General features: G+C 46.2%; 50 protein-coding genes and 2 pseudogenes (2 of these 52 only partly in view). 26 read left to right on the plus strand and 26 right to left on the minus strand.

Annotated features, from left to right (window positions below; all coding sequences use genetic code 11):
* The 3 genes from QUA62_RS02855 to larE all read left to right on the plus strand — a co-directional run.
* Positions 1–516: the 3' portion of a DUF5357 family protein gene (locus QUA62_RS02855; protein WP_333402283.1), read on the plus strand. The gene continues 483 nt to the left of window position 1, outside the view; only the last 516 of its 999 coding nucleotides appear in the window; its start codon lies beyond the left edge, outside the window; the stop codon is at positions 514–516.
* 254 nt (positions 517–770) lie between these two features.
* On the plus strand, positions 771–1,544 hold the full coding sequence (locus QUA62_RS02860) for an ABC transporter permease (RefSeq protein ID WP_190657543.1): 774 nt from the start codon (positions 771–773) through the stop codon (positions 1,542–1,544).
* Between the two features lie 358 nt (positions 1,545–1,902).
* The gene (gene larE / locus QUA62_RS02865) at positions 1,903–2,730 is read left to right on the plus strand and encodes an ATP-dependent sacrificial sulfur transferase LarE (protein WP_333284809.1); all 828 of its coding nucleotides are present in this window, start codon (positions 1,903–1,905) and stop codon (positions 2,728–2,730) included.
* Positions 2,731–3,351: 621 nt separating this feature from the next.
* Here larE and QUA62_RS02870 read toward each other — a convergent pair.
* The gene (locus tag QUA62_RS02870) at positions 3,352–5,247 is read right to left on the minus strand and encodes a polysaccharide biosynthesis/export family protein (RefSeq protein WP_333402284.1); all 1,896 of its coding nucleotides are present in this window, start codon (positions 5,245–5,247) and stop codon (positions 3,352–3,354) included.
* A 330-nt stretch (positions 5,248–5,577) separates the two neighbouring features.
* On the opposite strand from QUA62_RS02870, the gene QUA62_RS02875 reads away from it, so the two are divergent.
* On the plus strand, positions 5,578–6,279 hold the full coding sequence (locus tag QUA62_RS02875) for a class I SAM-dependent methyltransferase (protein ID WP_333402285.1): 702 nt from the start codon (positions 5,578–5,580) through the stop codon (positions 6,277–6,279).
* Positions 6,280–6,286: 7 nt separating this feature from the next.
* On the opposite strand, the gene QUA62_RS02880 is transcribed toward QUA62_RS02875, so the two are convergent.
* Positions 6,287–6,643 (minus strand): DUF4864 domain-containing protein, encoded by a 357-nt coding sequence (locus QUA62_RS02880; protein WP_190738115.1) that lies wholly within the window; start codon positions 6,641–6,643, stop codon positions 6,287–6,289.
* Between the two features lie 182 nt (positions 6,644–6,825).
* On the opposite strand from QUA62_RS02880, the gene QUA62_RS02885 reads away from it, so the two are divergent.
* The 5 genes and pseudogenes from QUA62_RS02885 to QUA62_RS02905 all read left to right on the plus strand — a co-directional run.
* Entirely contained in the window at positions 6,826–8,022 is a 1,197-nt protein-coding gene (locus QUA62_RS02885) for an endonuclease NucS domain-containing protein (RefSeq protein WP_333402286.1), read from the plus strand.
* Positions 8,023–8,189: 167 nt separating this feature from the next.
* On the plus strand, positions 8,190–8,828 hold the full coding sequence (locus QUA62_RS02890) for a histidine phosphatase family protein (protein WP_333402287.1): 639 nt from the start codon (positions 8,190–8,192) through the stop codon (positions 8,826–8,828).
* A gap of 147 nt (positions 8,829–8,975) precedes the next feature.
* Positions 8,976–9,743 carry a YebC/PmpR family DNA-binding transcriptional regulator gene (locus QUA62_RS02895; protein WP_333402288.1) on the plus strand — a complete coding sequence of 256 codons (768 nt, stop codon included), beginning with the start codon at positions 8,976–8,978 and terminating at the stop codon, positions 9,741–9,743.
* A gap of 156 nt (positions 9,744–9,899) precedes the next feature.
* Positions 9,900–11,468: a hypothetical protein gene (locus QUA62_RS02900; protein WP_333402289.1), complete on the plus strand. Its 1,569-nt coding sequence runs from the start codon at positions 9,900–9,902 to the stop codon at positions 11,466–11,468.
* Positions 11,469–11,710: 242 nt separating this feature from the next.
* A pseudogene (locus QUA62_RS02905) lies at positions 11,711–11,905 on the plus strand (YebC/PmpR family DNA-binding transcriptional regulator); the annotation flags it as partial.
* Between the two features lie 9 nt (positions 11,906–11,914).
* Here the strand turns inward: QUA62_RS02905 and QUA62_RS02910 are convergent.
* From QUA62_RS02910 to QUA62_RS02945, 8 genes are all read right to left on the minus strand, one after another.
* Entirely contained in the window at positions 11,915–12,517 is a 603-nt protein-coding gene (locus QUA62_RS02910; RefSeq protein WP_333402290.1) for a Uma2 family endonuclease, read from the minus strand.
* 120 nt (positions 12,518–12,637) lie between these two features.
* Complete coding sequence (locus tag QUA62_RS02915; protein WP_333402291.1) at positions 12,638–14,512, minus strand: adenylate/guanylate cyclase domain-containing protein; 1,875 nt, start codon at positions 14,510–14,512, stop codon at positions 12,638–12,640.
* Positions 14,513–14,671: 159 nt separating this feature from the next.
* Positions 14,672–17,980: a PAS domain S-box protein gene (locus QUA62_RS02920; RefSeq protein ID WP_333402292.1), complete on the minus strand. Its 3,309-nt coding sequence runs from the start codon at positions 17,978–17,980 to the stop codon at positions 14,672–14,674.
* Positions 17,981–18,457: 477 nt separating this feature from the next.
* The gene (locus tag QUA62_RS02925; RefSeq protein WP_333402293.1) at positions 18,458–21,577 is read right to left on the minus strand and encodes an SMC family ATPase; all 3,120 of its coding nucleotides are present in this window, start codon (positions 21,575–21,577) and stop codon (positions 18,458–18,460) included.
* Positions 21,578–21,641: 64 nt separating this feature from the next.
* Positions 21,642–21,983 (minus strand): type II toxin-antitoxin system PemK/MazF family toxin, encoded by a 342-nt coding sequence (locus QUA62_RS02930; protein ID WP_190735629.1) that lies wholly within the window; start codon positions 21,981–21,983, stop codon positions 21,642–21,644.
* Positions 21,976–22,338, minus strand: a complete 363-nt coding sequence (locus QUA62_RS02935; RefSeq protein WP_333402294.1) for a hypothetical protein — start codon at positions 22,336–22,338, stop codon at positions 21,976–21,978. Before QUA62_RS02935 ends, QUA62_RS02930 begins: the two co-directional genes overlap by 8 nt.
* A gap of 245 nt (positions 22,339–22,583) precedes the next feature.
* Positions 22,584–23,642, minus strand: coding sequence for a hypothetical protein (locus tag QUA62_RS02940; RefSeq protein WP_333402295.1), 1,059 nt, complete (start codon positions 23,640–23,642; stop codon positions 22,584–22,586).
* A 285-nt stretch (positions 23,643–23,927) separates the two neighbouring features.
* Positions 23,928–24,224 (minus strand): hypothetical protein, encoded by a 297-nt coding sequence (locus QUA62_RS02945; RefSeq protein ID WP_333402296.1) that lies wholly within the window; start codon positions 24,222–24,224, stop codon positions 23,928–23,930.
* A 148-nt stretch (positions 24,225–24,372) separates the two neighbouring features.
* On the opposite strand from QUA62_RS02945, the gene QUA62_RS02950 reads away from it, so the two are divergent.
* The gene (locus QUA62_RS02950) at positions 24,373–24,912 is read left to right on the plus strand and encodes a cyclic nucleotide-binding domain-containing protein (RefSeq protein ID WP_333402297.1); all 540 of its coding nucleotides are present in this window, start codon (positions 24,373–24,375) and stop codon (positions 24,910–24,912) included.
* Between the two features lie 100 nt (positions 24,913–25,012).
* Here the strand turns inward: QUA62_RS02950 and QUA62_RS02955 are convergent, their stop codons facing one another.
* The 3 genes from QUA62_RS02955 to QUA62_RS02965 all read right to left on the minus strand — a co-directional run bounded on the left by QUA62_RS02955 (position 25,013) and on the right by QUA62_RS02965 (position 26,687).
* Positions 25,013–25,426, minus strand: coding sequence for a hypothetical protein (locus QUA62_RS02955; protein ID WP_333402298.1), 414 nt, complete (start codon positions 25,424–25,426; stop codon positions 25,013–25,015).
* A 90-nt stretch (positions 25,427–25,516) separates the two neighbouring features.
* Entirely contained in the window at positions 25,517–26,377 is an 861-nt protein-coding gene (locus tag QUA62_RS02960; protein ID WP_333402299.1) for an FAD-binding domain-containing protein, read from the minus strand.
* Between the two features lie 115 nt (positions 26,378–26,492).
* Positions 26,493–26,687, minus strand: coding sequence for a hypothetical protein (locus QUA62_RS02965; protein ID WP_333402300.1), 195 nt, complete (start codon positions 26,685–26,687; stop codon positions 26,493–26,495).
* Positions 26,688–26,698: 11 nt separating this feature from the next.
* On the opposite strand from QUA62_RS02965, the gene ribD reads away from it, so the two are divergent.
* Both ribD and QUA62_RS02975 read left to right on the plus strand, forming a co-directional pair.
* Positions 26,699–27,874: a bifunctional diaminohydroxyphosphoribosylaminopyrimidine deaminase/5-amino-6-(5-phosphoribosylamino)uracil reductase RibD gene (gene ribD, locus QUA62_RS02970; protein ID WP_333214176.1), complete on the plus strand. Its 1,176-nt coding sequence runs from the start codon at positions 26,699–26,701 to the stop codon at positions 27,872–27,874.
* A gap of 45 nt (positions 27,875–27,919) precedes the next feature.
* Complete coding sequence (locus QUA62_RS02975; RefSeq protein WP_333402301.1) at positions 27,920–28,516, plus strand: hypothetical protein; 597 nt, start codon at positions 27,920–27,922, stop codon at positions 28,514–28,516.
* A 286-nt stretch (positions 28,517–28,802) separates the two neighbouring features.
* On the opposite strand, the gene QUA62_RS02980 is transcribed toward QUA62_RS02975, so the two are convergent.
* Positions 28,803–29,714: a PPC domain-containing protein gene (locus tag QUA62_RS02980; RefSeq protein ID WP_333402302.1), complete on the minus strand. Its 912-nt coding sequence runs from the start codon at positions 29,712–29,714 to the stop codon at positions 28,803–28,805.
* Between the two features lie 93 nt (positions 29,715–29,807).
* Here QUA62_RS02980 and QUA62_RS02985 point away from each other — a divergent pair, with 93 nt between their 5' ends.
* The 4 genes from QUA62_RS02985 to QUA62_RS03000 all read left to right on the plus strand — a co-directional run bounded on the left by QUA62_RS02985 (position 29,808) and on the right by QUA62_RS03000 (position 34,952).
* The gene (locus QUA62_RS02985; RefSeq protein ID WP_333402303.1) at positions 29,808–31,511 is read left to right on the plus strand and encodes an NAD(P)/FAD-dependent oxidoreductase; all 1,704 of its coding nucleotides are present in this window, start codon (positions 29,808–29,810) and stop codon (positions 31,509–31,511) included.
* Between the two features lie 214 nt (positions 31,512–31,725).
* Positions 31,726–32,208 (plus strand): FxLYD domain-containing protein, encoded by a 483-nt coding sequence (locus tag QUA62_RS02990; RefSeq protein ID WP_333402304.1) that lies wholly within the window; start codon positions 31,726–31,728, stop codon positions 32,206–32,208.
* A gap of 316 nt (positions 32,209–32,524) precedes the next feature.
* On the plus strand, positions 32,525–34,312 hold the full coding sequence (locus QUA62_RS02995) for an ABC transporter ATP-binding protein (protein ID WP_333402305.1): 1,788 nt from the start codon (positions 32,525–32,527) through the stop codon (positions 34,310–34,312).
* Between the two features lie 283 nt (positions 34,313–34,595).
* The gene (locus QUA62_RS03000) at positions 34,596–34,952 is read left to right on the plus strand and encodes a hypothetical protein (protein WP_006631047.1); all 357 of its coding nucleotides are present in this window, start codon (positions 34,596–34,598) and stop codon (positions 34,950–34,952) included.
* A 52-nt stretch (positions 34,953–35,004) separates the two neighbouring features.
* On the opposite strand, the gene QUA62_RS03005 is transcribed toward QUA62_RS03000, so the two are convergent.
* The 3 genes from QUA62_RS03005 to QUA62_RS03015 all read right to left on the minus strand — a co-directional run bounded on the left by QUA62_RS03005 (position 35,005) and on the right by QUA62_RS03015 (position 38,708).
* Entirely contained in the window at positions 35,005–36,075 is a 1,071-nt protein-coding gene (locus tag QUA62_RS03005; RefSeq protein ID WP_445301634.1) for a YegS/Rv2252/BmrU family lipid kinase, read from the minus strand.
* A gap of 156 nt (positions 36,076–36,231) precedes the next feature.
* Positions 36,232–36,960, minus strand: a complete 729-nt coding sequence (locus QUA62_RS03010; RefSeq protein WP_333286593.1) for a DUF3891 family protein — start codon at positions 36,958–36,960, stop codon at positions 36,232–36,234.
* Between the two features lie 146 nt (positions 36,961–37,106).
* Positions 37,107–38,708 carry a metallophosphoesterase gene (locus tag QUA62_RS03015; protein WP_333402306.1) on the minus strand — a complete coding sequence of 534 codons (1,602 nt, stop codon included), beginning with the start codon at positions 38,706–38,708 and terminating at the stop codon, positions 37,107–37,109.
* A 623-nt stretch (positions 38,709–39,331) separates the two neighbouring features.
* On the opposite strand from QUA62_RS03015, the gene QUA62_RS03020 reads away from it, so the two are divergent.
* Positions 39,332–40,096 carry an RNA-guided endonuclease TnpB family protein gene (locus QUA62_RS03020; RefSeq protein ID WP_333402307.1) on the plus strand — a complete coding sequence of 255 codons (765 nt, stop codon included), beginning with the start codon at positions 39,332–39,334 and terminating at the stop codon, positions 40,094–40,096.
* A complete protein-coding gene (locus tag QUA62_RS03025; RefSeq protein WP_333402308.1) occupies positions 40,044–40,499 on the plus strand; it encodes an RNA-guided endonuclease TnpB family protein in 456 nt (151 codons plus the stop codon). Before QUA62_RS03020 ends, QUA62_RS03025 begins: the two co-directional genes overlap by 53 nt.
* Positions 40,500–40,546: 47 nt before the next feature.
* Here QUA62_RS03025 and QUA62_RS03030 read toward each other — a convergent pair whose 3' ends face one another.
* Positions 40,547–41,602: an alpha/beta fold hydrolase gene (locus QUA62_RS03030; RefSeq protein ID WP_333402309.1), complete on the minus strand. Its 1,056-nt coding sequence runs from the start codon at positions 41,600–41,602 to the stop codon at positions 40,547–40,549.
* A gap of 355 nt (positions 41,603–41,957) precedes the next feature.
* On the opposite strand from QUA62_RS03030, the pseudogene QUA62_RS03035 reads away from it, so the two are divergent.
* Positions 41,958–42,431, plus strand: a pseudogene (locus QUA62_RS03035) (DNA cytosine methyltransferase); the annotation flags it as partial.
* Positions 42,432–42,455: 24 nt separating this feature from the next.
* Here the strand turns inward: QUA62_RS03035 and QUA62_RS03040 are convergent.
* From QUA62_RS03040 to QUA62_RS03055, 4 genes are all read right to left on the minus strand, one after another.
* Positions 42,456–44,876 (minus strand): dynamin family protein, encoded by a 2,421-nt coding sequence (locus QUA62_RS03040; protein ID WP_333402310.1) that lies wholly within the window; start codon positions 44,874–44,876, stop codon positions 42,456–42,458.
* 53 nt (positions 44,877–44,929) lie between these two features.
* The gene (locus QUA62_RS03045; protein ID WP_333402311.1) at positions 44,930–45,160 is read right to left on the minus strand and encodes a type II toxin-antitoxin system HicB family antitoxin; all 231 of its coding nucleotides are present in this window, start codon (positions 45,158–45,160) and stop codon (positions 44,930–44,932) included.
* 77 nt (positions 45,161–45,237) lie between these two features.
* Positions 45,238–46,035 carry a PIN domain-containing protein gene (locus QUA62_RS03050; RefSeq protein WP_333402312.1) on the minus strand — a complete coding sequence of 266 codons (798 nt, stop codon included), beginning with the start codon at positions 46,033–46,035 and terminating at the stop codon, positions 45,238–45,240.
* Positions 46,036–46,054: 19 nt separating this feature from the next.
* A complete protein-coding gene (locus tag QUA62_RS03055) occupies positions 46,055–46,501 on the minus strand; it encodes a helix-turn-helix domain-containing protein (protein WP_333402313.1) in 447 nt (148 codons plus the stop codon).
* A 467-nt stretch (positions 46,502–46,968) separates the two neighbouring features.
* Between QUA62_RS03055 and purB the strand changes: the two genes are divergently transcribed.
* On the plus strand, positions 46,969–48,264 hold the full coding sequence (gene purB / locus QUA62_RS03060; RefSeq protein ID WP_039886630.1) for an adenylosuccinate lyase: 1,296 nt from the start codon (positions 46,969–46,971) through the stop codon (positions 48,262–48,264).
* A gap of 300 nt (positions 48,265–48,564) precedes the next feature.
* Complete coding sequence (locus QUA62_RS03065; RefSeq protein ID WP_333402314.1) at positions 48,565–49,290, plus strand: M15 family metallopeptidase; 726 nt, start codon at positions 48,565–48,567, stop codon at positions 49,288–49,290.
* A 75-nt stretch (positions 49,291–49,365) separates the two neighbouring features.
* Here the strand turns inward: QUA62_RS03065 and QUA62_RS03070 are convergent, their stop codons facing one another.
* Positions 49,366–50,208 (minus strand): SH3 domain-containing protein, encoded by an 843-nt coding sequence (locus QUA62_RS03070; RefSeq protein ID WP_333402315.1) that lies wholly within the window; start codon positions 50,206–50,208, stop codon positions 49,366–49,368.
* A 247-nt stretch (positions 50,209–50,455) separates the two neighbouring features.
* Between QUA62_RS03070 and QUA62_RS03075 the strand changes: the two genes are divergently transcribed.
* Entirely contained in the window at positions 50,456–51,829 is a 1,374-nt protein-coding gene (locus QUA62_RS03075; protein ID WP_333402316.1) for an NACHT domain-containing protein, read from the plus strand.
* 115 nt (positions 51,830–51,944) lie between these two features.
* Here QUA62_RS03075 and QUA62_RS03080 read toward each other — a convergent pair whose 3' ends face one another.
* Complete coding sequence (locus QUA62_RS03080) at positions 51,945–52,520, minus strand: Uma2 family endonuclease (protein ID WP_333402317.1); 576 nt, start codon at positions 52,518–52,520, stop codon at positions 51,945–51,947.
* Between the two features lie 193 nt (positions 52,521–52,713).
* Between QUA62_RS03080 and QUA62_RS03085 the strand changes: the two genes are divergently transcribed.
* The 4 genes from QUA62_RS03085 to QUA62_RS03100 all read left to right on the plus strand — a co-directional run bounded on the left by QUA62_RS03085 (position 52,714) and on the right by QUA62_RS03100 (position 56,869).
* A complete protein-coding gene (locus tag QUA62_RS03085; RefSeq protein WP_006631063.1) occupies positions 52,714–53,697 on the plus strand; it encodes an alpha-ketoacid dehydrogenase subunit beta in 984 nt (327 codons plus the stop codon).
* A 123-nt stretch (positions 53,698–53,820) separates the two neighbouring features.
* Positions 53,821–55,218, plus strand: a complete 1,398-nt coding sequence (gene secD / locus QUA62_RS03090; protein ID WP_333402318.1) for a protein translocase subunit SecD — start codon at positions 53,821–53,823, stop codon at positions 55,216–55,218.
* 142 nt (positions 55,219–55,360) lie between these two features.
* Positions 55,361–56,329, plus strand: coding sequence for a protein translocase subunit SecF (gene secF, locus QUA62_RS03095; RefSeq protein WP_190657457.1), 969 nt, complete (start codon positions 55,361–55,363; stop codon positions 56,327–56,329).
* A 153-nt stretch (positions 56,330–56,482) separates the two neighbouring features.
* Positions 56,483–56,869, plus strand: a complete 387-nt coding sequence (locus QUA62_RS03100; RefSeq protein WP_006631066.1) for a hypothetical protein — start codon at positions 56,483–56,485, stop codon at positions 56,867–56,869.
* A gap of 83 nt (positions 56,870–56,952) precedes the next feature.
* Here the strand turns inward: QUA62_RS03100 and QUA62_RS03105 are convergent, their stop codons facing one another.
* Together QUA62_RS03105 and QUA62_RS03110 are read right to left on the minus strand one after the other, a co-directional pair.
* The gene (locus QUA62_RS03105) at positions 56,953–57,081 is read right to left on the minus strand and encodes a hypothetical protein (protein ID WP_333402319.1); all 129 of its coding nucleotides are present in this window, start codon (positions 57,079–57,081) and stop codon (positions 56,953–56,955) included.
* On the minus strand, positions 57,078–57,671 hold the 3' end of the coding sequence (locus QUA62_RS03110) for an ATP-binding protein (RefSeq protein ID WP_333402320.1). It continues 891 nt past the right edge of the window; the window shows 594 of its 1,485 coding nt (coding positions 892–1,485); its start codon lies off the right edge, out of view; the stop codon is at positions 57,078–57,080. Before QUA62_RS03110 ends, QUA62_RS03105 begins: the two co-directional genes overlap by 4 nt.

Below are 57,671 nucleotides of genomic sequence, written 5' to 3' on the forward strand. Positions count from 1 at the left end.
CTGTTTTCCTGTTGGTTTGCTTTTCACTTTTTAATTCAAGGTTGGATACGACAGTACCCGAGCGTTTTATCCCAGGATTTGAGGCAAAGCGATTATGTGGTGACATTTCAACAGCCAACTATTAATCGCTCCCGAGGAGTTGTTATCCTCAATGCAATGGAGAGATACCTACAAAATGAAGCCCGCACAAAACCGTGGGCGCAGGTAGAGCAAATGTTAATAGATATGGACAACGAGCGGTTTTTTCTGCGGAATCAAGCCTTACAAACAACTGGGGTAGTCGCAGAAGATGCGAAGTGGGATGTCAAAACTTCGATCGTCCAAGGAGATTCCCGCTATCAGTTAGAGATGGAGGCAATTTGGCTGGGGCTGGTTTTTAGACCGGAAACATATTCGTTTACCAAATCTTGCGAGGTGTTCGAGATAGGCAATAGGGCGACTGTAACCTGCGGTGCCATCAAACGCTCTCAACCCGGACAGAAAAAAGATGGAACGGCGGGGGACAGTCAAGTTTGAGCTTGTCTCAGGCAGTTAGGAGAGTGTTCCCGAAGAAAGGGGAAGAGGGGGAGATGGGGAGAGTATCCGATCCCGAGAGGCGGAGATGGGGAGAGTGGGAGATGGGGGTGAATCTTCCCTCGAACCTCGGACTTCTTCCTTCAACATCCAATCCGTTAAATCCCTTAAATCCCCATTCGCTGCGCGTTGCCGAACTTCCTTTTTCCTTATATTAAAGTATTGATTGCGAAAGTTTCCAGCGGGTTAATAACTAGATGAATTTGAGAAGAATCTTGACAGTCGCGACCAATGTATTTTGGGAAGTAATTCGCGATCGCATCCTTTACTTAATTATTATTTTTGCTCTGTTGATGGGCGCCTCGGTACGGTTGATACCGGAATTGGCGGCGACAACCGAGAAGAAAATTATCTTAGATGTCGGTTTGGCTGCTATGAGCATTCTCGGTCTGATTGCCACAGTTTTTGTGGCTACCGGACTGGTCAACAAAGAAATTGAAAAGCGCACTGTTTATCTGTTAGTTGCTAAGCCGATAAGTCGGGCTGAGTTAATTGTGGGCAAGCACTTAGGGCTGTCGGCGGTGCTGGCGGTGCTTGTAGCAGCAATGACTGTTATCTATCTGGCTATTCTGAGTTTGAGCCGCATTCCTTTCCCTTTGGAAAGCATTTTAATCGCTTCGTTGTTTGTCTGGTTTGAGCTGTGTCTGATGGCTGGTGTCGGGATTTTATTTGGGGTTTTTAGCAGTTCGCTCCTGGCGACTTTACTGACATTTGGCGTTTATTTAATGGGACATTCGACGCGGGATTTAGTGGCTTTGGGCAAGTTAACTAAAAATCCTGGCCTTGAACAATTGATGATGGGACTTTATCTGGTTTTGCCGGATTTAGCCCGATTCAATTTGAGAAACGATGCTGTTTACGGACAAGTTCCTTACTTAGCAGGTTTGATTACAGATGCTGCCTACGGTTTGCTGTATGTGGTGCTGCTGCTGTCAATTGCGATCGCCATATTTTCCCGTAGGGAATTTTAAAACGCGCCTCCCCTACTTTTAAAAGTTTGAGTATATCTATCAAATTATCACGCTAAAATATCAAGGAGGCGCTCGCTCAGAAATCTCGACTAAAACTCAAACTTTTAATTGATCCCGAATAAGCTCTTCTGTATTTAAATAGTAGCTTTGGGCGGGCTTTTCTGCCCTCCCCACAAGATCGGAACTTACACATCGGGGCCCAGAAACCGGATTTGTTACCGAATCTGCGGTCTACAACGCCTCTTTTCGTAAAAAAAACCTCGTTTCTAAACAATCGTGCGTAAGCCCTAAAGATGTTGAAGAGAAATCACCCTGTAAATTAGATTGCGCTAGCTTAGCAGTAATAAAAAGTGAAATTATGTTAGTGGAAAAACTCGAACAATTAAAAGATATTTTCGCACAAATGGAACGGGCTTTGATTGCCTACTCCGGCGGAATTGACAGCACTTTGGTGGCCAAAATCGCTTTTGATGTGTTGGGCGATCGCGCTTTGGCAGTGACGGCAGTTTCCCCATCTTTACTGCCAGAAGATTTAGAAGATGCGCGCATTCAAGCAGCAGAAATTGGGATTGCCCACCAGGAAGTAGAAACTCAGGAAATGGCAAATCCAAATTACACTTCCAACCCGGTTAACCGCTGCTATTTCTGCAAAAGCGAACTGCACGATACTTTGAAACCGCTAGCACTAGCAAAGGGTTATCCTTATGTGGTGGATGGGGTGAATGCTGACGATTTAAAGGATTACCGTCCAGGGATTCAGGCGGCAAAGGAACGCGGCGCGCGATCGCCCTTAGCAGAAGTAGGAATCGCTAAATTTGAAGTGCGGCAGTTGGCAAAAGAATTGGATTTGCCTTGGTGGGACAAACCTGCTCAACCTTGTCTGAGTTCGCGCTTTCCTTACGGCGAAGAAATCACCGTTGGAAAGTTGCAAAGAGTGGGGCGCGCCGAACGGTATTTGCGACAGTTGGGACTGAAAAATTTGCGAGTGCGATCGGACGGAGATACGGCGCGCATTGAGTTACCCGCAGAAGAAATTCAGGAGTTTGTGCTAAATACGGATTTGCCTGCATTGGTGGCGGTGTTTCAGGAGTTTGGTTTTGTGTACGCGACTTTGGATTTGGAGGGGTTTCGCAGCGGCAAATTAAATCAGGTTTTGCAGCCGCAGTTGTTGCAGGCAAAAGGTTGATTAATTTTTCCCAATACAAAAATTTTTCATGATTGATGTAGTTTGGGACATCGACAAAGGGGAACAATGTCAATCGAACCTTTACCTTTGTTGATGTAACAACTTATACCTTTCAAGGCTCGAATTGTTAGGATTACAAGACTTACGCAAAAGTAACGTATTACTGTCGCCCAGCCAACTCAGTGATATCAACTCCGCTAGCCTCGGAATTAATATTACTCACAGTCAGGACACCGCGAGTGTCTAAGTCCCTACCCCCATTAATTGCAGGGACTTAGGCACTCCCGGTGTCCTCTATATCATTCCGATGCAACCGGAAACAATATAAAGTAATCTCAAACTGGTGTTGCTTAATCAGGGTATGAAAAAAATAACTTTAAAATCCAAAAGCTTTATGGATACTGGTTTCTATGACGCACATATTTAACGTTTCATACCGTAAATCAGCAACGCCTAGGATGTTTGCCGTAGATTTGGGATGTGCCATGTAATAGCAAATCCGGTTTTAATACCCCCTTTATTTCTTAGTCCCCCTTTGCTCGGACGAAAGTTTGACTCTATGCAGCGGTTTCAACCGCCGATTCATAAAGAGGGCGACTAACTTTCAAAGCCCGAGTCTTATCAAGGAGTAGTTGGCTGAATTTGCTGTGGCTGCATTTGCTGCAGCTGATTTTGGAGCAGAAGTTGCTGCTGGATCTGAAGTTCCCGATTGTCACGATCTATTTCCCGCTGTCTGTCTTCACGTTGCAGTCTTCTGTCTTCTTCTTCCCGCAGTCTGTCTAGACGTTGTTGCTCTCTTTCTAGCAGTCTGTCTTCAGCTTGCCGCTGTCTGTCTTCACGTTGTAGCTCTCTTTCTAGCAGTCTGTCTTCCCGTTGCTCTTGTCTGTCTTGACGTTGTTCGCGAAGCTGTCTGAGCTGATTTCGCCGCTCGAAATCTCCTCCCAAAAATAAGTTTTGAAAAGCGTTGATAGTTGCTTGAAACCCAGTAAAAACGCCGCTAACAGCGCTGAACCCAGTTGCAACTCCGGCGATCGGCTGCAAGAATGTGCTGATATTGTCTGCTACCCTAGTATAGCCCGATCGCGCTACGAGAATCACATCGTTGTTGCGGAGAGTTGGGTTATTATTAGGATTCAACCCTTGAGCAAAATCTACCTCGATCGTGCGGCGAGAAACAGTACCGTTGGGGTTCAAACGCAATAGTTCTACCTTGTCTTTTTTAGCCCGCAATTGATTGAAACTGCCTGCGGTCAGCAAAGCTTGGTGTAGGGATGTACTAGGCCGCACCTGCAAAGCCCCAGGCCTAATTACTTCTCCTACAATATTGATGCTAATCGCGTTCGGAGAAAAACTGCTATTTGCGACTTGAGAAACTTCAGCCAAGTCTACAGTAGCCGCAGTCGGGATAATTACGCTATCTCCTTCTTGCAGCAAAATATCTTGAGTTGTGTCGCCTTTTTGCAGCAAATCCCACAGATTTACCATGATAGTTTGTTCGTTGCCACCTCTGACTCGGCGGCGGATTTGCACGCGGCGAATGTCAGCTTCTGTAGTGATACCACCAGCAATTTTCAGTGCTCTAGTTATTGTTGGTAAGCCCACAACTGCTCCTTGCTGTTGGTCGATAGATACAAAACTCAACTCTGTTTGTTGGTTGCTCGATCGCACATCCGAAGCAAATACAGTATAAGGCCCCGGCCGGTTTACTTCCCCGACAATTACCACGCCAATTGGTTTAGTAATATCAGCGGAAAAATTAGCACTGGCTCTTTGACGAACTTCTTGAGTATTCAGGGCCCTTGCTGTCGGTACAAAAATTGTATCTCCATCTCGAATGGTAACGTCTTGACGCAAATTTCCCGTCTCTAAAAAATCCTGCAAATCTACAGTAGTAACTTGCTCCGGCCCGCCTCTGCGGGGACGGCGAATTTGGACATTTCGCATATCTCCTGCTGATGTCACCCCTTGTGCAAGTTGCAGCATTTCCATCAAAGTCGGGAATTTTACTCCTCCTCCTTCTCTAGTGGGATTAATCTTGTAGGAACCCGGGCGAGTAACTTCACCCGCAAGACCTATATTTAGGGGGCGAGCGACGATCACAGTCACCGTAACAACGGGAACATTGATGAAGGGTTCGTATCGCTGGGTAATCACGTTAGCGGCTTGTTGCAGCGTCAACCCTTGAATTGAGACGCTGCGAATGATTGGCAAATTGAGCGTCCCGTCAACTAACACTTGATATTCTTTGCTGAATTCAGGGACGCCGAAGATATCTAAAGCAATGCGATCGCCCGGGCCTAAAGTATAAGCTGCTTCTGGTGTCAGCGAACCAGAATTGCCACTCGCCGGCAAACTCGAACCCGGAAGAGGCGGCGGCGGTACTCTCGGCCTGTTTGGGTTAGGAGTGCCTGCAGGAGTTCTGACGGCAGGCAACTGAGCTATACTGGGCAGCGAACTGCTTAGCACCAGGAGTGCTGACAAACTCAGACTTGTAGCGGTTTGAATGGTATGTTTCATCTTTCTTCCCTGGTTGCAGCCTGCCAATGAACGAGAGCAATTTAGCTAGTTGATTTTAGTTTATTTTCCCTGCTGTCCAGTGTAGCCTCGCTTCGCTGCAAAATCCACAGGTGGAAGCATAAAAATTGTGCGATCGCACTTAACTATTTTGCACCTTGTTTGTAAAGAAACTGTAAAGCCCGCCAACTGTTATCAGGATTAGGATCTCGTTTGAGCAAAATTCTTCATACATAACTCGGGATACAAATCAACCCGCCAAAGAAATGGATAAAAAAAACGCCCTGATTTGAGGTAAAATGTTAAATAATTCTCTCTGCAGGACAAAGACAAGTGTCGCTAAAACTGGATCAAGTAATTCCCTGGGGACGCTGCTTGGATGAATACATAGGAATGTTTAGCTTGACATCAAGTGACCTCAAGCTAAACATTCTTGATTGTGCCGCCGGCCCGGCAAGTTTCAATGCCGAAATGACTCGCCAAGGTAAAAACGTAATTTCTTGCGATCCAGTTTATCAGTTTACTGCGGTGGAAATTGGCGATCGCATCCAAGAAACATATCAAACTGTCATTGATGGGGTTAAGGCAAATCTAGACGGCTATCTGTGGAACAATTTTGAATCGCCGTACCAGCTAGGCGAAGTGCGAATGAAGGCGATGCAGGAATTTTTAGAAGATTTTCCCTCTGGTTTGCAGGAAGGCCGCTACATGACTGCTGAGCTGCCAGTTTTGCCTTTCGAGAACGGTCAATTCGATTTAGCTTTGTGCAGCCATTTCTTATTTGCTTATTCTCACCTACTTTCGGAAAAATTTCATCTGGAAGCAATTACAGAAATGTGTCGGGTTGCGAAGGAAGTCCGGGTATTCCCTCTATTGCAGAGTTTTAGCGGGGAGGAATCCGATCACTTAAACCCGATCGTCACCGAATTGAAAAAGAGAAATTTTAGTGTAGAAATTCAAGAGGCTCCCTACGAATTTCAAAAAGGCGGAAATAAGATGCTGCGAATTAGCAAAAAAAGCTCAGCCGAAAAGTAAGCATAACTTATTCTTCGGGAAGGGAAACCAAATAACAGCCATTAATTCGCCAACTCTTATCAAACTGTTTTTCCATGAGATAAATGGCTCTGATGGGGATACCTTCCGAGTCCAGCAACAGCACCGGCTGAGCGGGAATCCCTTCTACAGTGCCGAGGTTTTCAAATAATACCGAGCGCGGACGGTAGACAGCTTCATAGGCAATTTTTACCATGTGCATAAAGTTTTCGGCTGTGCGAAACTGCTGCTGAATTCCGGGACTGGCGAAGGAAAAAGCGAGCGCAGCATCGTCTTTTTGAAATGCTTGCAGTTGCTGTTCTACGACTGAGCGAATGGTAGCGCGATCGCTTTCACTGATGAGCATATTTTTAATGATTTGTCAAGAGATGCGAGTGTCGAATAGTTACTATTATAGCGCTCCCACTTAAAGGCGATTTTGTTGCGGGATGGCTGGGAAGCTGTCAGGGCGATCGGGGTTTATTTAAACCCCCGGCGGACTACAGACATTAGCGGTAAAATTGGTTAAAGACTTTAAGAATTGTCAAAATGCTAAGCAGCGCCGCATTGAGGAAAACAGGGTCTGGGTGGGAATTTGCCAATGAAGAAGCCTTAGAGGATTTTGTCGAAGTTCACTTGCAAAGTTTGCTCGGTTTGACGGTCATCAAGCGGCAATTCACTGTCAACGAGCAAAGATGCGATATTATAGCGGTGGACGAGAATAAACGGTTAGTTGTGCTGGAGTTGAAAAACGGCGAAGATAGATATGTCGTTCAGCAGTTAACCCGTTATTACGATGCTTTGTTGGAACACAAACCTTTTGCCGATCGCGTGGATTACGATCTACCAGTTCGCTTAATAGCAATTGCGCCAAAATTTCACAGAGAGAATTTTACCGACAGGAAATATCACGGGCTATTTTTTCAGTTTTTGCAATTTGCGATCGTTCCTGACGGGGAAAAATTATATTTACAATTGAAAGATGTAGATGCCGAATATATTGCACAAGTAGAGATTACATATCAAGAAAGAGAAAGCACAGAGAACATACCCAGTCCACCCAAAGCACTTTTGAAACTTTTGAGTAATTGCGAGCTTAGTCAACAGCAAGAAATATTAAAAACTAGGCATAAGCTTCTCTGTTTTGATAAGCGGATGGAAGAAGTTGTGTCGGCTGGCAGTATCAAGTATGGAAATAGAAATAGTAAAAATAGTAAATTCTGCGCTGAGTTGTGTTCGGATAGTAAAGGAAGTATAATCTTATTTCTGTGGTTGCCCTTAAAAGGTCTGACAAGTAAAACTCTTAGCAGAGCAAGAATCTGGAGTGATTGGGATGGCAATGCTTTGATAGAGGGCTACGTGTCAAGCGGAATTGGTGCTAAAGTTAGCTCTAACAAGAAGGTAATAGCTAATCAAACAGAAAAAGTAAAGCTCAACATAACAAATATCCAACAGTGGCAACAAAATTATAGATATACTTATTTTAATGAAAAAAACTTGATAGAGTATATTAACAGCGCCATTAAAATTATTCAAAAGTCGGCGGTATCTAAAATTTTCACTTATGAAGAGATGAAGTATATAGATTTAGCTAAAGATGTGAAAGAGGTTTTTATTAAAATGAACATTGCCCACCGATATCCGAACATCTTAGAAACTATAGACGAGTTAGACAAGCGCGCCTGTAAATTTAGTTCAGGTCAATTAATTGATTTAGCCCTGCAAAAATGGCTGGAAAGACTTTAAGGGGAAAAATACGATCGCGCCCCATCGCCCCTTGCCAAATCCACTATCCATCTGCGTCTATCTGCGTGCATCTGCGGTAAAAAAAATCTCATCAATAGCTTCGCAACAAATCAAATTAACAAACTTTGATATAATATTACACCTAGAAGCCAAACTCAAACCAACTCATGCCACAAACAGTCTGGATCGCACGACACGGAAACCGCATCGACTTCGTTAACCCCGACTGGTTTCTCAGCGCAGAACGCCCCTATGACCCCCACCTTTCCGAAGACGGTCACGTTCAAGCCAAACAACTCGCCAATCGCCTCAAAGGTGAAGGAATTTCTCATATTTTTGCTTCCCCTTTTCTGCGAACTGTCCAAACAGCAAATCACGCGGCCGAAGCTCTCGATTTGTCAATTAAACTAGAGTGGGGACTGTGCGAATGGCTGAATCCGGAATGGATGCCAGAAATGCCAGAAACTGAGTCGGTCGAAGCTTTGTGCAAGCGTTTTCCCAGGATTGATGCTTCCTACAAAGGCGGTATTGCTAATTATCCCGAAACTGGCGAAGCTTGTTTCAAAAGGGCGGGGGAAACTGCTAAACGCCTCGCGGCTGAGTTTCCTGAAGATATGTTATTGGTAGGTCACGGTGCGTCGGTTTTAGGAACTGCGATCGGGCTGGCTGGCTGTGTTGAAACGGAAATTAACGCTTCTTTGTGCTGTTTGGTGAAAGTGGTGCGGGGTGAGGGAGAATGGTCGATCGCACTTAATGGCGATACTTCTCACCTGAGTGACTCTGAAACGGTGATCCGGTTTAATTAAAGTTAGATTCGTGCGAAAAATCGCATTTTATGCTATGTGTGTAAGGTGCGCGGCAGAAGAGCACCCTACGTTAATCTGATTAGTCCGAATCTGGGTGTTATTGTTTAATCTCGATCGCAAATTTTAAATCTCAAATCTCAAATCGGTATGGCTGGACACAGTAAGTGGGCGAATATTAAACGCCAAAAAGCTAGAGTTGATGCGGTTAAAGGCAAGGTTTTTGCTCGAATATCTCGCGAAATTATTGTCGCGGCCCGCAGCGGAGTTCCCGATCCCGCTGGCAATTTTCAACTGCGGACGGCTATTGAAAAAGCCAAGGCGGCAGATATTCCTAATGAAAACATAGAAAGGGCGATCGCCAAAGGTGCCGGCTTAGCGGGGGGAAGTTCCGAATTAGAAGCTATTCGCTACGAAGGTTACGGCGTTGGCGGGGTTGCTATTCTAATTGAAGCGCTGACAGACAATCGCAACCGCACAGCCGCTGACTTGCGAGAAGCTTTTACTAAAAATGGCGGCAACTTGGGCGAAACTGGTTGTGTGGGCTGGATGTTTGAGCACAAAGGGGTTTGTACTGTACGCGGCCCGATTGATGAGGAACAATTGTTTGAAGCGTCGCTAGAGGCGGCTGCGGAATCTTATGATTTGATATTAATTGATGAGGATACTGAAGGTGCAGAGGTATTTACAAGTGTGGCTCATTTGGAACAACTGGCTGATGTTTTGAAACAAAAAAAATTTGCAGTTTTGCAGTCGGAAACTCGCTGGATTCCAAGCAATACAGTGGAAATAGACACTCCTGAAAAAGCTCGATCGCTCCTTAAGTTAATGGATGCACTGGAAGATTTGGATGATGTGCAAAGCGTGACAGCTAATTTTGAAATGACAGATGAATTGATGTCTTCGGTCATGGTTTAATGGTTGAAAGATGAGGGATGGGGAGCGCCCTGCTGGCACTGCAAAAGACAAAAAATCGCCAGCGGGACGATCGCGCTACACTATTACCAGGAAACGAATCCCTATCTGTACGCGAGTGGGGAGTGTCAAATCCAACGCATTGCTGAAAAAGCTGCAATGAAAACGTCACCCCAAAGTAAAGCCATGCTAGATAACAACCAAAGCAAAAGAGACAGCACCCACTCACAAGAAGTTCTCTCAGTAACCGAAGTAGCAGAAACCAAGGATCGATCCAAATCGGAGGTGCAGGCTGAACCAGGGGATAAATCCAATTGGTTCGGTTCGGTGTTCGGAGCCGTCTCTGCAACGGCGAGTGCGGTAGGGAATGCGGTAGGGAATGCCGGAAGTGCGATTGTTAATACGGCGAGTGCGGTAGGGAATGCAGCAGGAAGTGCTGGAGATGCGATTGTTGTTAATACCGCGAGTGCGGTAGGCAATGCCGGAAGTGCGATTGTTAATACGGCGAGTGCAGTGGGGAATGCAGTAGGCAGTGCTGGAGATGCGATTGTTGTTAATACCGCGAGTGCGGTAGGCAATGCCGGAAGTGCGATTGTTAATACTGCGAGTGCGGTAGGGAATGCGGTAGGGAATGCCGGAAGTGCGATCGTTAATACCGCGAGTGCGGTGGGGAATGCAGCAAGCAGTGCTGGAGGTGAGATTGTTGTTAATACCGCGAGTGCGGTAGGCAATGCGGTAGGCAATGCCGGAAGTGCAGCACTCCAATTTCCCAATTTTTTGGATTCAGCCCTCGGTTTGATTTCCCAGAGTCCTATCCTGAAAAAACTCACTGAAAATTTCAAAATTGATTGGTTAGTCAGTGCGATCGATAAAGTTGATGTAGTGACTGCCGAGGGGCAAGTTCGAGAGTTGCAGCGCCAATATCCTCACGAGAAACCTCAAGAAATCGCACATCGCTTAATGGTGGAAAAAGCCTTGCTAGCTGCAGGAAGTGGCTTGGTTAGCAGTTTAGTTCCGGGCGCAGCTTTGGCATTAGCTGGCATGGATTTAGCGGCAATGACGGCGTTATCCGCCGAGTTGGTTTATCAAATAGCTGCCGCCTATGGAATGGATTTGCAATCGAGCCATCGCAAAAAAGAAGTTGTCGCTATTTTCGGTTTATCCTTGGGGAGCAATTTAGCGATCGAAGCTGGAGTTAGGCTTGTCAGCAATATTCCCTTGGCGGGTGCGGTGATTAATGCTAGCGCCAGTGCGACAATGATTTACGCGCTGGGATACGGTGCTTGTCGGTTTTATGAAGCGCATCTCGATTCCTCGAAAATCGAAACCAAGCTCGAAGATTTACGAGAAGTCTTGCAAGCGGAAAGTGAGCAATATTTAGAGAAAGCGATCGCACAAGAAACGGTGATGGATTGGATTTTGGTGTATGTCGTCTATACCACCCAAAAATTCACCCGATGGGATGAGTTATTACCCCAATTACAAGCTGCCAATTTAAATCCCAAGTCTTTAGCTGAGATTGAAGCTGTGAAAAATAAGTCTAAATTGCCTCCCAAGTTGGATATTTTACTCGAACAACTCGAACTCGACTTTGCCGAACCACTTTTAAAGCGATGCACTGAGATGATCGAGGCTGACGGTGAAATTAATGAACAAGAGGGGAAAATTTTGCTGACAATTCAACGGGCTGTTTTGAGCAAAAGAAAGCAAGCTCAAAAGCAAGCCTAGCCAACTTCTATCTAGAATGGGGTATCGGAAGCCACTGAAGCACAAACTGAAGTCTAAGCTAGATCACAAACTCCCCCGTGGGTTAACGCCCGGAAATGTCAAATCCAATGCTCATAAACTGGCTCAAGCGAATGGGGTACAACTCTGGGACGATAACAGTTAATTGATTTAGTGATTCGAGCTAAAAAATAAGGTATCTATTAACCAAGAATCCCAGTCTCTGAAAGAGCGGGGAGTGTCATTTGAAACACAAAAACTTGGCAGTTTTGCAGTCGGAAAATCGCTGGATTCCGAGCAATACAGTGGAAATAGACACTCCTGAAAAAGCTCGCTCGCTCCTTAAGTTAATGGATGCACTGGAAGATTTGGACGACGTGCAAAGCGTGACGGCTAATTTTGAAATGACAGATGAATTGATGTCTTTGAGTATGGTGTAACGATCTAAATCACCAGATTTTTGCCATCCGCAAGACAAATCCCGGTAACTCTGGATCTGTGCTGACTGTTTCAGGATTATCTAAGATTTCAGGTTCGCGATCGGGACGGTAGATGTAGACTTTTCTGTTTTTGCGATCGAGCAAAAAGCCGAGCGATAAACCGTTGTCAATATATTCTTGCATCTTGTTTTGCAATGCCTTGAGAGTGTCACTAGCAGACCGCAATTCAATCACAAAGTCTGGACAAATCGGTGCGAATGAGGCTTTTTCTTCTTCAGTTAAGGCATTCCAGCGCTCTAGTTTAATCCATGAGGCATCGGGGGAGCGGGTTGCTCCATTCGGCAAGGTAAAGCCGGCACTGGAGTCAAACGTTTCACCCGTGCCATCTTGTTCTGCCCAGTTCCCCAATTGTAGGGCAATCTTACCGTTTCGATTGCCTGTATCTGAAAAAGCGGGTGACATAATGATAACTTCCCCACTCGCTGTACGCTCAATTCTCAAATCGCGATTAACTAGACAGAATTCATAGAACTGTTCAACAGTCATCGATTGGATCGCAGGGAAATTGACCGTCAGTGGGACGCTTTCGGTTTGAATTAGCAGCGTCGTCATAGTTTTTCTTCAGTTGGTGCAGGGGTGATAGAATACCTGGAGCTTACACTATTTTAGCTTGGCGATCGAAAGTCTTAGTCGATCGGGGAATCGGATGCTTGTATCCGTTTTTGGGCGGGGTCAATAATCTTTTTTCCCAGTCAGCAAATAAGTAACCATGTATCCCTTGCCCTTAACTTGAATGGCGCCGCGCTTCTGAAAAGTATATTTATCTTTTAATAGCTGGTAGGTTTCGGTGGTGACTTGAATGCAGCCAGTAATCCCGTGGGATTCCATGCGCGAAGCAATATTTACTGTGTCGCCCCAGAGGTCATAAATAAACTTTTTTAAGCCGATGACGCCGGCAACGACAGGGCCACTGCTAATCCCAATCCGAATGCTGAAAGGTTCCGAATGTTCTAAACTCAGGAGCCGAATTTCGTGCAGCATATCGATCGCCATGTTCGCAACCGCCTCGGCGTGATCCTCTCGGGGCGTCGGCAAACCGCCGACAACCATGTAAGCGTCACCAATAGTCTTAATTTTCTCCAAACCGTGGCGATCGGCCAAGTGGTCAAAAGCCGAAAAAATATCGTTGAGCACTTCCACCACCGCCGTCGCTGAAATTCTCGACGAAAGCTCTGTAAACCCCACAATGTCGGCAAACATCACAGTTACTTCCGCAAAACTTTCGGCGATATTGTGTTCATTGTCCTTCAAACGCAGGGCGATCGCTGCCGGCAAAACGTTCAGCAGCAGTTGCTCGGATTTAGCTTGTTCGAGTTCCAACTGTAGGTAAGCAGCCTGCAACTGTTCGGCTTGGCGAATTCTTTCTCGGGCTAGCTTTTCGATTTGGGCGGTGCGGCTCAAAGATGTCAGCATATATGTCACCGGAATCAGAGTCCACAGCATCCCCATCGTCAGAGTTCCCCAAGAGCGCCAGTGCTTGCGAATCCTGCGAATTTCCGGCGTTGCAGACACGTACATAGACCACTGGCGGCTGCTAATTTTCAGCCGCCTTCTGCAAGCTGTATAGTTCGGGCCTGGATTGTCAAGAATCGGGCAGTTTTGCATCAGGGCTCGGTCAACAGTGGCTGATGCTGGAAGGACTTGTTGGCTCGCGGATTGGAACTGCACCGCAAATTGCTGAATTTGGGGCTCAGCAGGGAGATTTTTGAGAACCGGGTTGCCCGTTTGGGGTAACAGCGACGGTGCTTCTTGCTTGTCTGGAGCCTCGCTAACGAGATAAATATTGAGGTAGTCGGTATTGCGTCCTTTTAAAGAGGTTTGGAAAATATCTTTGCCTCGAAATACGCCCAGAACAAATCCTTGTAGCAGTTGGCGACGGGATTCCAGGGTAGTGGGTTTACTGCTGTTTTCGTAAATCGGAACTATGGCCAAAAGACCCAGTTCCGGGGAATTGCCCTGAGTTAGGCCGATGTAGTTGGTGATAATCATTTCCCCTGTATCGCGCCCTCGATCGAGCGCGACGCGGATTTTTGGGTGGGAGGCGAGGTCAAAGCCCAATACTGTCTCGTTTCCGGCTGTTGGTTCGACGTAGAAAGCCGGGAAGTATTCGGAACGCTGGAGGGCCTTGCGGAGTTCTCCTCGCGGGCCGCGCTCTGTAATCTCGAAGCTGGGCTCTGTTTCGGTTCTAGCTTTGGTTTCGTAGTTGCGCCGCTGCGAATTCGGGACGCGGGGAGCCCAAGCTAGGAGTTGCAGGCTGGGGTGGACGGATAGGGGCCGGGCGACAAACCGGGCAAAAGAGGAACGCTCGACGGCGCTGAAGGCTTTCATGTAGTCGCTGAGGGCTAGAACAGTATCTAAGTCGGAGTTGAGCTGGCGTTCGATGCCGATCGAAATATCGTCGATGCGACGCTGCATTTCGTAGTCGCGGCGCTTGTCTTCCCAGTCCCAAACCAAGGCGAATGCCAGAACCGACAGTCCGACACCCAAAGCCAGCGTCAACCCGGCTGGAATGTAGCGAGACCAGGATAAAGGTAGTTTTTTCAGCATAATTGCCTAGCGAATAAGGGCAGCAGATTAGCACACCGCTGAGTGCGATTTGTTCCGGCCTCTGAGTGCGGTTAATTCAAAACCCTGATAACTCAAGCACCGACGGCAATTGGGAATTAAAAGTTAGATATTTAAACTTTTAGATTAATGGACGATCGCTCAGCAGGGGATTTCAATCCAGAATTCCGCTCCCTGGCCGGGCGCTGAGATGCACCGCAGGCTTCCCTTATGTTTTTCTACCACAATCTGATGGCTGATGGATAATCCTAAGCCGGTTCCAGCCCCTACGGGCTTGGTGGTGAAGAACGGGTCAAATAGCCGCTTGCGAACGTCTTCGCTCATTCCCGGGCCACTGTCGGCGATGCAAATTACAATGCGATCGCAATCACTGAGCTGGTTTTTACTGTCGCTTTTCAGGTCAGCTTTTTTCATGAGGGTGCGAATCACGATCGTCCGAGGTTGCGGTTGGCTTTCTAAAGCGTCGATCGCATTGCTGATAATGTTGAGAAATACCTGGTTTAACTGCCCCGCACAACAGTGAATTTTCGAGATTTTTCCGTATTCTTTAATAATTTCAATCCGGCTTTTTTTACTTCCATGATGCAATCGGTGCTGCAAAATTAACAGCGTACTGTCAATTCCTTCATGAAGGTCTACCAACTTCATTTCTGATTCATCCAGTCGCGAAAAATTCCGCAGCGATAACACAATTTTACTAATTCTTTCTATTCCTACTCTCATGGAGTTTAGCATCCTGGGCAAGTCTTCCTTCAGGAAATCGAGCTCTAAGTCCTTAACTTTTTCAGAAATCTGAGCAACTGGAAACGGGTAGCATTCCTGGTAGAGATTCAATAGCTCTATTAAATCGTGAAAATAGTTGTATGTGTGAGAAATATTGCCGTTAATAAAAGTTGCGGGATTGTTGATTTCGTGGGCGATGCCAGCCACCATCTGACCGAGACTCGACATTTTTTCGGATTGAACTAATTGGATTTGAGCGTGTTGTAGCTGTTCGTAGGCTTCTTGCAATTGGGTTGCTTGTTTTCTCAATTGAGATTCTGAAGCTTGGAGTGCTGCGGCGGAAATTTTGCGGTTAGTTATATTTTCAATCATCCCTAATTTGTAAATAGCTTTTCCTTCGGCGTCTCGAATCAAAGTAGCTGTCACGTTTACCCAAACAATTTTACCTGTAGCGGCAAGCTGGCGGATTTCAATTTGATAGCTATTAGTTTCTCCCCGCTCAAGATAATGAGCAACTTCGAGGTTTTTTGAATAATCTTCGGGGTGCCCAAGTTCTATAAATGTTTTGCTCAGCAATTCTTCGGCGGTATATCCCAGCATTTCGCAGTAAGTTTTATTGACTCGCACTAACTTGTTATCGTCTAAATTGGCTAAGTAGATAGCGATGGGTGCATCTTCAAAAATTGTGCGAAATAGTTCCTCGCTGGCCCGGACTTGAGCTGCTAGGGAAAGCCTATCTGTGATGTCTTCAAACGTAGACAAAATGCCGACCACATTGCCGGAATTGTCGTGTAAAGGTATTTTATTTGTATCCAGACAGCACTGGGTGCCGTCGGCTTGCATTTTGGATTCTATGATGTGATATTCTGGGGTGTTTGTTGCCATAATGTGACGGTCGCAGGCTCGAAAAATTTCTGTTTCTTCGGGCTTCCAAGGCATATCGAAGTCGGTGAGACCAGCGATTTCACTGGGGTGATTGAAACCTGCGACTTTGGCAAAGTTTGTGTTGCCTCCCAAGTAAACTAAATCTCGATCTTTCCAGGCAATTAACTGAGGAATGTTGTTGATTACCGACCACAGCATATTTTGGGATGTTTGCAAGGCTTCCGTGCGTTCTAAAACACGCTTTTCAAGTTCTTGATTGGCTTGTTGCAGGGCCATTTTTGATTCGCTGAGGGCTATTTCTGCTAGCTTGCGATCGCTGATGTCGATTGTCACCCCTTCCCACAGTATATCGCCCCCAGGTTGCGCTTCCGGGCGGGCAATGCCGCGAATCCATTTTACTTTTCCAGATCCGGTTACGATCCGCCCTTCATATATCCAAGGTTTTAAAGTTTCGCCGGAAATTGCGACTGATTCTAAAAGGACTTTTAGGTCTTCTGGATGCACCGTTGACCACATTAAATCCGAGTTTTCTTGAACTTTTTCTGGATCTAATTCGTAGAGTTCCCAACAGCCTGAACTGACATAAATGAATTCATCGGAACCGTCGGGATGCAGCAAGTATTGATAAATCATTCCCGGCACGTTGGCGGCCATTTTTTGGAATCTGGCTTCGCTTTGCCGCAGTGCTGATTCTGCAAGTTTGCGATCGCTAATGTCAATCAACAAGCCGTCCCAAATAATGTCATCTTTCTCGCCGGGTTCTGGCCGGGAAGCCCCGCTAACCCACTTAATCCGATCGCCCGCAAAAACAAATCTGCCTTCCCACCGCCAAGGCTCTAAAGTTTTAGCAGAGATAGCAAGAGATTCCTGGAAGCTTGGCGCATCCTCTGGATGAATCATTTCTATAGCGGGAATAGCTGAATTTTGGAGCACCTGTGGTTCTAATTCCCAGAGTTCGCGGCAGCCGGAACTGACGTAGGGGAATGACGTAGTGCCGTCTGCTGCTAACTGAAATTGATAAATCATTCCCGGAACGTTGGCGGCTAGTTTTTGAAACCTCGCTTCGCTTTGCCGTAGTGCTGTTTCTGCTTCTACGCGAGCGGTAATATCGTAAAATGCCGATAAAATTGCTGCTTCGCCGTTAAAATTAATCGAGCGCATCGACATTTTCACCCAAAACAAACTGCCGTTTGCTTTCCTAAGGCAGATTTGTTCGCTGTCGCTAAAACCGTTTTGTTTGACTAATTCTATCAATTGACGGCGGTCATTGATATTGGCATAAAGTTCAATTTTTTTGCGTCCGATAAGTTGTTCGGAACTCAAACCTAAACTTTCCCCGAGGGCAGGATTTGCATACAAAATAACGCTGTCTTCTAGGCGCGTAATTGACATAGGAACTGGAGTCACAGTGGCGATCGCCCGCAATCTTTCTTCGCTTTCTTGCAGGGCTGTTTCGGCTGCTACTCTTTTGCTAATATCGTTCTGAACTCCGATAAAATGAGTTAATTTTCCCTCGTTGTCTAGGATGGGTGAAACGATTAATTCGTTCCAAAAAGGAGTTTTGTCTTTGCGATAATTTTTTAGAACTACCTGAATTTCCGTTCCTGCTCGCAAGCTGCTGCGGAGTTTATCTAATTCGGCCCGATCTGTATCGGGGCCCTGCAAAAACCGGCAGTTGCGTCCAATAACTTCTTGGGCACTGTAACCGGTCAGTTTCTCAAAAGCAGGATTGCAGTAGATAATAGGTATGTCAGGCCTGCGAGCATCCGCGATGAGGATACTGTTGCTCGAAGCTGCGATCGCCCGCTCTAGGAGAGACAGGTGGAAAGAGTCTGTTGTCATCTGTGGCAATATCCAAATTCCCAGGGAGGGGACAGAACAATAAAAATTTATAAATAGCTTGAGCCATTCTTATTCTATAATTTTATTTTCAATTTAGCTTTTTTAACAAAGTCAGCAGCCCACAAAAGCCGACGAGGGAGACGACTAATACCATTTTAGATTTTAGATTTTAGATCGGCAATGACTGATTCCATTATGGTTTGGACTACGCGCAGACAATTGCCTTCTTTGTGGAAATGACGACTAATACCATTTTAGATTTTAGATTTTAGATCGGCAATGACTGATTCCATTATGGTTTGGGACACGGGCAGACAATTGCCTTCTTTTGGGGAATTTAGTATAACCAAAGACATTCGGCACTTATCCAGAAAACAGAAGGTGAAAATAGCGAAGGGGGAAAGAAAACAGAAGGTAAAAATACTGATATTTTCAACTTTTTTTCTTCTCCTCCTTCCATCCGGCTCGTCAACCCTTTTAAATTGACAAGCTGATGGAAGAACCCTGAGCAGTTTTGCTTACTTCAATCCTGGCTTGAAAAGCTTCTTTCAGGTGGGGCATATGGGTAACGGTGAGGATGCAGGCGAAGTCGGAGGCGATCGCATTAATTGCAGCAATCAGCCGATCGCACCCTTCAGCATCCTGAGTTCCGAATCCCTCATCAATAATCAACATTTGCAAAGCCGTGCCCGCCCGCTGAGACAGCAGTCTCGCCAGCGCCAGCCGAATCGCAAAATTAATCCGAAAAGCTTCACCGCCCGAGTAAGTTTCGTAGGCGCGAGTACCGCGAGCATCAGCAATTAAAATGTCTAAAGTGTCAATCAATTTAGTTGCTTTTTTAGAAGCAGCAGCCCGCTGAGTAATAAATTGAACGTGCAATTGATTCGCGCTCAATCTCGACAATATCTGATTGGTTTCAGCTTCAAGTTGAGGCAAAACATTTTCAATCATTAAAGCTTGAATGCCGTTTTTGCCAAAGGCTTGACCCAACTCTTGATAAACTCGCTGCTGGCGTTTTGCAACTTGCATTTGCTCTTTTTGAGCTACTAGCTGAACTTGCAGAGTTTCTAGATTTTGTTGCTGCTGCTGGAGGCGTCCGAGACTTCCCAAATGTTGGTCTAGCTGCTGGCGACGGCGACTGATTTGCTGTTCGATCGCGCTTATGCGGGCTGTGGGATCGGGATATTCTTGCAATTGCTGGTTCATCGCGGCAGTTTGAGCGCTGACAGCTTGCAAATCTCGATCGCGCACGGCGATGGAATTTGCTATTTCATTAACGCGCTGCAGCACTTGCGGGTACTGCTGAGTTGCCGCTCGCAGTTTTTCGGCGCGGGCGATCCAAAACTGCGATCGGCGCATTTCGCTGCGGACGTGTTCGTGCTGTTCCAATTTATAGCCAACTTCCGCAATGTATCTATCTAAAGACAGAATTTGCTGCTGTATTTCCGAGCTATTTTTTTGCTGTTCTAACTGTTGCTGTACTGTGGCTAATTGAGTTTGCAAATCCGGGCGGCGGGCATTAATTTTATTCAGTTTCTGCTGAGCGTCTTTGATTTGAGCTTGCTTAATCTCCGCCCACCGCAAGCGCTTTTCATCGCTGCGGGCGAGGGAGTGGCTGCTATCGCTGTAATTGAGCTGTTGCAGTTGCTGTTCGATTTGCTTTAGTTGGCCCAAGTCATCGGCTGCATACTCGCCGGTGCGTAGCAACCGCTCTATTTCTGCAGCGTCTTGACGCATACTTTGCAGTCGGTTTTCATCTTGGCCCAGGCTATCTAATTGTGCTTGTAAATGACTGCGGCGTTCCCGCAATTCTTGGTAGGGCGCTAATTCCTCTTCTAGTTCGCGGTATTCATGTCTGAGAACTTGAATTTCGCGCTCGGAGACGGCCAACTGTTCGCGGACAACCCAAAGTTGGTTCCAGATTTCCTGCTGTTGGGTGTGGTGTTTTGTGACTACCAAATTCCAGTAGTGTTCGTCTAAAGGTCGATCGCACAAAGGACAATTGCCAAAATTTGTATCTCGCACCATTAAAGGCGAATTCGATGGCTCGTTTTCCGCAAAATTCGAGGCTTTACCTTCGCCTGCGGTTTTTTCTCCTTCATGTTTCCGCAGCAGTTGCAGTTTTTGGTCGATCTCGGCGAGTCTGGTTTGATAGTCGCGGCTTTTGGCTTGCAGGTTTCCTAGAAAGTCGTGCCTTTCTTGACCTTTTTCGCGGACTCGCTGCTGATAAACTCGCTTGTTTTCCAACTGCAAAATTTGATTGGCGATGGCCGAGATTTCCTGCTGTAATTGCGGCTGTCGCTGCTGCTGCTGAACTTGCACCTGTCGGTTGATTTCGTCTAAGCGGGCGGTTAAACCGGCGCGGGCGCGATCGAGCTTTTGTTGCTTTTGCTGCTGCTGTTGTAGCAGTGGCGAAACTTGCAGTTGCAGTTGCTCTAGTTCGTTGAGGCGCGATCGAACTGCTTGCAACTGTGCGAGTCCTTTATCAACCTCCGGCTGCTGTTTGAGAATCTCCAGAACATCTTTTTCATCTTGTTCTAAAACCTCTAATTGAGCTTGCAACTGCTGAATTTTGCTTTGCAAAAAGCTCAGTTCTTGCCGTTGCTGTTCTTGCAATTGCTGACGCTGATTTTGGGCTTGTTGGTTTGCCTTAAATTTGCCCGCCAGAGTTTCTTCTGTGGCTTGCAAGCTCTGGAAATACGCGATGCCTGCTGTTATTTCCTTTTCTTGCCCTAGGAGGGCTTGTAGCTCATTTTGCTGCTGTTTGGCTGCGCTGAGTTCTTGCTGCAAGCGGCGGCATTCTTGAGTGATATTGTAGTGCTGTTGCTGGTGGCCGGCGAGGAGTTTTTGCCAAGTTTGGCGGTTGTGGTGCTGGAGTTGCAGTTGCTGTAACTCGGTTGTGTCGGCTTGCTGCTGCTGCTGGAGCAAATCGGTTGCTTGCTGCAATTGAGTTTGTTCGGAGGCGATGGTCTCTTTTTGTTGCAGTTGCTCTTGTACGGTTTGCAAACTCTGTTTGAGCAATTCGACTTGAGCTTTAAATTGTTTGGACGTATCTTTGGCTTGTTCGGATAAAGTATCGTAGGAGTCGAGTTTGAGCAGGTTGGCTAAAACTTGTTTGCGTTCGATCGGCTTTTTAAGCATAAATTCATCAGCTCGCCCCTGCCGCAAATACGCCGAGTTGATGAAAGTATCGTAATCTAGTTTGATGTGTTCGAGGATTTTTTGCTGAGTTGTTCTCAGGCCCTTGTCTGTGAGCGTGCGAAAATTAAGTTTTTCCTCAGTCACGGCCGAATTCAAGCTGACTTGAAATTCCACACTTCCCGATTGTCCGCGCCGGCGGTTGCGTATCACCCGGTAGATTTGGCCGCCGGTGGAGAAAGTGAAATCAACGCGCACATCTGTTTCGCCGATGTGGATGATATTGTCTTCCGTATCGCTGCGACAACAGCCCCAAAGTGCCCAGCATATGGCTTCTAAGAGGGAGGATTTGCCAGCACCGTTAGGCCCGCAAATGCAAGCAGTGTGCAGGCCGCGAAAGTCTAAAGCAGCTTCGCGATAGCTGAGAAAATTTTTGAGTGTAAGTTGTATAGGAATCATTTAGGCCATCGCGCCATACAATCTATCTATAAATAACACTATTTGTACGCTGTTGCCTAGTTATTCAATCCAGATCCAGAACAATTGTCAGTGCTTCTGCAATTTCTTCCATAATTGTCTCGGACAGGGTTCCGAGTTGTCGGACAAATCTTTGTTGGGAAACGGAACGGACTTGAAAAGTATCGGCGGCGGAGAGTTTAGTCAAGCCATTTTCGTCGCTGGGTTCTAGTCGAACCATCCAATTTCTCTCGGTGTATCGCTCTTTCCACTCAGTGATGGGAACAATAACTTCAAGCAGCAAAATTCCCACCGTTTCATCACTGACAATTACTACGGGACGGGTTTTGCCGATTTCGGCGCCCACACTAGGTTCAAGCGCAACCAGCCAGATTTCGCCTCTACGCATTAGTTTTTATCCCTGCGTTAAGGTATTCTTCCTCGGATTCAAAATAGGGTTCGCTATCAGCCGACCACAAATCATGTAAAGCACCTCCCGGCATATAATCTTTGACTGCTGCTTCTGCGGCGGCTCTGAGTCTCCGCTTTCTCTCGGCTTTGCGCTGGGCTTTTTCTTCTATTTCTTCGTGCATCATCCGCGAAGCTGCTTCAATGATTTCTAGGCGTTCTTCTGCTGTCAGGTTTTTGAGTGCTGCTAAGATTTCTGTTTTAGTCACGGTTTTTTCGGGTGGTTTGTGAGAAAGTGCGATCGATCCCATATCTTGCACCATTTTCAAGAACAGGCTTTCCGGCCTGTTCCACAAAGAGTGAATTTGATTGTGGGATGGGCATCCTGCCCGTCCATAAAAAGCTTATTGAATATGACGCAACATCTCAGATCGATCCAACCATCATTATATCTTTCACAAAAATCAATCTCGGCGCTCTCTGCTTGTGGCGCACCCTACATCGATCGCATAGGCAGATTTTCCATCAAAAAGGGTTGACCGTATTCCTACAGCCAACCCCACGCCTATTTACTTGTCCTGCGTTTGCTCAAACACCAACACTACCGGGCAAGATTCGGGAACGTATAGCCGACACCGACTAACAATCCCACGTCAGCTCCGTCAACAAAACCAATATTCAATCCGGCTGTTGCTGTTAAATTTCTCGTCAGCGGCACATCTACACCCCCCGAAATCAGGAAGCCAAAATTACCGTCATCCCCGGTAGTAACTATCACGCCAGCACCTGCATAGGGAGCAGCACTAATCACAAAATCCTCGCTGACTTCGACGGTCTCTTGAGATACAAAATCGAAGGTAACGGGAACTACAAGAGTTAAGTTGTCGCGGAACAAAACAGTCGGTCTCACCGACAAATTGTTCGTCAAACCGATTTTGCTAATAATCGCAAATGAACCGTCGCCTAAGGCTGAATCTCCGCCAAAACCTACATTGCCGCCAATGCCGACGTAGCTGGGCCCAGAACGGGTTGCTCGGCCTGGTCGGATTTGAGTTCCTTGAGCCACTTTTTCAGTTGGTTCTGAGGCAGTTTCAGTTGGTTCCGAGAGAGTGGCCGGTTTTTCAGCAACTTTCGGTTGGTTTGTCAGAGCTGAGGCGGAAGTGCTGACAGGATTGCTCAACAATTCTTGTGCTGTTTGGACTTCTTTTTCTTCCTTCGTTGCTGTTACTTCAAGATTATTGCTCTCGGCAACAATTGAGGTAGGTCGATCGCTCTTTTTGGCAGTCTCGACTGTTGACTGCACTTCGACACCATTATCAGCAATTTTAGCAGTTTCTTCCGAATTTTCAGTTTCAGCAGCAATAGAGGTATTTTGCGCTGTTTCTGTCTCAGCAATTTCAGATGTTGCTGCTTCCGATTTTTCGGGTGCAGCAATAGATACTTGCAAGTTGGCTGTCGGTTCAGAGGCGACTGGCTCTGCCGCTTCTGTTACTTCGCTCCAAGTGATAGAATCAATTTTTTTATTACTAGCCGTTGTTTCTGCGTCGGGCTTAACTGCTGAAGTTGCTGTCGGCTCAGAAATTTGGTCAATATTTTGAGCGGCTATTGTTGCAGTTGTAGCGACATCGGGCAAGTTGCCAGTTTCAGCTTTCGCTGACATGGTACTGCAACAAACAGCTAAAGCTGCAAGATTTATTAACGCAAAAGTAGACTTGGAAAATAGACTATTCATAGATACTCCTCAATGAAGGGTGTGTTAAAAGTGTAAGTGTTTGAGGGCGACCGTCAAGAGCTTTCCTAAAAAAAGACACAAATATGAGTTGTGTTGTTCCTAGATTGCCATTTTACCGTTGAATAGTCAACTCTCAAGCTGATTAGATTCAAGAACGGACGGTGGGTTTAGAGGCTAATTTTAATTTACAGATCGATCGCCAAAAAATCAATCCTAGGGATGATTGCACCCTTGCTCCTGTTTAATTGAGAGGTCGATCGCGCGTCTGGCTGGCATTCTACAATACTGTACTTGGGGGCGCTGCACTAGCAGCCACGCCGGAAAAATCCGGTTTTTGAGGGCGCACCAGCTCGAAACCAAGAGACAACAAGCTTTCAAAACAGTTTTGGCAGCCCCGCCGTCCAAAGCAAGTGCAGTTAAAACAACGCGATCGGCTGCTGCACAGTCCGTGACAATTAATGTAGAATAATACCACCGATCCGAGAAATATTTGTGGCTCGATCGTGTCAAAATTACTGAATATTATGAAAATTGTGTAAAAGTTAGTGCTCTATTTGTAAAGTTTAGCCTTCGCTTTCGCTCAGGGTCTGACCATCTAACAACAGCACGCAACTAAACAAGTAAAAAAATACAAATTATCTCATCTCAACCTGACTTTATGAGCAAAGTTCTAGTCATTTTAGGCGAATTGAGCGATCGCGACATCGATTGGATGCTAGCCAACGGCACCCGCACCCAAATCCTCCCCGGCACAACCCTCATCACCGAAGGTAAGCCCTTAGACGCCCTGTACATAGTTCTGGAGGGAACTTTGAGCGTTGCTGTATCATCTTTGGGCGACAAAGAAATTGGAAAAATTATTGCCGGGGAAGTTTTGGGCGAAATGTCTTTTGTAGACGGGAGGCTTCCTTCTGCTACCGTCACGGCAATTGAAGAGTGCCTCATCCTGTCAATTCCGAGGCGGCTGCTAACTGAAAAACTAGAGCAAGACGTGCTTTTTTCCCTGCGGTTTTATCGGGCGATTACCAAATTTCTTTCGTCGAGACTGCGGGGTACAGTCCAGCGCTTCGGCGATGATAGTGATGGTTTAATGTATCAAGAGCCCGACGACGAGGGGGCTATCCCGGAAAATGTCGAAAATCCAGATTTGGCGGCATCGAGATTTCAATGGCTGTTGGAGCGTTTGAAGGGGAGTTGAAGGAAGAGGGAAGAGGGAAGAAGGAAGAAGGAAGAGGGAAGAAAAGAAAAGAACACCTCTTTTCTATTTCCAATTTCCAATTTCCAATTCCCAATTACAATTAGAAAACATATTTTTCAGCGACGCGCCAATAGCGGGAAAAACGCTTCAAATCAATGTAACCCTCGTAGCGGACAAAGGGTTCGGGCGGCAAAACTTCTACAGGGTGCGATCGCTTAATTTCCCGGCAAATATCCTGAAACCGAGGACTGGGACTTTCCGCAGTCACCACTTGATTCGCGCCGGATTCTTTAGCAAAAGCGATAACTTCCGCAGCCACATCGCCCCGCCGAATAACTACCGGCAACTCCAGCAAACATTCGTAAATAAACACCATTCGTTTGAGACTCAACTGCCATTCATCAATAAGCGCGTCATCCCAAACCCAGATGGCCGGTGCCTCTGGGTGCGCTTTAAAAGCCGGGCCTTCAGGACTCAAACAGTCGCCGTGCAGCCAAATAATCGGATTGTTCATAAATTGGGAATTGGGAATTGGTAATTGGTAATGGAGAATTGGTGTTAAATCCGTTAAATCCGAAGAAAGCGAATCGGTTGCCGAACTTCCTTAATTTTTCCGGCGCTTTTGAAAGTCTTGCCAACTTTTAGAACCGCCGCTACGATCGACCTTTTCTCCCTGAGGAAACAACTGCCCTTCCAAATATTCGTAAGTTCCCTCAAAATCGCATTGCCCGTACATCGGACAATCGCGACAATAAACCGCCTTAGTGTAACGCTCCAAATTTTCGCGATTAAAAAAATAAGGTTTGTGACTAAAAGTGCTTGCTACCCACTGCCAAGAAAGATTGTTGCTCGCCGGATCTCCATCTAGCAAATGTTGCAAAAACCAGCGAGCTCCGGCTTGCCAGCGCACTCGGCGCCAGTGTACGAGATAAGCGGCAGTCCACATCCGCTGGTGATTGTGCAAATAACCAGTTTCTCGCAACTGGCGGCTGAAACTGTCGATGCAAACCAAACCAGTCGATCCCTCAATGACATCCTCCGGCAGAGTTTCGCTGTAATCTTTAGCAGTGTAGCCAGTTTTGTAGGGTTCCCGGTCTTGCCAAATCCCGTTGCCCAATTCCGCGTACAGTCGCTGCCAATAATCCCGCCAACCCAACTCGTTGACGAGTTTTACGGCCTCTTCTCGATGCCGCACCTTCTCTAGCACGGCATCCCGGACTTCCGCCAGACTCAAAACTCCGTAGCGCACATAGGGCGACAAGCGGGTTATCGCACCGTTGAGGAAATTGCGGGTTGAGGCGTACTTGCCGGGATCGACTTGTTGCAGGGCTGTCTCGGCTGCTTTCCGCCCGCCTGGGGTTGGGGCTACGCTGCTGTCCCGGGCGGCGGCTTCGGGGAACTGTTCACGCACGTAGGCAATTAATTCGTCGCGGCTGGCAAATTCCCGCTTCATGTCCTGACTCATTGTTTTTTCAAGCGCCTGCTATTCTTTCCTCATGTTAAAGCTATTTGTTGGGGCGTGCCTGCCCGATCGCCCTAAATTGCCCTTCACTCCCGGTAACTCACATCTTGCACCATTGTCAAGAACGGGCAAGATGCCAGTTCCACAAAAGATAAATTTTCTTGTGGAACAGGCATCTTGCCTGTTCATGAAAGGCTAATTGAGAATGGTGCAATATCTCAGTGGTAACGTACTGTTTGCCCCAGCCGCAATCGATCGTCGGATCGCAGCCAAAATTAACATCAAAGTCAGTACACTCAGGGATAGATATCATACCAAAATCTTATGGAAACTTTTCCGGCGGACGCTCAAGCGATCGCCAGCTTAGCTAACGGACAGCAGCAAGGTACAAAACAACTGGACAACAGCGAAATTCAAGAGTTCGATCGAGCCATGATGCGCCGCTGCATAGAATTGGCTCGCCGCGCTCTCGGCAAAACCGCACCCAACCCCCTTGTCGGTTCTGTAATTGTCCGAGACGGCAAGATTGTCGGCGAAGGGTTTCATCCCGGTGCCGGTCAACCTCACGCCGAAGTTTTTGCGCTCCGGGAAGCGGGGGAACTCGCCGAAGGAGCGACCGTCTACGTGAACCTGGAACCCTGCAACCACTACGGCCGGACTCCCCCCTGTTCCGAAGCTTTAGTTAAGGCCAAGGTGGCAAAAGTAGTGGCTGGCATGGTCGATCCGAATCCTTTGGTAGCTGGAACTGGGCTGGCCCGGTTGCGAGAGGCTGGCATTGAAGTGGTGGCGGGAGTGGAAGGGGAAGCTTGCCAAAAACTCAACGAGGCTTTTGTACACCGGATTTTGTACCGCCGGCCTTTTGGAATTTTGAAATATGCAATGACTTTGGACGGTAAAATTGCTACCAGTAGCGGCCACAGCGCTTGGGTGACAGGCGAGGAGGCTCGGAGCGAGGTACACCGGTTGCGCGTCGGCTGCGATGCTGTGATTGTTGGGGGAAATACGGTGCGTCTGGACAATCCTCTACTGACAAGTCACCAGCCTGATAGGAATAATCCCCTGCGGGTGGTGATGAGCCGCACTCTGGATTTGCCGAAGTCGGCTTGGTTGTGGGAAACCTCTGTGGCGGCTACTTTGGTGCTGACTGAACCTGGGGTTAACCCGGAATTTCAGGAATTTTTGATCGCCAAAGGGGTGGAAGTTGTGGAGCTCTCGCCTCTGACACCGACTAATGTTATGGCTTATTTGTACGATCGATCTTTTCTTTCTGTACTCTGGGAGTGTGGTGGCACTTTGGCGGCCGAGGCAATTGCTGAGGGTGCAGTTCAAAAAATTATGGCTTTTATTGCTCCTAAAATTGTCGGCGGCCAAGGAGCTCCAACTCCTGTAGGAGATTTGGGGTTTTCGGCAATGACTGATGCTTTGGCTTTAGAGCGAGTTTCTTGGCGCGCAGTGGGTGCAGATTGTGTGGTGGAAGGCTATTTGAAAATTAAAGATTGAAAGTTAAAAGTGAGTCTTTCTAGTTTTTGATTTTTAACTCCTTTTATGGTTGAAATTCTGATTTGGAGTTTGATGGTTGGCAGTCTCGGCTTAGAGGCGGCGCTCGCGGGTGTATTGGTGAGCCGCGAGCAATTGGCTGCGTGGCAAAAATACAACGAGGAGGAGGAAGTTTTGACTCGGTACGAATCTCAAGAAGATAATTTTAATGCGCCTGAAAATACGCGCTCGAATGGCAATCCCAAACCCGCTCCTAATGCTGTTGATTTGACGGTTTGGGAGTACAAGATTGTGCGGGCTAGCAACGATTTGTTTCGCAATCCTGCGATTTTTCACAAGCTGTGCCAAGAAGAGGCGGAAGTTGGCTGGATTTTGCTCGAAAAGCTCGACGACAGGCGAGTGCGGTTCAAACGTTCGATCGCGCTGCGGGACGCCCCGAGGCCTAATTTACCCACCTTTGACCCTTACCGCACTCATTACGGCCCGATATCGAATGCGATGAGTTGGGCTGCGGCGATCGTGTTTCTGAGTGCGATCGTGCTTCCCGCTGTTTTGGGCTATGCTTTGGTGTCTACTACTCTAACCAGAAGTCGCTCTAATTGGCCTCCGGCACCTGTTCAATCTTTGCCTTCTCCCAGGGGGTAAGAAACTAATAAGTGAAATATCGGCCCAATGGAAGATGGAAGATGGAAGAGAGAATTGTTTGTTTTAATATCAAGTACGGTCAAAAATTTATAATTAGGTTTGTAGTGAGGACGTAAGTCTTCTCTTCTCTTAAGAGGGTGACAACAAACAATTATATTATAAGTCATTAACCGGACAGTATCTAACTGACAAACCCGCAGAATTATTTAATTATAAATTTTTATTTAATTCTGCATTCTGTCTTCCATCTTCTGATTTGGACTGCTTTCGAGTGTAAACCCTCATGTCATAGAAGCGGCGTGGGAGAAGGAGCGGAAAGCAATCTCAAGTCATAATTTGTATCGCCTTGAAATTGAGAAACGCGGACGAAATAAATCCCCGCAGGTAAAGGCCCATTGCTGACAATTGTTTCTGAAGCCGTGCTTAAATTGTTAGACGAAGCAATCAGATCGTCTGATCCAACTGCGCCGTTGCCGTTGAGATCTTGAATTAATTCAATATCAACATCTGCACTCAAACCGTCAACAGTTACACTGAAAAGGCTGGGAGTATTGAGGATGAAACTGTAAATGTCGGCTGGTTCAGCCGCTCCCACAAAATCGCTGGCCGTTTGAATTTCTGTCATAATGCCTAGGCTTTTTGCTGCGTTCAAATTGTCGGCGGGATCGGGGAGAGTGCTCAACGCTCCTTCTTGTTGACCGAATTGAATGTAGTGGTCGATCGCACTTTTAACTGCGCCGCTATTGACTGCTGCTGCTACCAGCGGATATTTTTCTAGATAAAAGCTGGGCTCGAAGAAAACGCTGGGTTTGCGGTTTTCTATTTGACCGACTTTGAAGTAGTGTTCAAATGCGGTAAATTGATTTGTTTGGACTGCTGTCTGAACGTCGGGGTTGCTTGTTAGATAAAAATTAACATCGAAGAATGGGTTGGGGTTGCGAACTTCAAATTGACCGAATCTGATAAAGTGATCGGCGGCTGAAAAACCGTTGAGTTTCGCTGATGTCGCTACATCTGTATTGGTGTCTAAATAATAGCTGGCGTCGAACAGGGCATTGGGGTCGCGATTTTCAAATTTGCCAATTTTTCGGTAGTGATCGAAGGGACTCGATACCGTGCCTCTGGCAACTGCTACCGCGACATCTGGGTTGTTTTCGAGATAAAATTTGCTGTCGAACAGTGTTCTGAGGGTTAGCATTATTAAAAAAATCTCTCTGGACTTTAGTCTGGAAAGTGCACGATCGAGAATCCAGTTTACATCAAAGTTTTGTTTTGTGAGGATGTCTTAATTATGGCTAAATCTGGACTGATGGCAATGCTGCGCCGCGCTGCGAGTATTGCTCAGAAATCAAGGGAAACGGGCATTCCGGCTGATGAACTGCTGGGGATGCTGAGCGCTGGCATTCCCAATTCTGCCATATCTCGGCGCCGCTTGCTGCACGGGGGCTTAGCTGCTGCGGGGGCTGTCGCTGCTGCGACTTTTACCAGGGAGGGAGGGGGAGCTTTTGCTCAACAGGGCGGACGATCGCCCATTTTGGTTGTGGGTGCGGGGATTGCGGGTTTGACGGCGGCTTATCGCTTGCGCCAAGCGGGCGTGCGCGCCGATATAATCGAGGCAACTAACCGCGTGGGGGGGCGGATACGCACTATTCCCAAGGTGGCTGGAACGCTGATTCCGGCGGAGTTGGGGGGAGAATTTATTGACACCGGCCACACTAATTTAATCTCGCTGGCGTCGGAATTGGGTTTGCGGGCGATCGACTTAGCCCAAGTGCAGAGTGGACTGGTGAAGGATACTTTTTTCTTTCAAGGGCGCCGCTTTTCTCTTGAGCAATTAATCGCGGAATTTGCGCCGCTAGCGACTAAAATTACTGCTGATTTGGAGGCGGTTGGCGATGAAATTAGCTATCTCGATTTTACGGAAGCAGCGGAAAGATTGGACAATCTTTCGATCGCTGAATATGTAGACCAAGCTGAGACTAGCACGCTTGTCCGGCAGTTACTCCGCATTGCTTACACGACTGAATACGGTCGAGATCCTGAAGAACAGTCGGCGTTAAATCTGCTGTTTTTAATCGGTTCTGAGGCGGGCAGTTTTGAATTGTACGGCAACAGCGATGAGCGTTATCAAATTGACGGCGGTAACAGTCAAATTATCAACCGTTTGGCGGGTCAATTGTCTGGTTCGATCGAAGCGGGGACGGTTTTGGAAGCGATTACTCTTTTGCCGGATGGCCGCTATCGGGTAAATTTGCGATCGGGACAAAGCGCGTTCGAGCGCACTTACGAGCGAGTTTTGTTAACTTTGCCGTTCAGCACTCTGCGAGACGTTAGAATTAACGTACCTTTACCCCAACCAAAACGCAGGGCGATCGAGCAGTTGGGTTACGGTACTAATTCTAAGTTAATTACTGGCTACCGCAGCCGAATTTGGCGGGAACTTTATCGATCGACTGCTTCTGTTTATAGCGATTTAGGATTCCAGAATACCTGGGAAGCTACGCCTTTCGCCCCTACTCCTAACGGTTTAGTTACTAATTTTACAGGAGGAAAGCAGGGTTTGTCGATCGGTGCCGGAACTCCAGAAGACCAAGCACAAAGATTTTTGAACCAATTTGAAAGAGTTTTTCCCGGAGTGAGAAATTTGCGATCGGGCAAAGCTGTGCGAGCTTATTGGCCGGGAGAACGCTTTTTCAAAGGTTCTTATGCCTGCTATTTAGTCGGACAGTGGACACAAATGTACGGCGTTGAAGGCGAACGAGTTGGCAATTTATATTTTGCCGGGGAACACACTTCGCTGGAAAATCAAGGTTACATGGAAGGCGGTTGCGAAACTGGACAAAGGGCGGCTGTTGAAATTTTGCAAGACTTAGGTTTGATACCTTCTGCTGAGGCTTTGAATGCTCGAACTGCGAGTAATTTGAACAATCGCCGTCCCAGCCGGAAAGTTCCCGGGGCGCAGAATCTTAGGAATAGAAAGCCGAGTATTAGATAATCTCGTAAGGTGCGTATCTAATCCTTGTGTGGTGGCTTTGAGCAACGCGCATTTAATTCTTGTGGTGTGGCTTTGAGCAACGCACATCTAATTCTTGTGGGGTGGGCTTCTAGCCCGCCCGAAAAATTACATTAGTCATAATATCCACCATACAGAGAGATATGCAAACGTAAAAGTTATGTGAATTATATTGTACAAATTTTTGTCAAAAAACATGATTATTTTACCTTTAACACTAGCTTTATCTAGTTTGCTAATATCGCCGCTCTCGGCTCGCCCTCTGCTTACAGACTTTACAAATACAATGGCTCAAGCTTTACCAGTTGATGAGCCGTTTTGCTACATGAAAACCCCCGACGGCAAAACAGTAGACTTGGGCAAGTTATGCGAGAAACAGCCATCTTTAGGAACTTCCCAAACTTGCATTTCCGGTGCCAACATCGCTGCCCAAGTGTCAATTGCGGCGACTAATTATGACGGCAACGTTTTCAGCGGTCAAGTCCTTAATCAAGGCTGCAAAATAATCAAGAATGTCAAAGTCAATTATGAAGTTTTGGACGAGTCAGGCAATTTAATTGACAACGGATTTATCTACGCTGAACCAGTTACTCTTGCACCCGGACAGTCAGCCGCCTTTCGGGGCGAAGTAGTCGCGGGGGCTAAGGTACAGGCTACTCATGCCGACGGTCAAGAATGATTTTAGATTTTAGATTTTAGATTGAAGAATTGAAGAATTGAAGAATTGGACAATGAACCCCACAGATGAATCCGTGGGCTTTCTATCCCGGATGCTTTCGGTGAAGAATGATTGTTGAGATTTGCCCGATCACTGTTATCATATTCTGGCTCAGATATCTCTATGACTTACGCAGAGATCCCCCTAAATCCCCCTTCAAAAGGGGGACTTGGAATAATAATCTTGTTCCCCCCTTATTAAGGGGGGTTAGGGGGGATCGAAGTTTGAATATTCTTGCAGAGATCCCCAAAAACAGAATTTGCGAGGGCAAAATATCTTGAAAACTCGATCGACATACTGGCAAATCTTACCCTACCTCCGTCCCCAAAAACAAACCATCGGTAAAGCATTAGCTTGTACCGTAGTATTTACCATATTTTGGCCGATTATAGCGTGGCTGGTTGGCGAAACAGCCAAATTTATAGGTAATGGAGATTTAAAAGGCTTCGCTCAAATTGCTGCACTCAGCGCCATCATATTTCTAATTCGCGGTACAGCCCAGTACGGTCAAGATACGCTGATGGCAAAAGCTGCTTTGACTATTGCTTTAGAAATTCGCAAAAAAGTCTACTCCCACCTGCAAAAACTCAATATCGGCTACTTTGAAACCGCCAAAACCGGAGATTTATCCTACCGCCTCACAGAAGATATTGACCGCATTGGCGAAGTCGTAAATAAATTTTTTCATCAGTTTATCCCTTGTGTTTTGCAGCTAATTGCCGTGCTGGGGTATATGATTTATCTCAACTGGCAATTAACTCTAGGTGCATTAATTATTGCACCGCTGATGGCTATCTTAATTGGTTGGTTTGGCGAGAAACTGCTAAGTTACTCGCGCCAAAGTCAAAATCGCATCTCTGATTTATCCGCTTTGCTGACAGAAGTATTCAGCGGCATTCGCTTAATCAAAGCATTTGTGGCTGAAGACTACGAAATTGCCCGCTTTGCAGAAGAAGCAGAACAAAACCGCCGCGCTAAGTATTTGTCAGAACGAATAAAAGCACTTCAGTTCGTTGTAGTTGGCTTTCTGGAAGCGATGAGTGTGATTTTGCTCTTTTTCCTGGGAGGTTGGCAAATTTCTCAAGGAAATCTTACAGGTACTGAATTTATCAGTTATATCGCAGGGGTGGCACTTTTAATTGACCCCATCGCTATTACAACTGCTAATTACGGAGATTTTAAGCAGGGAGAAGCTTCTAGCGATCGCATTTTTGAATTATTAGCAATTGAACCAACAGTAGTCGAAAAACCGGGCGCAATTGAACTTCCCCATGTTACAGGCAAAGTCGAATACCGCAACATTAATTTTGCCTACCCCTCTCAACCCGCCCTTGACAATGGGGGAAAACAGCCTCAACCCCCCCTTGATAAGGGGGGGCAAGGGGGGGTTCCGATTTTACAAAATATGAGTTTACTGGCACTTCCCGGAGAAATGATTGCTCTCGTGGGTGCATCCGGTGCGGGTAAAACTACTTTAGTAAATTTGCTACCCAGATTTTACGATCCGCAAGCGGGACAGATTTTAATTGACGGTATTGATATTCAAGATGTCACCTTAAATACTCTGCGGCGACAAATCGGAATTGTACCGCAAGAAACGATTTTATTTTCGGGTACAATTGCTCAAAATATCGCTTTTGGTCAATCTTATTATGAACTGAAAGATGTGCAAAAAGCTGCGGAGATTGCTAACGCTCATCAATTCATTAGTGAGTTTCCCGACGGTTATCAAACTTGGGTAGGAGAAAGGGGTGTAAATTTATCTGGCGGACAGAAACAAAGAATTGCGATCGCCCGTGCAGTTTTGCTTGATCCCAGAATATTGATTTTGGATGAAGCGACATCGGCGCTGGATTCGGAATCCGAAGGTTTAGTCCAAGAAGCGCTGGAAAGATTGATGCGCGATCGCACGGTGTTTATTATCGCTCACCGCTTGGCTACTGTGCGGAGAGCCGATCGCATTTTAGTTTTGGAAAAAGGCAGAATTGTCGAATCTGGGACGCACGAGGAGTTGCTGGAAAAGGGAGCTCGCTATGCTGGCTACTACGCTCAACAGTTTAGCTGATAAGCTGCGTTATTTCCTCGTTTCAAGGCTCTGCCTTTCTACGTTGGCAGTGAAAACGTCCGTCCTCAAAGTTTGGGGAATTAGGACGGACGTTCTTCATAAAAAAATCTTTATTCAGATGTTTATATCCAACTAAAAACTTACCATATTTACTAAAAAATAGCCACCTTTCATACCACTATAAACTCTTCAAAATAGGTGTAAAACCCGCTTGGCCATTACTTGTCATAGCCGGAAATTGCGAGTTAAAATATAGATAACTAACAAATAAATCGTGCTAACTATGAAAATACAATCCTCCGTCTTAGTCCACCTGGGATTTGGCAAGTATGTACGCTCCGATCGAGTAACAGCAGTAATACCAATTGAAGAAGAACGCGGGCCCGGTCGGCGCACTTTTGTGCACGTAGACGGCGAAGCAGACCCAATCGTTGCTTCGCGCGCGGAAGATACAATTGTTCGCGATTTGGTGCAGGAACCGCGCGAAATAACTCAAGCTCGCCAGCAACAAGAAATCCTGCAAGATTTGCTGGCAGATTTGAGCAATGTTAACGTCACCGTGCGCCGCATCAGCCGCGATGAAGGTGGACTCGATCTCGAACGTTTGGAGCGCCGCATTCGCCAAATTTTAGACGCCTAAAAAAGAAAGACCGCCCGGGCGGTCTTTTTTATTGTTGGTGTCGCTAAAAATTTTAAGTTGAGGGTTTCAATGTAATTTCGATGTCCGCTAAACCGGTGAGTTTTTCCACCGCTTGCTCTTCTTCAACTCGCGGTACAAAAATAGTTAAACCTCCCGGAACACACTCAATAGAAACCGGAGTCATGCCGATGATTTCGCCGTCTATAACTACTTTTTGAGGTGGATCGGCACTAATTGTTACTTTTTTTGCCCGCAAATAACCGATGTCGTCGCGATCCGTAGGATTGCCGCTCAAAGCTGTTTGCAATAGGTGATAAGAAGCTGCGATCGCCCCAGCTTTATTCTGAGGCGCAACCAGCGTCACGTCCAGCAAGCCGTCATCAAAAATAATCCCCGCCGGGCCTTGAGCTAAAATGGAAGTAGGCGGCGCTGCATTCGCCACGGTGACGGCCACAGCAGTAAGGCTGATAATTCTATCTTCGGTTTCGATTTCCGCTTCAAATCTTTCTAAATTGTTTAACTGTTTAATTCCTGAAAGAATGTAAGCCAGCATTCCCCAACGATTCTTCATTTCGCGATCGGCAAGTTCGACAGTTTCTGCCTCAAACCCCACTCCAGCTAACAAAACCATCGGCATTTCACCGTTGCAAATCGCCGCATCCACCACCCGCGTCAACCCTCCCAAAATATTTTCACAGGCGGTTTCAATTGTATTTGGAATGTCTAAAGCATTAGCAAAAGCATTAGCAGTTCCCCGCGAAATAATTCCTAAAGGAATATTTGTGCCCACAATCGCCCCAGCCACTGCGGACAAGGTGCCGTCGCCCCCGGAAGCAATAATTGCCTCAACTCCCCTAGCAACTGCTTCGCGGGCGATTTGATCTGCGTCTAATTCGGGGGTGGTCAGCCGAATGTCTAAGTCAATAAAAGGCTCTAAAAGTTCCTGAATTCTAGCTAAGTCTTGGTCGGGGTCGCTGTTACCGGCGACGGGATTGAAAATTAGGCAAGCTGAACGTTCCATATTTGGTAATAGGTAATGGGTAATAGCGAACCTGAAACCCAGGGTTTTTTTCCTTTGTATCGCAGTTTCGAGCGCCATCGCATCCCCCTTAATAAGAGTCATTTTGACTGTTCTTATCCCCCCCTTATTAAGGGGAGTTAAGGGGGAGCAAGACTCAACTATAACCCTGATTTAGACATGGTTTTAACATTAAGTTAACACAAATGCCATGCCCGCTAAACTTCGACAACAACCCTCACCTATTTTTCCAAGGTTTAATTAAGACTTGACAAAAGTCCACTCTAAGACTTCGCGGGGAGCTTTGTGCAGCGCTTCCTTGATTTCCTTGTTGCTGTCGAACTTGACTTGATCCAAAAGGCACGCTTCGACGTTCACCGTAAACTTATCGTCTTCAAAAGGCCAAGGAGTTACAGTCACGAGTTCGTTGCTGTGCTGTACAATATCGTAGCGCTTGCCGTCCGGGCCGACACTAATTTCTAAAGCTCGTTCTCCGGCGGGTAACTCGCGGCTGCAAAGAATTAATGATAGCCGATCGCACCACTGGAAAAAAGCATAAGCGGCCTTAGCATCTTCCTCGGAAATTTGCAACTCTTTGCGCCATTTTTTTTGATTTTCCAGTTGTTCGTCCAAAAACTCGTCGAGTTCCTTCGACTCTCCCCGCTTTCCTTCATTGAGAAAGCTCATGTGCATAGAAATCAGCATTGCTACCCACCTACCGCGATATAGGGCATTCTGCGCCATGGCTTTAATTTTCGGCAGAGAAGTTTCCGTCTGCAAGGTAAAATCAAAGGGCGCGCCCGCTTCAGTCAAAATATTTTCTTCCCACTCTTTCTCCAAATCGTCGTGATGCGAAATAGCCGCTATGGTTTCGTAGAGGCGCACCGGAGATTTCGAGCGCTTCCACTGTCCGCCAAGTTGCGCCGCGAGTAAAGCGTGGGCGCGGTGGTAAATAATTTCCCAGCCGGTGGCGGTTAAGTTAGCAATCATTGAATTTTTCTCCTCAATTAAGTTAATACGAGTATTTTGTGCGAGCATTCGGCTTTCGATCCCCCCGGCGCCTTAAAAAGGGGGGAACCGGAATCGGTCAAAGTCCACCTTTTTAAGGGCGATCGAGACTTACAGAAAAACGAAAGTTAAATCACAAAAGGTTCGATCGAGATATCCTGCCATTTCCCCTCAAATCGTTCGACAACCAAAGGTCGGATGCGGAACTTCGGGGGACACCCATCGAGAACATCAATCCGCAAACACGAATAAGGACGGCGCTTGTGGGAACCTTGACCGCTGCGGCCGACAAATAGCAAAGATTCCGCTACCCGCCGGCTGGCTGTTTCGGAACCAGACTGCCGCCCCAACCGATAAGCTTCAGGACTCAATGCTTCCTGCAACATCGGTCCTTCCGGGCGCTGGCGGCGGAGACTGTGGCCGCTTCCCCCGCAGACAATCCAATTAATCCCAGAGTCGCCGTGTCCGGTATTCCCGGTCCGCAGGTATTCCAAACAGTGAGCGTGGCCAGTCAGCACCAAATCTACTAGCGGACGCCCCCGCGCCACTTCCCCAACTGCATCGGCCACCCCGTCGAGCACCTCGCGCAATCGCAACCGAACCGCCAAAGTTTGAGCTTGATTCCACTTTGTCGCCTCTGTCACGTAGGGGGGGTGGTGCAGGTAAATTACCCGCCCCCGCACCTCGGAATCGCGCCAAGAGTCAATCAGTCTTTTTTTCAGCCATTCGAGCTGTTCAACGTCGGTGGCGGCTGTTCTGTCGGGCGACAGTTGTTTGTCAATATCCATCAACATTTCGTCAACTTGCTCTAATTTGGCGGCTAAGTCGTCTAGCTGTTCGGCTTCCTCGGGAATTTGGGGGTTGAGCCGATCGCACATTTCGAGCATTGCCAATTTTTCTTGTTCCAATTTCTGGCGATCGAGTTCCAAATTCTGGCGGCGAATGTCGCCCTGTTTGGTTTTCGGGATCGGTAACGGTTCGTTGAAGGTGTTGGAGTCGAGGGCGAAGAAGTCGATGCCGCCGCTGCGGAAGGTGTAGTAGCGGTTGGGTAAGCGGGTAAAGCGTCCGGGTTGGTAGCGGAGGCAGCGGCCTGTGCTGGTGCTGGCGGTGTAGTGGGCGTCTAGGTGGCGATCGAGTTCTCCCGGCATTTTGTGAGCTTGCAGGTAGTCGAGAAACGCTTTGGCGTAGGCATTTCCGCGATCGGAACCGTGCCAGCCGACATCGAGATCCAACTTGGAACCCAACAGCCGACGCAGCGGCAAAGCTGTCGCCGACAGAATGCCGTAGACTATCGGCAAGTCGTAATAGTCGTGGTTTCCCGGTACGGGCAAAAACGGAAAGTTAAACACCATGCGATCGTAGGCAATGCGAGAGGGATGCTCGCCGCCGACTATAAATTCTCGGTAGGGGCGAATAAAGTTTTGCAAGTAATATTCGCTGGAACCTACGAGATAAACTACATCGCCCGTGTGGAGGACGAAACGGCAAGTTTCGCGCTCCGAGAGCATCAGTTCGGCAATCTGTCGCTGGGGATTGTAGCCGCGGTGATTGCCCGTGCCGCTGTCGCCTGCGACTAAAAACGAAAACTCTGGAGAGTCGGTGGTTTGAGATTCCAAAACCATCCGAGTTTGGTCGATTCCCCGATCGACGATCGAGTGTTCTTGCCACCGCACCCGCTCTTTCATTTTGCGGATTTTGACTGTTATTTGCGGGTCGGAAACGAATTTCAATTCACCTCTTCTCCAAAATTGCTGAGTTCCTAGTTATTAATATTGCAGCGATCGGGGGACTTTTTACATCTCTCTAAAAGCTGAAAATCGACGCGCGGGCAGTCAGAAACCGGGTTTTTGACGAAAATACTTCGTTAAAATCGACAGCCACGGCCAAAAACCCGGTTTCTTTAGTTTCTTTGGTTTGACGCGCAGGCAGTCAGAAACCGGGTTTTTGACGAAAATACTTCGTTAAGACCGACAGCCACGGCTAAAAACCCGGTTTCTTTGGTTTTGATACGATCGCCCCGTATCTAAACTCAAATCAGGGCTGTGCAAATTATGCACAATTAAGTCCCAGTAAGCCATTCAGCTTTTGCCCAAATGTCTAGTAATTTTGCGAAATAGTTTTAAAGTTCTGGACTGGAGGGATTAAACCCCCTAATCTTTTCATCCTCGCAACTATAGGCGAGGAGTGTTAAGGTTTTATTTGATAATCTTAACTAATGCGAATGGGAAGTCCCGCGCTCTACCGAAGGTGAGCGTCGGGATGAAAATGAGCCAAAAAATAAATTGAGCGACAGCGAATCAATATCGTTTTTGTGCCCTATGATAATTTTATCGGTATTCTGCAACCTTGATAAATGTATAAAGCTTACAAGTACAGAATTTATCCCACAGATGAGCAAGATGTCTTGCTTGCAAAGTCTTTTGGCTGTGCGAGATGGTTCTGGAACTATGCTTTGAATCTATGTCAAGAAACTTACAAGAATACTGGCAAAGGACTATCTAGGGCATACATACAAGGCTTGCTCCCTGCACTCAAAAAAGAATACGAATGGTTAAAAGAACCTTATTCTCAATGCTTGCAGGTGGTGGCATTGAATTTATCTACTGCCTACAAAAACTTCTTTGACAAGAGGGCGATGCTGCCCAAGTTCAAAGCCAAGCATGGCAGGCAGTCGATCAGCTACCCTCAAAATGTCAAATTCGACGGTGACTATATCAACCTACCTAAGATTGGTTTAGTTTTCTGTCGGCGACATCGTGATTTTGAGGGCGATATCAAGACCGTTACCGTATCTCGCAACCCGGACGGTAAACATTTTGTTTCTGTTTTGATTGACGATGGGAAAGAACAGCCTGAGTTAGTCCCAGCAGATAAAGCTATTGGCATTGACGTAGGGTTAACTCATTTGGCGATTACCAGTGATGGTTCTAAGTTCGGCAATCCCAAGTATTTCGTCAAACGTCAACGAAACTTAAAACGTAAACAGCAGAAGCTTGATCGCAAAAAGAAAGGCAGTCAGAATCGAAAAAAGGCAAGACTGGCGGTGGCAAAAGTTCACTCCAAAATTGCCCGATGCCGCGAAGATTCTCTTGCGCGTGCTATCCCGCAAGATAGTTAACGAAAACCAAGTTATTGCAGTGGAAAATCTCAACATCAAAGGCATGGTAAAGAATCATAATTTAGCCAAAGCCATTAGTGATGTTGGCTGGGGTATGTTCTGCACAATGCTTAAGTACAAGGCTGAAAGTGAAGGTAAACAATACATTGAGATTGATCGATGGTTTCCTAGCTCAAAAACTTGTCATGCCTGCCTAAATCAAGTTGAGCATCTCACTCTTGATGTTAGGGCATGGACTTGTAAACATTGTGGTACTCATCATGACCGTGATGTAAATGCAGCCCTCAACATTAGAAATGAAGCCTTGCGGATTTTTGCGTTAGGAACTAGCGCTTCTGCCTGTGCAGGGGATGTAAGTCGATCTGGCAAAACTTCGGTTTTGTTGGACGCCCCGCCCCGTTGAATCAGGAAGCCAGCGCTGTACCAATGAAGTGGTCAGCGTCTGGTAGTTCACTCAACACTCAAGGCATCGAACCACTGTAAAATCCGATTCCAGGCCCACCACCGATCGCTATCAGCAAATTGATGCTGACAACGTTTACTACTGATATGCCCAACATGACCGCCGTAGGCTGTCACCACTAATTCTAAGGCAGGATTGTTCGCGCTAATGGCTTGCAACTCAGGGACAAGAATCGGGTCAAACATCGGATCGTCGGCTGCATAGAGGATGAAAGTGGGTTTTTTGAGGTGAGGCAAAATGTGTAGAGCGCTGCTAGCGTCATAGTATTCTTCCACAGAGGAGAAACCTAACGGGCCAATTACCAGTTCGTGGTCAAAGCCCCAAATGCTGTTGGCGCGTTCAATAGCTGCAGGATCGATCGCCCCTGGATGCGTTTTAGCGATGTTTTTTGCTAGTTTTTTTAACTGTCGCGCGATCGCTTTTTCTAAAAATTTCCCCCACTCATCTTTAACTAGATAAGACAGAGAACGGTTCGAGTCCAAGCTGGGGCAAATAACCGCCGCGCCTGCTAGTTCTGACTCTTCGATCCCTAAGTCAGGCCCCCAATCTGCGATCGTCTGAGCTGATTTTACGGCCCACAAGGCTAATTGTCCGCCCAGGGAATAAGCCGTGAACCAAAAAGGGGCGGGACATCCCATTTCTTTAGCAGCGGCAGCAATCCGAACGAAATCTTCGCCTTCGTATAGGCCATCAGAAGTCAGGGTGGGAGAGAGTTGGGCAGTTTTGCCGTGAGCTCGCCAGTCAAATAATACCACTGCACAGCCTTGGGCATAGGCTTTACGGCCTAGTAGCTTCAGATACCATTGATTATCCAGATCGCCAGTAATGCCGTAAGTGCCGACAATGGTATATCGGGGATTTTCGGGGATGGCAACCCAGCCGAAAATCGGGACTCCACAGGCACCAGTAAAAATGTGTTCTCGGTAAGGGGGCTCTGGGTAAGGGATCGTCTTTTCCCAACCGCGACTAGCCCTTAATGCGGTGTACAACGTCATTAATAGGCCGTTGTTGAGCAGCCAAGGTGGAGTATAGGCAATGGTCATAAGCGAATGTCGGAAATGTCTGTCTCGTTGGTGGGATTTTTTTACTTGACAGGTTGGCTATTCTAGCGAATAACCCTGAAAATCGCAATACTTTTTGAGTAAATGCACTCAAGGGCGAAGTCAAGCCAAAATAATAAACAGGACTTACGCAGGCACGCTATATGTAGCGTGCCAGTGTTTAAGCGATCGCTCTCGATTGGTCTGTGGCCCAAAAGTTTTTGGGGATGGAATGCGAAGAGAATTTAAAGCAGGCTCAAGTTAAATATTTAGCGCAACCCCGAGTGCATTAATAGTTCCAGGAAGGACGAGCGTACCGCAAAAATTACCCGAAGCGAGGGCAAGGGATGATAAAATTCCGAAGCCGCAATTGTTGCCGGAACAATACAAAGCGATTGAGTCAGCAATTGATGATTTACCAGAGTATACTCCCATCCCCGAAATTAACCACGAATGGACTCGTCATTCAGTTGAGTACATGGAAAGACTTGCTAAAGTTCCACCAGGCGGTTTTTTGTATGAAAGCTACGCCGATGCTTTCAAGCGACAGTATCCGGGAAAACCGAGTAAGACTGTTAAATAAAATCACGCTGGCACTCATATTCATCCTTATCTCAACCGCGTTATTTCAGCTCGCGAAATGGCTAGATTGCAAAGTTTCCCGGATTCATTTATTTTTGAAGGTTCAATGAAAAAGGCAATGTGGCAAATAGGAAATGCCGTGCCTCCCCGTTTAGCAGAGTGTATCGGTTTTGCACTTATTCCATATTTGGCTGATATTGCTTTGAACAAAGCTAGTTTAGTTAATAAGTTCCTGTTCCAGAAATCTTAAATTAGTAAAAAACGTAAGCGCATCTCAGCTTGCTATTAATGGTTTTGTCTGATTCAGAAGTTCATTAGCCTTCTCTTTCAACTTATCCACCTGTAATTTATCATTACCTACTGAAAATGATTCAAGCGCTTGCTTTAATTCTTTCAGTGTTTCTAAAGGTAAAGCTTGAGCTTTTAGTGATTGCTCCAAATCCTTCCTATAATCACCTAGAAGAGAGTCTAGAGCCTCAAAGTACCTTTTAATTTGTTGCTCCAATGATTGCTCAATCAATCGGTTAGATTGTTCTTGAATTTCTTCGACTTTATTGTCAAAGAATTTAACTATTTCACCCTTGAAAAGGATTATGTTAACTGTATATCTTTCTTTATATACAAGTTTGTCTAAGTCCACACGGAACCAACCAAAAAAGGTGCTAACTGCACCATAAATTGCGCTCAGTATTGGACTGTTAGCTACCATTGCCACTAAACGAGCCGCAAACTGCACCAACAAACCATCAAATGCTCCTTCTAACAATGCTGTGAGTAAATCAGATAATCCATACCCTCTGAATTCAAGATCGGGGGTATTCACTTCTATGTAAATATCAACTAGCTTGAGCATATCTGGCTTAAAAATAACATCAAAATCTCTTTTTAACCGATCTTGAGCGCGTTCAATAATAGGCTTAGTTTCATTATCTAGTAACTCGGATAATTTTTGAATCCTGCCTTCAGTCTGTTTATCCGTCTCTTTACAAGCGACATCCAATTGACGTTCAATAATTTGCTTCGCCGAAGCTGCTATTTGCTCAGCGAATAGCTTGGCATCTTGCTTACTATCAAATTCAAATTCATCCTTATCTCTATTAAAGATGTTAGATATGTCGTCCCACAAATTGGAAAATACTTTTATAGCAGAATCTAAAACATACTTTTTCAATAGTGTGTCAAGTTCGTTTTTTACGTCTTTTTTGAGGTTTTCTAGGTTGGCGTTTACGGTTTCCTTTATTTCCTTTTTTGTTTGGGCAACCTTTTCATCTAGATTCGGACGGCAATCAGCTAGACTAAAAAGCTCATTCTTAAGATCCTCAATTGCTTGCTGGAGCTTTTCAGCATTACTGTTAATGTAAGTCAGGTCATTTTTTGCATTGTTACATAAATCATCTAGATGAATAAGACAACGATTCAATGCAAACTCCATGCAGCGGGGGGCCACTTGTAGCAAAATTACATTAATTGCTTCTTCCAGAAAAGATGCAAACTTTGATGCTTTCCAAAGTTTTACCGCTTTCTTTTGTAATTCCTCTACAGTTGCATCCTTCAGTTCATCCTCCCAATCAACAGGCCAGACTTCTCTAGCTAATGCTTCGGCAGCTTCAGGATCTTTAATATCTTGACTACAGAGAGATGATTGACGGAGAAAATCCTTAGCGCAGAATGCTTGCCTAGCAGAAACTTCAAATACGCGGTCTGTGTTGGCCAGTTCGAGGTTATTAGCAACAAATTGTTTTACCATTTCCGTATCTATGTCACCTCGACGCCGCTCATCGATTTTATTAACTAAAACATATAAATTTTCTTGACTGCTTGTTCTAATAACTTTGTGAACTTCTGCTTTAATCTTTTCGGCTGCTTCAGCCCTCAATTCAGTAAAATTCAGGACAAGCAGCACAAGTTGGCTACGCTTAAGTTGCTTGGAAACTACAATTTCTAGTTTTTCGCTGACTCCGGCTTCACTTGGCCCAGGCGTATCAACGATTACAAGATTACCTAGCTTCTCTAGTTGTTGATTTTGCTCTGTTCTGAAAAAAGGAGTTTCGATAGATGGAATGTCATTGTCATTGAGCAACTGGAGAGGATCTTGATCTTGGGATACTGCCAGAATGTTGCAAAGACGGATAATATGATTCAACTCTGTCAGGATCTTGTTGATATTCTTACTGCCAGAGATTTCTTCTGAAATTCCAAAATCTGTATCACTGTGGATTTCTTGGAGTAAACTTGCTAAATGCGGATATTCACCAGTCTGCTTAAGAACTTCTTCCATCCCTTGCTGCTTAATTTTAAGCCTGATAGCATCCAATGCTTTCTTAAATGCTTCACAAATTCCAGGACTCAGTTTTAAAATCGGCTCTGCTGCATTTTCTTTCAATACAATCTCTGTTGGCAGTGTGGTCATCGCTGTAGCAGAACTTGGCAGGAGTTCTTGACCAATAATGGCATTAATAATTTTGGATTTGCCAGCATTCATCGGTGCGGCAATAGCCATTCTGAGTTTTAGGTCTGTGACTGTATTAATCTCCTTTTCAATTTCCTGTTGATATATCTGGTACTTGTTTTCTGAGCTATCCTCAGACTTAAGTTCTTTGCTTGCGCGACCCATCAGAGTGCTAACTTCTTGTAACAGGGCAATCACCTGTCTTTGCAGGTCTTGAACATTTGGCTTGGAGGCTTGAGAAGTCATAGGGTTTTTAGTTGGTGTTTATGGTGAATGGTAGCAGAGATTGTATAACAACTTTAAGCAATTTGTAGTCGTTTCCCCAACGTGTGAGGTTCTGGTAGAGGTTTGCCGTCTTCTTGATAGAGTTCAATCAATGTTTCTAACAATTCTTGTCCGTGTTTTGCCGCTTCCTCGTAAGTGTGTCCGTGAGTGCAAGGCTGCATGACATCGGTAAACTCAGGCCAACTGACAACACAAAGTCGATCTTCTTCTGACCACTGGATGATGAGACTGTAACGGCTATTCATCTTGTAGCTCCTTCAGCTTCTGCAAATGGGTTATTTTAATCAGCTTGTTGCTCCTCAACCCTATTTATTGTTAATTCTCAATCCAAGCTTTGAGCAAATATTTTTAATGCTTTGACATCCTCTGATGAGATATTCCCCTCAATTTCCTGATTCTGAAATCGTAGAATATCACCTCTACCATCTTTCGCAGTAATTGTAAGTGTTTTTTCTTGCTGCCAAATACGATACCGCTCTCCCTCAAGAAATTTACCGCCTTCGGGTATTTGTCTGCCGTAGTTCCTTAAGACTGTTTCCGCAGTTTGCACAATATCTAGACTATATTCATATAACAAAATATCACTAGCAAATTTGGGCATACCTGCTTTTTTTTCCAAAAATTCAAGTAATTCAGCAACAGTCTTCGGAGGTTTTTTGTACCTTTCCGACTGTTGCCGTAATAATCTCACTATTAAGTCCGGGTATTCGTCAAATAGCTCGCTCATAAACTCATCAGGTGACAGCGATTTGATGTTCCAAGAAGCTAAATCCTTTTCTTTGAAATCCGCTAGATTGCTGGTAACAATGACATCAGCCTTGGCTGTTACAGCAGCAGCAAGAACATGACGGTCTTTAGGGTCATTTTTCATGATTTGCTCTAAGCCGACAGGTACTTCCATTATTGCTTCGGGAAAGGCTGCATTGATTTCCGCTTCAAGATGGATTGCTTTCTCCTGGCATAATATCCCTTGGCGGACAAGGTTGCTCATTGCTTCATCAAGGATTTTCTGCGACCAATAGGGTAAATACAGACCAGCCTCGGCGGTGGAAAGCAGAGTATCGCGCAGATACATAGGAAACAGGACACAAGCATCGAGGACAACACTAAGCTTAGACATATTAATGTTGGAATTATTTCTATGCCTCGTACAAACCAGCTTCTTCGGTCATCTCGATTAGCCGATCCAAGTGTTTGCGACGTTTGTTGTCTCGATGTTCTTTATATAAAGTTAAATCATCCAAACGAATACGTCTATGCTTTCCTACTTTGATACAAGGAATTTCTCCCTTGTCTAGTAACTTGACCAGAAATGGTCGGGATACATTCAGAATATCAGCAGCTTCTTGTGTTGTCAGTTCCTGATTGTGAGGTACTAGAGAGATAGCTTGACCTGATGCCATTGCACGCACGACCTGACGCAAAATGCTGTAGACTGATTCAGGAATTACTATCTCTTCTCCGTTACTTCCGACTAATTTGGGTTGTGCAAATTCGTGGCTGAGAATCTGATCTAATTTTGCTATTTCTTCTTGTTTTTGTTCGGGAATCAAAACTGACTCAAGTGATGTTTTTTGGTTCAACATAATTAATCTCTTTTTTGATGTGATTGTTTTTGAAGCACAGAGTAAATATGGTGGTATAAGTTGGTATAATCAGCGGTTTAAACCGCTGATTATACCAGACCCCGTTTTATTGGTCAGCAGACAGAGGCCGCGATCGGGGAAAACCTATGCAGCCATTGCTGGAAGGGTATGTAAGTATTTGGCGGGCATATATAGCAATCCTAAATGAGTCACAAAAATTTATCTTAATTAATACCAACTTAATCAGGATTGGTGAAGCCCAATGTGTTTGCAATTGATTTAGGATTGCTATACTTGGTTGTTTCTTTCACGATAACACTTACCGTGCCATAAACGCAATATCCGAAACAAACGAAATATTCAAATTCCCAAAAGGGACAGTTCGATCGCCCGAAATTCCCCATCCCGACTCAAGACGGAGGCCTCGCAGAGGTACAATAGGACGATCGCATTCCCCAACTCCCACCGTGATAGAGCGCTACACTTTGCCCGAAATGGGCAACATCTGGACTGAAACCGCCAAACTGAAAAGCTGGCTGCAAGTAGAAATCGCTGTCTGCGAAGCTCAAGCCGAACTCGGCTACATCCCTGCCGCCGCAGTCGAAGAAATCAAAGCTAAGGCTAATTTTGACCCCAAACGAGTCCTCGAAATTGAGGCGGAAGTCCGCCACGACATGATCGCTTTCTTGACAAATGTCAACGAATATGTAGGCGATGCCGGACGCTACATTCACCTCGGCTTAACCAGTTCCGATGTGCTCGATACCGCTTTGGCGCTGCAATTAGTCGCTAGCGTCAATATTTTGTTAGAACGTGTCGAAGAATTGAGTCAAGCTATTCGCTATCAGGCTCAACAGCATCGCAATACCGTCATGGTTGGCCGATCGCACGGAATTCACGCCGAACCCATCACCTTTGGCTTTAAACTAGCAGGATGGCTGGCAGAAGTCTTTCGCAACCGCGACCGATTAGTGAATTTGCAATCGTCCATTGCAGTCGGCAAAATCTCCGGCGCAGTCGGAACCTATGCTAATATCGATCCGCGAATTGAAGCGATCGCCTGTCAAAACCTCGGACTCGAACCCGATACCGCATCGACTCAAGTCATTTCGCGCGATCGACACGCCGAATACGTCCAAACCTTAGCACTCTTAGCAGCATCGATCGAGCGTTTTGCAGTAGAAATCCGCAACCTGCAACGCACCGACGTTCTCGAAGTCGAAGAATTCTTTTCCAAAGGGCAAAAAGGCTCATCCGCCATGCCCCACAAACGCAACCCGATTCGATCGGAAAGACTCACAGGGATGGCGAGAATCGTCCGCGCCAACGCCGTCGCAGCCTTAGAAAACGTAGCGCTTTGGCACGAACGAGACATCTCTCACAGTTCCGTAGAACGGATGATTTTGCCCGACAGTTCTACAGTAACTCACTTCATGTTGGTAGAAACCACAGACTTAGTAAAACACCTGCTAGTCTATCCCGAAAACATGAAGCGAAACATGAACCTTTACGGCGGAGTCATCTTCAGCCAGCGAGTGATGTTAGCCTTAGTAGAAAAAGGCACGAGTCGCGAAGACGCATACAAAATTGTGCAATCTTGCGCTCACGAAGCCTGGAACAAACCGGGCGGCAATTTCTACAATTTAATTGCTAAGGACGATCGGGTAACAGCTAAGATGACTACCAAAGAAATTGATGATTGTTTCGATCCGCAGTACCAATTGAGGCACTTAGATTTAGTGTATCAGCGCTTGGGAATTTGAGGACAATTAACAATTAAAAATGACTCAGAGAGAGAAGAGAGCGAGCGTTCTCGCGCTTGTCCCACAGTCCGCCGGGGGTTAAAACCCCCGTCTCATAGCTAAAGTCGGTTAAAACCGACTGAAAGACTCATAAAATAAAAGTTTTAGAGAAATATTTCAGTCCTCTGAAGAGGACTTTAGCTATGAGACAGGGGTTTCAACCCCTGTCGGTCTGCCGGGCTGGCAAACAACATGAAAAGCGCGAAAATTCCCCAAAATATGAAATGTAAAAACTCTATTAAATATCCACTTAACCGAGCTATGAAATTCAACCGATTTACAAAATATTTAATTGTATTCGCTCTAATATTACTATCTACAACCACACTGAGTTATACAACATCTATTCGCGCCCAGGAGCCGCCACAAGTGCAAATTACCCAACCAGAACCAAACCCAGTAGTACCTGAAAGTATTTTCATGAGTCAACTTCCCCGTTCCGCGCGACTGGTTGACATCCGCACCGTAAATCCCAACATTCGCCTCGATATCCGATACGCCACTACTAACAATTTCTTAAAACGAAAACTTTACCCTATATCGAAATGCGCTTTGAGAAGTTCTGTTGCTCAACAGTTAGGGCTAGTTCAAACAGATTTGGAAAAAATCGGATTGGGTTTGAAAGTTTACGATTGCTACAGGCCTTTCTCTGTCACTAAGCAAATGTGGCAAGCTTGGCCAGATCCGCGCTATGTTGCTAATCCTGCTAGGGGTTCGCGGCACAATCGCGGTGCTGCTATTGATTTGACTTTAGTCGATCGCACTGGCAAAGAATTAGAAATGCCTACACCTTACGATGATTTTACCGAAAAAGCTCACGGAGATTATCAAGGCGGCAGCGCGGAATCTCGGAAAAATCGTCAAGTGCTTAAGGATGCGATGAAAAAACACGGATTTATGAGTATCACAACCGAATGGTGGCACTTTGATTCGGAAGATTGGCAGAAATTTGCGATTCTTGATATATCGCTGGGAACGATTCCTTAATTATACTATTTATTAAAAGTCACCGATTCGGGTAGGGGGAACGGCCATGCCGTCTCCCTAAATATGTCAGAAAAGTTATTGCAATTTGACCGAAAATTCGTATTCGTATCCTCGGAAATTAGAGTCTAATTGTAATGTGTAACTGCCTGTTACTGGGACTTTTCCAGTCCACTCTGTTTCATTGCCTTGATAAGGATCTCCGGCTAAAAGTTTGCCACCGGGAGTGATAATTTGCGGGAAAACTTCTTGCCGATTCCTAACAGTCATTGTTTGACCTTTTCGGGCGCGAATCCGGTAAGAGTGGCTGCCGCCACCGATAATTCTACCTTTGACGATGGCCTCCTCTCCTCCCGGCAAAAAATTAATCGGCTGGTTGACGTTAGAACAACTGCTTTCGGTGCGTCTTTTCGCAACCCAACCGGGAACTGGATCGGTAATTCGCAGCCAACCGTTTTGTTCTTCGGCGACTGAAACAAAGGTATTATTTTTGAGTTTTCCTACAATTTGGCTGCCCCTTACTTGGGGGCTCGATCGCACATTTAGCGGTGGATTCGGATCGCTGACTACAGCCTGGGTGATTTTGCAACCCGAATTGGGCGGTGTGACAACTACTGGCTCAACTTTTCGCGGGGAGACTCCTGCAACTAGCGAAGATTGAACAGCCGGGGTTTTTGCAGGTTGGGGTTGGGATTTCGGAGATTCTGCAGCCTGGGTTTGTGCTTGCAGAGATTTGGGTGGCCGAGATTGGGGGTTGTTCGTCGGCCCTGCAATCTGGTTTCTGGTGGATGCCGGGGATTCTGCAAGGGGAAGATCGGATTGTTTCATCGCACCCGACTGTATAGTTGCAACAGCCACTCCCACCGCTGTTGCCAGTCCTGCTAAGCTTACTGTGATGATTTGACGCTTGGTAAATGACATAAAAAACCCTCTCTGTATCTATACTAATAATTTTTGTTTGGGAGTTGAGGCGATCGCCAGTTAATTTATGTGGAAATACCTAGTGCGGGCCACAGGGTCAGGATTTTTATATAAAATTTCCGATCCATAAGTGCCGCAATAATTTGAGTCAATAATATATACTGGACGCCTATACTGATGGTAATCTTGCTCTGGGTTATTTGCGCGCCAATTTGCGAAAGTAAGCGTTCAGCGCGAGGTACATAAAATGTCAAAATTGATTCCTCTGAGATTACAACCGCCTCGCGATCGATTGTTGGAGAAGGTGAAGCAGGAAGTCCAAGCAGGCCTGGCGCAGTCTTTGCACGCCGCTGTACTGGCTAACCTCAGTCAAGACTCGTCGCCTCTTGGTGTTAACCGCTGTTGGGATGTGGAAGTGAAAGCCGGCAACCGTCCGAGTTTTCGGCTTCCTCCCAAAGCAAGCATGGCTAAAGTGTTCGATCGCAGCGGCGGCAAATTGGTAATTTTGGGAGCGACGGGTGCAGGCAAAACTACGACGCTGCTAGAATTAGCTCGGGTGTTAATTTCCCGCGCCCAAAAAGATGCTAGTTTGCCAGTACCAGTGCTGTTTGAACTCGGATCGTGGAAAGCAGAATCCGGGGCGATCGCAGATTGGTTAATTGCTCAACTTCAGTTCAAATACGGCATCTCTCCTGGTGTCGGCAAAAAATGGCTTGCCGAACAAAAATTGCTGCCTCTCCTCGACGGCTTGGACGAAGTGGAAACCCACCGCCAAAATATCTGCATTCAAGCAATCAATCAGTTTGTTGAAAGCGAATTTAAACCCAAACATTTAGTAGCTTGCAGCAGTTTTGAAGCTTACAAAAACTGCGAAACTAGATTTCGCCTGCAAGCCGCAGTTTTATTGAAACCTTTAACAGAAACTCAAATTCAAAATTATCTGCTAGAAGCTAGAAGCCGCGAACTTTGGTACAGCATAGAGCGCGAGCCGGAGTTGTTGAAAATAGCAAAAGTTCCCTTGCTTTTGAGCATGATGGCTCTGGCTTACGACGATATTTTAATCGAAGCTTGGAAGCGGATAACTTCTGCTGAAGAACAGCGCAAATATCTGTTAACTGCCTATATTCGCCACCAAATCACCGGACAAGTCAAGCAGTATCCCAGAGGTAAAGAACTGCGGCCGGAACAAATTCGCCACTGGCTGGGGTGGTTGGCCAGAAGAATGGAACAGCAAGGAATTCAAGAATTTTACCTCGATCGCATACCGTCTAGCTGGCTGCAAACAGCCGATGAACGGCGCAAGTATCAGTTGGGAGTTAAGCTGGTTGGCGGGCTGATGTGGGTGATTTTGGGATTAATTGCCACCCTACTCTCCGGGTCGATTTGGGGATTAATTGCGGGTGCTGTTGCTGCGGTAATTAGTGCTTTTTTGCCGGGAATTCCGGGGATTGAAAGTTTTATATTGCGCTTGGTGCTGTGGTCGAACGGCTACATTCCTTGGGATTACAAGCGTTTTCTCGATGCTGCGACCGATCGCCTGCTGCTGCAAAAAACGGGCGATCGGCGCTATCGATTTATTCACGATTTATTGCAAAAACATTTGGCTGAAATTAGTCATTAGTTATTCGTTAGTTGTTAGTTGTTATGTGGAGTTGGCAAATTAATGAGCGATTAAGTAAGCCTCGCTCAAAAAAACAGAATATCCAGAACCCCTACTTCTAGAGGAAGTCCGGGATCTAAGACAAGGTTAGCGGTATTTTTGCCATTTGAAATAGCTGGATCGCAGTAAATTCTAATCCATCAAAAAGTGGCTCTTTTAATAGGGTATCTCCCATATAAGTCTGCGGGGCTGCATCAGGGTAAAAAACTGTAATGCTTCTCGCCTTGCTATCTACTATCCAAACCCGCAATACCTTAGCATCTAAATAATCTCTCGCTTTAGCAGCTAACTGACCGAAAGTTTGTTCGGGTGAAATAATTTCTATGACTAATTCCGGGACGACAGGACAGGCTTCATCTTGATTCCAGTCAGGAGATAAGCGTTCGTAAGAAACATATAAAAGGTCGGGTACTGGCACCCAGTCTCGCCCCTGGCGGGTTAATTTTACCGCCCCTTCTACACCAATTTCTCCCCGTTCGTCACCCCACTGTTCGAGGAGTTTTATTAGGCTTCTGGTGAGGCGAGAATGAAATTTTTTAGGTGACATTTTCGGTACTGCTTGCTCGTCAATAAGTTCGTAGGTAATATCGCCTTCTCCTTCGGGAAGAGCGAGAAACTCTTCCAGAGTGAGTTGAGTTTTTGTCTGGAGCATAATATTCCTCTGCTGTGGGCAGGCAAGTTAGTATTATTTTAACTTCAATATTCATTGACATAATACAAATGTTATGATAAACATTGGCCAAGTCTCAGGTCTTAACTGTCAAATTTGCGATCGCATCCTCATCCACACCCCCAAAAGGTTAAGATTCTAATCTGACCCTCCTGCAATCATTGCTTCACCTCCTATGGCAGAAACCTTATTGTTCAACGCCCTCCGCGAGGCGTTAGACGAAGAAATGGCCCGCGACTCCGCCGTATTCGTACTCGGCGAAGACGTAGGTCAATACGGCGGTTCCTATAAAGTCACCAAAGACCTCTACAACAAATACGGCGAACTTAGAGTGCTCGACACCCCGATCGCCGAAAATAGCTTTACAGGCCTGGCAGTAGGCGCAGCAATGACGGGACTGCGGCCGGTCATCGAAGGCATGAACATGGGCTTTTTGCTGCTGGCGTTCAACCAAATTTCCAACAACGCCGGAATGCTGCGCTACACATCCGGCGGCAACTTCAAAATGCCAATGGTAATTCGCGGGCCCGGCGGCGTGGGCCGGCAACTCGGCGCAGAACACTCCCAGCGCTTAGAAGCATATTTCCAAGCAGTACCCGGTTTGAAAATAGTCGCCTGTTCGACTCCGTACAACGCCAAAGGACTCTTAAAATCAGCCATCCGCGACGATAACCCCGTTCTGTTTTTCGAGCACGTTCTTCTTTACAACCTCAAAGAAAATTTGCCAGAAACAGAATATTTAGTGCCGCTGGACAAAGCAGAAATTGTGCGATCGGGCAAAGATGTCACAATCGTGACATATTCCAGGATGCGGCACCACGTCATGCAAGCCGTGCCCGCCCTGGTAAAAGAAGGTTACGATCCAGAAGTAATCGACCTGATTTCTCTCAAACCCCTGGACATGGAGACGATCGGCGCATCCATTCGCAAAACTCACAAAGTAATTATTGTAGAGGAGTGCATGAAAACAGGAGGCATTGGTGCCGAACTAATTGCTTCGATTAGCGATCGATTTTTTGACGAACTCGACGCACCGGTTTTGCGGCTGTCTTCACAAGATATTCCCACACCTTACAACGGCAATTTGGAAAGACTGACCATTGTCCAGCCCACTCAAATTGTCGAGGCAGTCCAAAAAATGGTAGCTTTGCGAGTATAAATAGTGATTAGTCAGTAGTCATTGGTTGACTGTTGACTGTTGACTGTTGACTGATGACTGATGACTGTTGACTAAAATCTGCCAACTGCCAACGGCCAACTGACCAATGACTAATAATTAAATATGCAAAAACAACGTTCAATATTAGCCCTAATTTTTGTTTTAATCATCGCCGCCATTACTGTAATAGTAACAATTCCGACGCGGCTGGGATTAGACTTGCAAGGAGGGTCGCAACTCACCATTCAAGTAAAAACTACCCCCACAATTCCCAAAATTGATCAGGGAATGTTAGAAGCAGTGCGGCGGATTGTCGAAAACCGGGTTAACGGTTTGGGTGTTTCCGAAGCATTAGTCCAAACAGTAGGAGAAGACCAAATTCTCGTGCAGTTGCCCGGAGTAAATGACCCGCAGCAAGCAGAACGAGTTTTGGGCGGCACGGCAAAGCTAGAATTTCTGGAACAACTGCCCGGAACAGAAACACAATTAGCGATTGAGAGGCAGTTGCAGCAGGAATTGCTGGTCAAACAAGAAGAATTGAAAACTAGCCCGAATGAGGCTGCTATTAAAGAAAATCAGGCTGCTTTGAAAAGAAGTAATGACGCGATCGCCAAACTCTTCAAAAGCAGCGGACTCGGTGGCGAAAACCTCAAAGACGCTCAACCTCAACCCTTGGCCTCTGGGAACAACTGGAACGTTGCTCTCGTTTTCGATACCCCAGGAGGCGAACTATTCGCCCAACTAACGAAAAATTTAGCCGGCACCGGACGCAGTATCGGTATTTTCCTAGACGAAAGAATGATCAGTTCTCCAGTCGTCGGCGTTGAATTTGCCCAGGCAGGAATTACTGGTGGGAGTGCCGTAATTCAAGGCAACTTTACAACGCAAGAAGCCAACGATTTGGCAGTGCAATTGCGGGGCGGCGCTTTGCCAGTGCCTGTCGAAATTGTAGAAAACCGCACAATCGGCGCTAGCTTGGGTAAAGACAGCATTCAAAGCAGTATTAACGCAGGTATCGGCGGCTTAGTTTTAGTCTTGATTTTCATGGTGGCCTACTATCGACTCCCCGGCGTAATTGCCAATATTGCTCTGTTAATTTATGCTCTGTTAACTTGGGCAGCTTTCGTGCTTTTGGGGGTGACATTAACGCTGCCGGGAATTGCTGGTTTCGTGCTCAGCATCGGGATGGCAGTGGATGCTAACGTGCTGATTTTTGAGCGCACGCGGGAAGAGTTGCGGGCGGGGAAATCGCTTTATCGATCGGTCGAATCGGGTTTTTACCGCGCTTTTTCCAGCATTTTAGATGGCAACGTCACAACGGTTATTGCTTGTGTTGCTTTGTTCTGGTTGGGCGCTGGTTTAGTTAAAGGGTTTGCTGTAACTCTGGGATTGGGCGTAGTAGTGAGTATGTTTTCTGCTATTACTTGCAGCCGCACTCTACTTTTGGTAGTGTTGAGCTTTCCGGCGCTGCGAAAACCTCAGTGGTTCTGTCCCAATTTGTCGAAAACTGCTAATAGTTAACTGTTGTTATTAGTTATTAGTTATTAGTTATGTGTTAGTTAGCTGCTACTAATAACCAATAACCAATAACTACTGACTTCTTCCTTCAATCCGTTACATCCGTTACACAATCCGTTGCCGAACTTCCCTCTTCCTTCAAATTATGAAATTCAGTGTTATCAAACAACGATCGCTCTGGTGGAGTATTTCCGCCGCTATAATCCTTGCAGGTATAGTGTCGATGGCGATTTCTTGGACTCGTCCCGACATCCGCGCACCGCTGCGCCCCAGTTTAGATTTTATCGGCGGCACTCGGCTGCAATTTGAACTCGACTGCACGAAACCGGAAAATTGTAAACCCATCGATATTGCTGCTGTCCGCGAAGTCCTGGACGCCCAAGGTTTGGCAGGCAGCAGCATTCAAGTTATCGGCCAAGAACAGCGAGGTTTGTCGCTGCGAACGAAAACTTTGGATGTCGAACAGCGGACTGAGTTGCAAACAGCTTTGAGCGAAAAGATAGGCGCTTTTGCTCCTCAATCTACTCAAATTGATACAGTTGGGCCTACTCTCGGTAAACAATTATTTACGTCGGGATTGTTGGCTTTATTCCTTTCGTTTGCGGGAATTACGGTTTATCTAACATTCCGGTTTCAGTTGGATTATGCCTTTTTTGCTTTCGTTGCTCTGTTCCACGACGTGTTGGTTACTCTTGGTGTTTTCGCGTTTTTGGGTTTAGTTCAAGGAGTGGAAGTTGACAGTTTATTTGTGGTCGCGCTCTTGACAATCATCGGTTTTTCTGTTAACGATACAGTGGTAATTTACGATCGCGTGCGAGAAATAATCAAGCTAAATCCGGGACAGTCGATCAATCAAATTGTCGATGATGCTGTTATGCAGACCATGGGAAGGTCAATTAACACGACTTTTGCTACTCTCCTGACACTGTTTTCCATCTTTTTGTTTGGCGGCGAAACCCTCAAATACTTTGCTTTAGCATTGATTGTCGGCTTTATTGCGGGTGCGTATTCGAGTATTTTCATTGCCAGTACCCTGCTAGCTTGGTGGCGCAGTCGCACGGCCCACTCTATCCCCGTCCCCGCAGAAGGAATCAACCAGTCAGAGGAAGTTTAATTGTCAGGACTCATCAGTCATTAGTTATTAAGCTGCTGACTGCTGGTAACGGTTAACTCAGGACTAAGGCAAAAAAATGGTTTGACACGCCACTTATAGCGGTAAGCTGCGCGCTGGGTACCCTAAATACTAATGACTAATAACTAATGACTAATGACTAATGAAAGCGACGCAAATTTTCAAATTGAAGTCCAAAGGCTTCACAAACTAACAGTTTATGGCCGATGGTTAACTGTGATATTACTGTGGATTAGCGTCGGTTCTTTGAGCATTTGGGGTTTGCGCCGCGAAATCGCTTTGTGGTTAGAACACTTCACTTGGGCGGCGGTGCGCTACGGTTTATCTTTTAATCGCTGGCCAACTCTCGGTTTGGGTTTGTGCTTGGGAATGACTTTAGCGGTGCTAACTTGGCAAAGTCGCAATATGGTGCGAGGATTGCCCCATCGGGAAAAACAGGGTTTGGAACAACAAGTTCGCCGCATTCGCCAGCGGGGGCCGAGTCATCCTTTGTGGAAGTGGGTTTGCAAAGGTTCGCGGTAGCCGACGGGCTTTATTCTTTAGTCTCAAGCCAGAGGAACGAAAGTTTGACTCTTAAGCGGTTTCAACGGCCGAGTTCCTAACTTTTATTGCTTCTTCCTTCTTCCTTCTTCCTTCTTCCGACGGACATCGGACTGACATCCGTTACATCCGTTACATCCGTTACACAATCCGTTGCCGAACTTCCTTCTTCCTTCTTCCTTCTGTTGTATCACGCAAAACGAGGCAAAATATGTGCTACGGAAGACTGTTGAAGCGGAATTTCGATCGCAAATTCTGCTCCTTTTCCCAGTTCCGAAAAGCACTTCAATGCGCCGCCGTGTTGGTTGACAACAATTTCATAGCTAATCGACAGTCCCAAACCCGTTCCTTGGCCGACCGGCTTAGTAGTAAAGAAAGGGTCAAACAACCGCTTCCGAACCTCTTCTGTCATCCCCGGGCCGTTGTCAGAAATTTTAATTATTACCTTTTTTTTCTCAATTAATTCGGTGCGAATCCGAATCGCAGGAATCAGGCTGGTAGAGTTAGAAAGTAATGATTGAGTCGTTTTAAAAGACTGCTTTTGGTCGCCTAAGTGCGACTTTTTAGGGGGGTTTTTATCGACATTTTCGTATTTATTAGACTCAACCAGAGCGTAAATTGCATTAAGTAAAATATTCATAAATACCTGATTGAGCTGTCCGGGATAGCACTGCACCAGCGGCAAGTCGCTGTATTCTTTGTGAATTTCTATCGCCTCCTGCCCCGGTTTCCCTTTAAGCTGGCTTTGCAAAAGCATAATCGTGCTGTTGATACCTTCGTGAAT

Origin of the sequence: Microcoleus sp. MON1_C1, from assembly GCF_036701945.1 — a bacterium.
In the GTDB taxonomy this organism is placed as follows: domain Bacteria; phylum Cyanobacteriota; class Cyanobacteriia; order Cyanobacteriales; family Microcoleaceae; genus Microcoleus.

What these genes read in the sequence shown, in the direction of transcription:
- QUA62_RS02860 (WP_190657543.1), top strand. Translation starts at nt 771, where the DNA reads ATGAATTTGAGAAGAATCTTGACAGTCGCGACCAATGTATTTTGGGAA.
- larE (WP_333284809.1), top strand. Translation starts at nt 1,903, where the DNA reads ATGTTAGTGGAAAAACTCGAACAATTAAAAGATATTTTCGCACAAATG.
- QUA62_RS02870 (WP_333402284.1), bottom strand. Translation starts at nt 5,247, where the DNA reads ATGAAACATACCATTCAAACCGCTACAAGTCTGAGTTTGTCAGCACTC.
- QUA62_RS02880 (WP_190738115.1), bottom strand. Translation starts at nt 6,643, where the DNA reads ATGCTCATCAGTGAAAGCGATCGCGCTACCATTCGCTCAGTCGTAGAA.
- QUA62_RS02885 (WP_333402286.1), top strand. Translation starts at nt 6,826, where the DNA reads ATGCTAAGCAGCGCCGCATTGAGGAAAACAGGGTCTGGGTGGGAATTT.
- QUA62_RS02890 (WP_333402287.1), top strand. Translation starts at nt 8,190, where the DNA reads ATGCCACAAACAGTCTGGATCGCACGACACGGAAACCGCATCGACTTC.
- QUA62_RS02895 (WP_333402288.1), top strand. Translation starts at nt 8,976, where the DNA reads ATGGCTGGACACAGTAAGTGGGCGAATATTAAACGCCAAAAAGCTAGA.
- QUA62_RS02900 (WP_333402289.1), top strand. Translation starts at nt 9,900, where the DNA reads ATGAAAACGTCACCCCAAAGTAAAGCCATGCTAGATAACAACCAAAGC.
- QUA62_RS02910 (WP_333402290.1), bottom strand. Translation starts at nt 12,517, where the DNA reads ATGACGACGCTGCTAATTCAAACCGAAAGCGTCCCACTGACGGTCAAT.
- QUA62_RS02915 (WP_333402291.1), bottom strand. Translation starts at nt 14,512, where the DNA reads ATGCTGAAAAAACTACCTTTATCCTGGTCTCGCTACATTCCAGCCGGG.
- QUA62_RS02920 (WP_333402292.1), bottom strand. Translation starts at nt 17,980, where the DNA reads ATGACAACAGACTCTTTCCACCTGTCTCTCCTAGAGCGGGCGATCGCA.
- QUA62_RS02925 (WP_333402293.1), bottom strand. Translation starts at nt 21,577, where the DNA reads ATGATTCCTATACAACTTACACTCAAAAATTTTCTCAGCTATCGCGAA.
- QUA62_RS02930 (WP_190735629.1), bottom strand. Translation starts at nt 21,983, where the DNA reads ATGCGTAGAGGCGAAATCTGGCTGGTTGCGCTTGAACCTAGTGTGGGC.
- QUA62_RS02940 (WP_333402295.1), bottom strand. Translation starts at nt 23,642, where the DNA reads ATGTCAGCGAAAGCTGAAACTGGCAACTTGCCCGATGTCGCTACAACT.
- QUA62_RS02950 (WP_333402297.1), top strand. Translation starts at nt 24,373, where the DNA reads ATGAGCAAAGTTCTAGTCATTTTAGGCGAATTGAGCGATCGCGACATC.
- QUA62_RS02955 (WP_333402298.1), bottom strand. Translation starts at nt 25,426, where the DNA reads ATGAACAATCCGATTATTTGGCTGCACGGCGACTGTTTGAGTCCTGAA.
- QUA62_RS02960 (WP_333402299.1), bottom strand. Translation starts at nt 26,377, where the DNA reads ATGAGTCAGGACATGAAGCGGGAATTTGCCAGCCGCGACGAATTAATT.
- QUA62_RS02965 (WP_333402300.1), bottom strand. Translation starts at nt 26,687, where the DNA reads ATGATATCTATCCCTGAGTGTACTGACTTTGATGTTAATTTTGGCTGC.
- ribD (WP_333214176.1), top strand. Translation starts at nt 26,699, where the DNA reads ATGGAAACTTTTCCGGCGGACGCTCAAGCGATCGCCAGCTTAGCTAAC.
- QUA62_RS02975 (WP_333402301.1), top strand. Translation starts at nt 27,920, where the DNA reads ATGGTTGAAATTCTGATTTGGAGTTTGATGGTTGGCAGTCTCGGCTTA.
- QUA62_RS02980 (WP_333402302.1), bottom strand. Translation starts at nt 29,714, where the DNA reads ATGCTAACCCTCAGAACACTGTTCGACAGCAAATTTTATCTCGAAAAC.
- QUA62_RS02985 (WP_333402303.1), top strand. Translation starts at nt 29,808, where the DNA reads ATGGCTAAATCTGGACTGATGGCAATGCTGCGCCGCGCTGCGAGTATT.
- QUA62_RS02990 (WP_333402304.1), top strand. Translation starts at nt 31,726, where the DNA reads ATGATTATTTTACCTTTAACACTAGCTTTATCTAGTTTGCTAATATCG.
- QUA62_RS03000 (WP_006631047.1), top strand. Translation starts at nt 34,596, where the DNA reads ATGAAAATACAATCCTCCGTCTTAGTCCACCTGGGATTTGGCAAGTAT.
- QUA62_RS03005 (WP_445301634.1), bottom strand. Translation starts at nt 36,075, where the DNA reads ATGACTCTTATTAAGGGGGATGCGATGGCGCTCGAAACTGCGATACAA.
- QUA62_RS03010 (WP_333286593.1), bottom strand. Translation starts at nt 36,960, where the DNA reads ATGATTGCTAACTTAACCGCCACCGGCTGGGAAATTATTTACCACCGC.
- QUA62_RS03020 (WP_333402307.1), top strand. Translation starts at nt 39,332, where the DNA reads ATGTATAAAGCTTACAAGTACAGAATTTATCCCACAGATGAGCAAGAT.
- QUA62_RS03030 (WP_333402309.1), bottom strand. Translation starts at nt 41,602, where the DNA reads ATGACCATTGCCTATACTCCACCTTGGCTGCTCAACAACGGCCTATTA.
- QUA62_RS03040 (WP_333402310.1), bottom strand. Translation starts at nt 44,876, where the DNA reads ATGACTTCTCAAGCCTCCAAGCCAAATGTTCAAGACCTGCAAAGACAG.
- QUA62_RS03045 (WP_333402311.1), bottom strand. Translation starts at nt 45,160, where the DNA reads ATGAATAGCCGTTACAGTCTCATCATCCAGTGGTCAGAAGAAGATCGA.
- QUA62_RS03050 (WP_333402312.1), bottom strand. Translation starts at nt 46,035, where the DNA reads ATGTCTAAGCTTAGTGTTGTCCTCGATGCTTGTGTCCTGTTTCCTATG.
- QUA62_RS03055 (WP_333402313.1), bottom strand. Translation starts at nt 46,501, where the DNA reads ATGTTGAACCAAAAAACATCACTTGAGTCAGTTTTGATTCCCGAACAA.
- QUA62_RS03065 (WP_333402314.1), top strand. Translation starts at nt 48,565, where the DNA reads ATGAAATTCAACCGATTTACAAAATATTTAATTGTATTCGCTCTAATA.
- QUA62_RS03070 (WP_333402315.1), bottom strand. Translation starts at nt 50,208, where the DNA reads ATGTCATTTACCAAGCGTCAAATCATCACAGTAAGCTTAGCAGGACTG.
- QUA62_RS03075 (WP_333402316.1), top strand. Translation starts at nt 50,456, where the DNA reads ATGTCAAAATTGATTCCTCTGAGATTACAACCGCCTCGCGATCGATTG.
- QUA62_RS03080 (WP_333402317.1), bottom strand. Translation starts at nt 52,520, where the DNA reads ATGCTCCAGACAAAAACTCAACTCACTCTGGAAGAGTTTCTCGCTCTT.
- QUA62_RS03085 (WP_006631063.1), top strand. Translation starts at nt 52,714, where the DNA reads ATGGCAGAAACCTTATTGTTCAACGCCCTCCGCGAGGCGTTAGACGAA.
- secD (WP_333402318.1), top strand. Translation starts at nt 53,821, where the DNA reads ATGCAAAAACAACGTTCAATATTAGCCCTAATTTTTGTTTTAATCATC.
- secF (WP_190657457.1), top strand. Translation starts at nt 55,361, where the DNA reads ATGAAATTCAGTGTTATCAAACAACGATCGCTCTGGTGGAGTATTTCC.
- QUA62_RS03100 (WP_006631066.1), top strand. Translation starts at nt 56,483, where the DNA reads ATGACTAATGAAAGCGACGCAAATTTTCAAATTGAAGTCCAAAGGCTT.